Here is a 56936-nt window from a genome sequence, read left to right on the forward strand (position 1 = left end):
CCGCCCGGCGGCAGTCGTCGGCCCCCAGGTGCTCTGGGGGCCGGGGTCCGGAGGCAGGCGCGACGGCGCCAGCGGTTCACTGTAGGTGAAACCTCCGGCATTCCCCAGCACGGCAGGTCACGGGGAGGGCCGCCGGACCGGGGCCGCTCAGGCCGAGCAGTGCCGTCCGAGCCAGGTGTCGACGGGCTGCAGGCGGGTGCGCAGCTCGTCGAGCTCCCTCGGCTCGAGCTCGTGCCCGTAGCCCTCGAGCAGCTCGGCCGCGGCGGCGAAGTCGTCCTGCACGGCGGCCGGGACGCGCTCGGCGCGGCGGCCCGCATCGGCCGCGGTCCGCGACAGGTCCAGCTCCTGCGCCTGCTCGTCCTCGGCCAGCGGAAGCAGCGTGAGGGACAGGTGCAGCTGCGCGACGTCGAAGCAGTCGTCGTCGTCCGCCGGGCGAGGGGGCTCCGCGGCCGGCGCGGACTCCTCGGAGGCAGTGGGCGCGGGCGTGATCTCGAGGCCGCCCGGAGCGGGCCGGCCGTCGCCCACGCATCCCGTCAGGGCCGCCGCGGCGACCGCGGCCAGCGCGGCCGCCGCCGGCAGGGGGCGCGGGGCAGGAGCTCGGGTCACGCCCACACACTAGCGGCCCGCCCCGTCGGGGGCGGGCCGCCGGCCTCCGGATGCCCGTCAGGCGGCGGGACGCAGCACGAAGCCGCTGCGCGGCAGGGCCGGGAACCGGTTCAGCGGGATCGACAGGTCCTGGACGGGGACCTCGTAGTCCGCCGCGGACAGCTGCCGGACCACGCGCTTGAGCAGCTCGACGGTGCTCCACTCCCCGGGGCACCGGTGGTCCTCGGAATGCCGGCCCGCGCCCTGGGCGATGAGCGTGTTCGGGCTCTCCGCCCAGGAGAAGCCCTGGAAGCGCTCCGGCTGGAAGCTCTGCGGATCCGTCCAGAGCCGCCGGTCGTGGCATGTTCCGTAGAGATCGAGGATGACCCAGTCGCCGGTGCCGAAGCGGTGGCCGCGCCACTCGAAGGGCTCCTTCACGCGGCCCGGGACGGCCGGGAAGAACGGGTAGAACCGGCGCACCTCCTGCACGAAGGGCTCCAGGCCGCTCTCGTCCCCGGCGGCGAAGGACTCGCGCCAGCGGGGGTTCTGGTCCAGGGCGAGCGCGGCGAACACGATGAAGCGCTCGACCGCGAAGGTCGGGCGCAGGATGTTGATGATCTCGACGGCCGCGACCTCCGGGGACAGGGGCTGCCCGTCGGCGTCCTCGTGGCGGGCGAAGACCTCGAGGGCCGTGCCCTCCTCCGGACGCAGGCCTCCGGCGCGCACGTCCTCGACGAGGCCCGCGGCCCACTTCTCCGTCCCGCGGCGGCGCAGCTGGGCATACCAGTTGGCCGGCCCGAGCTGCGCGACGCGGTCGATCATCAGGCCCAGCTCCGTGCTCAGCCGGCCCACGTCGACCCGGTCCATCGGGATGCCCGCCCACCGGCACGAGGTGCGCGTGAGCACCTCGCGCGCCAGGGCCTGCAGCACGACGGTGGACCCGCCGGCGCGGCGCATGGCCGCCTGCCACTCCTCGTCGAAGATCTCCCCCAGCCGGTCCATGTCGGCGCTGCCCATCAGCGACAGGAAGGCCGCCTTGCGGTGCCGGTGGGCCTCGCCGTCGAGGTCCTGGACGGAGCCCTTGTCCTGGAGCAGGTGCTGGATCGTCGGGGGCATCGCGGACTCGCGGGTGAAGCGCCGCCCGTCGTAGAAGATGCCCGCGGCCTCCTCGCCGCGGATGAAGGTCACCGGCTGCAGCGCGATGCGGCTGGTCAGGACATCGGTCCCCAGCTCGTCGCACCGCGAGGAGATGTAGGAGTAGCCCTCCCGGAGGAAGGGGATCGTGCTGTCGAACGGCCGACGTGCCATGAGCGCTCACCTTTTCTCTCTGCGTGCCCGGTGCGGCAGCCCCGGCCGAGACCGCCAGCTGACTGACGATCCGAGGATAGTGAGCAGCGCTCGCGCTCGGCCAAGCGGAGGCCGTCGGTTGCCGGAAGGGCCTCCCGGACATGCGGAAGGCCCCCCGCACGAGGTGCGAGGGGCCTTCCGGGCCGTGGCTCCGACCGGCGTCGATCCGGTGACCTTACGATTTTCAGTCGTACGCTCTACCAACTGAGCTACAGAGCCGGGCATCCGATGCCTCAGATGCCAAGACGGCCTCAGCTGAGCTGACGCCGTCCGTGCGACCCTGACGGGACTTGAACCCGCGACCTCCGCCGTGACAGGGCGGCGCGCTAACCAACTGCGCTACAGGGCCTCGTGGAGATCTTTCGGGCGGTCCCGCGGGACCTCCCTGCCGTTTTCCAACGAGGCAAGATATTAGCACCACGACGACCGCTTCGCGCAAATCGACGGCCCCGCCCTGCCCTGCGCGCCCCGCTTCCCCGGCGCGAGGCCCGTCCCGACGACGCAGCGCCCGGTCGGCGGATGCCGTCCGGGCGCTGCGGCCGCTGGTACCCCCAACGGGATTCGAACCCGTGTCGCCGCCGTGAAAGGGCGGTGTCCTAGGCCTCTAGACGATGAGGGCGCGCCGCGCGCACAGCGCGCGGCCGAGTCGCGATCCTACCAGGTCGGTCCAGCCGCCTCCGGGCCGGTGTGCCGAGACCGGACCCGCGGATCCGACCGCGGGGCCGGGATCGCTCGGCGGCGGAGCCTGTCGGCGGCGCGCGAGACAATGGCCGCGTGATGCACGTCAGCGACGCCGAGTTCGAGTCCCTGGTCGACGATGCCCTCGACGGCATCCCGGAGGAGATCTTCGCGACCCTGGACAATGTCGTCGTGCTGATCGAGGCGGAGCCCCCGGCCGGGATGCCGGAGCTGCTCGGGCTCTACGAGGGCGTGCCGATCACCCAGCGGGACGCGTCGTGGATGGGCTCGCTGCCCGATCACATCCGGATCTTCCGCGGCCCCCTGCTGCGGCTGTGCGAGGACCGGGAGCAGCTGGTCCGCGAGGTGGCCGTGACGGTGGTCCACGAGATCGCCCACCACTTCGGGATCGAGGACCAGCGCCTCCACCGGCTCGGCTGGGGCTGACCCGGCTCCGTCCCGCCGCCGCCGCGGCGAGCGGGGCAGAATGTCCCCAGGACGGCATCGCCGTCCGCACCCTCATCCTCACCAGGAGACACCATGACCCCACCGGATGGGCTCCCCTCGCAGACGGGCCCCACCACCTGGACCACCTGGGACCGCTCGCACGAGGCGGAGGACGTCCGCACCGTGCGCCCCCAGAGCATCCAGGAGGTCGCCGACGCCCTGGAGGCGGCCGCCGCCGCAGGTCTGCGCACGCGGGTCACGGGCGCGGGCCACAGCTTCAGCCGGCTGGCCGAGCCGCAGGAGCTGCGCCTGGACACCTGCGGGCTCGTGGGGCTGGACCACGTCGACACGGCCGCGCGGCGGGCCACCTTCCTGGGCGGCACCCCCCTGATCCAGGCCGCGCGCGAGCTCGACGCCTGCGGACTGGCCTTCTCCAATCTGCCCGACACCCTGCATCAGAGCATCGCCGGGGCGATCTCGACCGCGACGCACGGCACCGGCGCCGGCTTCCAGTCGCTGTCGGGGCAGGTCGCCGGCCTGACCGTGGTGCTGGCCTCCGGGGAGATCGTGGAGTGCTCGCCGACGCAGCGCCCCGAGCTCTTCCAGGCCGCGCGCACCGGGCTGGGCGTGGTCGGCGTGATCGCCGCGGTCACCGTGCAGTGCGAGGACTCCTACCGGCTGCACTCGGCCGAGTTCAACGAGTCGCTCGCGCCCCTGATCGAGAACCTGGGCGAGCGCATGGCCGGGGCCGATCACTTCGAGCTGTTCTGGGCCCCGGGCAGCGACTCCGCGCACACCCGCATCATGAGCCGCCTGCACCGTCTGCCCGCCGAGTGGTCGGCACCGGGATCGCGGGTGGCCCAGAGCGTGCGGCGCAGCGACGACGCCGTGCTGCGCCGCGCCCTGCCCGCCGCCCTGAACCGGCTGGCCGGCGCCGCCCCGCGCGCGATCCCCGGGCTGCACCGCCTCGATGCCATGTCCCTGAGCTCGCGGCGCTACACCGACCTGTCGTACAAGGTCTTCGCGTCGTCGCGCCCGGTGAAGTTCGTGCAGACCGAATGGGCCGTCCCGCTCGAGGACCTGCCCGACGCCTTCCGCGAGGTCCAGGCGGTGCTCGAGCGCCACGAGACCGACCTCGGGCTGCCGTTGACCGTGCGCTGCTCGGCGCCGGAGGAGACCTGGCTCTCGCCCGCGCACGCCCGCTACACCGGCTGGATCACGGTGCGCCAGTTCTGGCGCCGCTGGCGCCCGGAGACCTTCCGGGAGCTCGAGGCGGTCTTCCTGGCCCACGGCGGACGGCCCCACTGGGGCGGGCGGCACAGTCTGCAGGCGGATCGGCTGCGGCCCATGTACGAGCGCTGGGACGACTTCCTCTCGGTGCGCGAGCAGGCCGATCCGCACGGGCGGCTGCTCAACGAGGCGGCGCGGGGCCTGCTGGGCCTGTGATGCCCGGGGCACGAGCCCGCTCCCTCAGGGCCGATGGAGCGGGCTCGTGCGGCAGGGGCGAGCCGGCGCGGGGCCGGCCTCCGGTCAGCTCTGACGCGAGACCCGGACCATCTCCTCGCGGTCGATGACCTTGACGCGCTCGCGGGGGTTGCCCTCGGCGTCATGGGACGACGCGCCCAGGGCCTGCTCGTGCTCGTCGAGCTGCAGCCAGCCGTCCCAGGTCGTGTACTCGATGCCCTTGGCCTCGAGCGTCTCGATGATCGCCTCGGGCTCGGGGCGCTGCGCCGACAGCGACCCGCGGTCCTCGAGCAGGTGCGTGATCGTCTCGAGGGCGTCCGACTTGGTCGCCCCGATCAGACCCACGGGCCCGCGCTTGATCCACCCGGACGCGTAGACCCCGGACTGGACATTGCCCTCGGGATCCCGCACGCGGCCCTCGGAGTTGAGGATGACGCCGCGGTGCAGGTCGAACGGGATCTCCGGCAGGGGGGAGCCCAGGTAGCCGATCGCGTAGTAGACCGCGCCCATGGGGTGGTCGACGAATTCGCTGATCGGGGACACGGAGCCGTCCTCGTTGAGGCGGGTGCGCTCGGTGCGCAGCGCGACGACCCTGCCGTCCTCCCCCAGGATCTCCTCCGGGCGCTGGAAGAAGTGCAGGTGCAGCCGGCGCGAGGCCGTCCTGGGCGCGTCGTCGTCCATCCACTTGCGCAGGGTCTTGAGCATGACCTTGACCTGGTTGGAGTCGCCGGCGGCCTCGTCGGCGACGTCCTCCGGGGAGAAGTCCTCGTCGTGGACGACCACATCGACATCGGGCACCTTGCCGAGCTCGCGCAGCTCGAGCGGGGTGAACTTCATCTGCGCCGGGCCGCGGCGGCCGAAGACGTGGACGTCCGTGACGGGATTCGCCTTGAGCCCCTGGTAGACGTTGCCGGGGATCTCGGTGGTGAGCATGTCGTCGGCGTGCTTGGCCAGCACGCGAGCCACGTCCAGGGCCACGTTGCCGTTGCCGATGACGGCGACCTGCTCGGCGTCCAGGGGCCACTCGCGCGGGTAGTCGGGGTGGCCGTCGTACCAGGCGACGAAGTCGGCGGCCCCGTGGACGCCCTCCAGGTCCTTGCCCGGGACCTCGAGCGGGGCGTCCTTGACGGCGCCGGTCGAGAACACGACGGCGTCGTAGAGATCCTGCAGATCGCCCAGGCTCAGATCGCGGCCGTACTCGACGTTGCCGAAGAAGCGCACCGCTCCCCCGCCCAGGATCTGGCGCAGGGCGGTGATGATGCCCTTGATGCGGGGGTGATCGGGGGCCACGCCGTAGCGGATCAGCCCGAAGGGCGTCGGGTAGCGGTCGAAGAGGTCGACCGAGACCTCGATCTCGCCGCTCTTCACGGCCTCCGACTTGCTGAGCATGTCCGCGGTGTAGATGCCCGCAGGACCGGCGCCGATGATCGCCACGCGCAGCGGGCGGGCGGTGCCCGGGGCCTGCGTCTGTTCCGTCATGGTCTCTCTCCTCCTCGGCCCCTTCGCGGGCCGTGCTGGGACGTGTCTGCGGCAGCCTCGGTCGAGGCGAGCCGATGATGCGCTGGGCTGCGGGTCAGGTCCGCAGCAGCCCGCGGCCGCGCAGCAGCCGTTTCTCGAGCGGGTTGAACAGCAGCAGCTCGATCACGATGCCCACCGCCAGGATGCTCAGCACCGCGGTCAGCACGACGGCCATGTCCGATACGGTGCGCCCCTGCGCCAGCAGGGAGCCCATGCCGAAGCCGATGGACCCGCCGATCGCGATGAGCTCCGCGCCCATCAGGGACCGCCACGAGAAGGCCCAGCCCTGCTTGAGCCCGGCGACGTAGCCGGGCATCGCCGCGGGCAGCACGACCTTCAGCGCCAGGGTGGAGCCCGTCGCGCCCATGATCCTGCCCGCCTTGAGCAGCTGCGGCGGGATCTGGTCCACGCCGGCGAGCATGCCGTTGACGATCGACGGGATCGCGCCCATGAGCACCACGAAGTACACCGTGGCGTCCGAGAGCCCGAACCATACGATCGCCGCCGGCACCCAGGCCACCGAGGGCAGCACCTGCATGCCCGAGATCAGCGGCCCGACGGCATGGCGCAGACCCTGCCACGAGGCGATCAGCAGCGCCAGCGGGGTGGCCACCGCGACCGCGATCAGGAACCCGCTGACCCCGCGCCACAGCGAGGTCGCCAGGGCCCCCGGCAGCGTGCCGTCGGCCGTGGCGGCCCCCACCTGCCGGGCCACGTCGAGCGGGCCGGGCATGATGTCCGGGCGCGGGTCGATCAGCGCGACGAGCAGCTGCCACACCAGCACGGCGGCCACCAGGGCCGCCAGCGGAGGGGCCACCCGCTCGCGGAAGACGTCGCCGGCGGTGCGGCGCCGCGGGCCGTCGCTCTGCAGGGCGTCGAGGCCCGCCAGGGCGCTGTCCGAGGACGGATCGGCGGGGCCGGCGACCTCGGGGTCGGCCTGATCCGCGGTGCGGGCCCCCGCGGAGCCCGGCGCGGCGGCGGGCACGGCGGCGCCGGCGGGTCCGGTCTGCGCGGCCGCCGTCGAGGACGCCCAGGGAGCCTCGGCGGACGGGCCGGTGGTGACGCGATCAGCGGGCATGGCGGCCGATCTCCTCCCTGAGCCGTCGGGTGATGGTGCGGGTCAGCTCGGCCCGCGTCTCCTCGGCGGTCTGGCCGCCGGCCTCGAATCCGTGGGCCTCGGGGTGCTTCCAGGGCCCGGTGTCCCACTGCTCCACGATCCGCCCGGGCCGCGACGACAGCAGCAGGACGCGCTGCCCCAGACGGACGGCCTCGGAGACGTTGTGGGTGATGAACACGATCGTGCGCCCCGTGACCTCCCAGATGCGCAGCAGCTCGTCCTGCAGCAGATCGCGCGTGATGGCGTCGAGGGCCGAGAACGGCTCGTCCATGAGCAGGACCTCGCGCTCCTGGGCCAGGCCCCGGGCCAGGCCCACGCGCTGGCGCATGCCGCCGGAGAGCTCGTGGGGGCGCTTGTCGGCGACCTGCGGCAGCCGCACGAGCTCGAGCAGCTCCTCGGCCCGGTCCCGCCGCCGTGCCCGCGGGACCCCGGCCAGCTCGAGGGCCAGCTCGACGTTGCGCCCGGCCGTCAGCCACGGGAACAGGGACGCGTCCTGGAACATGAACGCCGTGCCCTCGGCGGGGGCCGTGACGCTGCCGGACGAGGGCTGCTCGAGCCCCGCGATGATGTTCAGCAGCGTCGTCTTGCCGGAGCCGGAGGCACCGAGCAGGCTCACGAACTCCCCGCGGCGCACGTCGAGGTCCAGATCGGCGAGCACGGGGGCGTCGCCGAAGGACTTGGCCAGCCCACGGATGCGGATCACGCTCTGCTCGCCCGGGCGCGCGCCGCCCGTGTGCGCCCGGCTCACGGCTGCCCCTCCACGGGCTCCATGCCGCGCTGCTCGCGCACGCGGTTCAGCGGCTCGACGTCCACGAGGCCCTCGAGGGAGGCGTCCTGGGTGACCCCGGCGGACACGCCGTTGCCCAGGAGCGTGTCGTAGGTGCCGGCCATCGGGTCGGCGGTCCACTCCATCTGCTCGAGCGAGCTGATCAGCGTCTGCTCCGGCAGCTCCTGGCCCTGGGCCTCGACCATGGCCTCGTTGAGCAGGGCCGCGGCATCCTCCGGCGGCATCTGCTCGAGATGGGCGACCGAGTCCTCGAGGCCGCCGAGCAGCCGCTCGACGGTCTCGGGGTGCTGCTCGAGGAAGTCGGTGCGCACGGCCAGCACGGTCGTGGGGTAGCGGCCCTCGGGCCACAGATCGCCCTCGTCGACGAGCACGCGCCCGCCCTCCTCGCTCATCAGCGTGACCCACGGCTGCGGGCCCCAGAAGCCGTCGATCTGGCCCTGCCGGAAGGTCTGCAGCGCCTGTCCCGAGGGCATGGGCGTGATCGACACGGAGTCCGGGGAGCCGGTGTCGACCTCGTAGCCGCGCTCCTCGAGCCACACGCGCAGCGCGACGTCCTGGGTGCCGCCCAGCGCCGGGGTCGCGAACGTGCGCCCGGCCAGGTCGTCCTCGCCCGCGACGTCGTCGGAGACGATGAACCGGGCGCCTCCGGAGGTCGCCCCGCCGATGATCGTGATCGACTCGCCGCCGGACTGCACGTAGGAGTTGATCGCGGGGTTCGGGCCCATGAACGCGGCGTCGACCTCGCCGGAGTTCATCGCCTCGATGGTCGTGGGACCGGTCGAGAAGACCTGCGTGCTCAGCTCGGTGCCCCCCAGGGCGTCGTCGAAGACGCCGTCGTGGACCCCGGCCAGGGCCGGGCCGTGGGTGAGGTTGGCGAAGTACCCCAGGGTCAGCTCATCGGCCTCCGAGGTCCGGATCCGCTGCTGCTCGAGGGCGTCGAGGGTGCCGTTCGCGCGCAGCGCGGTGGCCGCCGTGGTCAGCACGAGCAGCAGCGCCAGGCCGGCGAGCACGAGCGGCCAGCCGCCGGCGCGCCGCCTGCGCCGTCGGCCGTCGCCGGGGTCGCCGGGCGTGCGGGTGACGGTCTCGAGCTCGCCCGGGCCGGCGGCCCGCCCTGCGCCCTGCTCACCCGGTGCGTCCCGCTTCCGGGCGGACACTCAGCTCTCCCCGACCAGGCCCGCGGCCAGGGTGCCGCCCGACTGCTCGTCGATCAGCAGGAACGCCCCGGTGCGGCGCAGCTCGGAGTAGTCGTCCAGCGGCAGCGCCGAGGGGGTCCGCAGCGTGACCCTGCCGATGTCGTTGAGCTCGAGGGACTGCGCCGGCTCGAGCCGCATGGACTCCAGGTCCAGGGCGCCCGCGATCTCGCCGACCATGGCCTTGACCGTGGCGCTGCCGTGCTTGATCAGCACGCGGGCGCGCGGTCGCAGCGGGGCGTCGCCGAGCCACGCCAGGCGGGCCGAGAACTCCTTGACGGGCTCCGGCGGGGCCGGGTGCGCGGCGGCGATGAGCTCGCCGCGGGCGACGTCGATGTCATCGGCCAGGCGCAGGGTCACCGAGCGGGGGGCGGCGGCCTCCGCGAGCTGCTCGCCCGGCAGCGGGCCCGCCTTCTGCGCGGCGGTGCCGGCGACGTCGATCCCCACCACGGTGGTCCTGCGGCCCGAGGGCTGCACGACGACCTCGTCCCCCACGGCCACGGTGCCCGAGGCGATCTGCCCGGCGTAGCCGCGGTAGTCGCGGGTGGCCTCGGGGTCCACGCCCTGGGCGACCCCGCCCTGGGGGCGGATCACGCACTGCACCGGGAGGCGGAACGGGCGGGCCTCGCCCCGGCCGGACTCGTCGACCGTGGGCAGCTCCTCCAGGATGCGCAGCAGCGGGCGCCCGTCGTAGTCGCCCGTCGCGTACCAGGCGGTGCGCTCGGAGGGCTCCACGACGTTGTCGCCCTCGAGGGCGCTGACGGGGACGACCTTGAGGTTCTCGACGAGCTCGGCGGAGCCCAGGCGCCCGGCGACCTCCGTGATGTCGGCGCGGATCTCGTCGAAGCGCTCCTGGGACCAGTCCACGAGGTCGATCTTGTTGACCGCGACCACGACGTGCGGGACGCGCAGCAGCGCGCTCACGGCCAGGTGGCGCCGGGTCTGCTCGAGCACGCCGTGGCGGGCGTCGACGAGCAGCACGACGGCGTCGGCGGTCGAGGCGCCGGTGACCGTGTTCTTGGTGTACTGCACGTGCCCGGGGCAGTCGGCGAGCACGAACGAGCGGCGGTCGGTCGCGAAGTAGCGGTAGGCGACGTCGATCGTGATGCCCTGCTCGCGCTCGGCGCGCAGGCCGTCGGTCAGCAGCGCCAGATCGAGCCTGCCCTCGCCGCCGCCGAAGCCCCGCTCGGCCGAGGTGCGGGCCACGGCCTCGAGCTGATCGGCCAGGATCGCCTTGGCGTCGTGCAGGAGCCGGCCCACCAGGGTGGACTTGCCGTCGTCGACGGAGCCGGCGGTCGCGAAGCGGAACAGCGATCCGGGGTCGATGGTCGAGGTCACGGCGGGGGCAGGGGCGGAGGTCTCGGTCACGGGCACCTTCTGACGTTCGTGGATGCGCTCAGCGCGGCGGTCGGGGGCGGCTGGGACGGGCGGGGGCTGCGCCCCGGCCGATCAGAAGTAGCCGTCCTTCTTGCGGTCCTCCATGGCGGCCTCGGAGATGCGGTCGTCGGCGCGCGTGGCGCCGCGCTCGGTCAGCGTGGAGAAGCCGACCTCCGCGACCACGGCGGCGACGTCGGCGGCATCGGAGAGGACCGCCCCGGTGCAGGACATGTCGCCCACGGTGCGGTAGCGGACCGTCCGGGTCTCGACCTGCTCGTCGCCGCGGGGCCGGGACACCGGGCTCACCGACATCCACATGCCGTCGCGCCGGAAGACCTCGCGGTCGTGGGCGAAGTAGATCGGGGGCAGATCGATCGACTCCCGCTCGATGTAGCGCCAGACGTCGAGCTCGGTCCAGTTGGAGATCGGGAAGGCCCGCACGTGCTGGCCCGCGGTGTGGCGGCCGTTGTAGAGGTTCCACAGCTCGGGGCGCTGATTGCGGGGATCCCACTGCCCGAACTCGTCGCGCAGGGAGATGATGCGCTCCTTGGCCCGGGCCTTGTCCTCGTCGCGGCGGGCGCCGCCGAACACGGCGTCGAACCGGTGGTCCGCGATCGCGTCCAGCAGCGGGGTGGTCTGCAGCGGGTTGCGGGTGCCGTCGGCGCGCTCGGCCAGTCGGCCGTCGTCGATGTAGTCCTGCACGGAGGCGACGACGAGCCGCACCCCGAGCCGCTCGGCCGTGCGGTCGCGGAAGTCCAGGACCTCCGGGAAGTTGTGCCCCGTGTCCACGTGCAGCACCGGGAACGGGATCGCCGCGGGCCAGAACGCCTTGGCCGCCAGGTGCAGCATCACCACGGAGTCCTTGCCGCCCGAGAACAGCATGGCGGGCCGGTCGAACTCGGCGACGACCTCGCGGATGATGTGGATGGCCTCGGACTCCAGGGCGTCCAGGGCGGACTGCTGGCCCGTGGCCGACACGGCGGTCTCTGTCATGGGGTCCTGCTCTCCTGAGGTGGGGTGCGGGGGGGGGTGCTCGCGGCGGCGGGGCCGACCCCGCCGCGGGCATCACAGGTGGATGCCGCACTCGATCTTGTCGCTGCCGGACCAGCGTCCGGCCCGGGGGTCCTCCCCGGGTGCCACCTTGCGCGTGCACGGCGCACAGCCGATCGAGAGGTAGCCCTCGGACAGCAGGGGGTTCACGGGCAGTCCCGCGCTGTCGGAGTGCTCCATCAGGTCATCGAGCGACCAGCGGACCATGGGGTTGACCTTGACCAGCTTATGGGTCTCGTCGAAGGACACGAGCGGGGCGTTGGTGCGCGTGGGCGACTCGTCGCGGCGCACCCCGGTGAACCAGATCTCGTAGTCCTCGAGCGCACCGGCCAGCGGCTCGACCTTGCGCATGGCGCAGCAGGCCGACGGGTCGGTCCGGAAGAGGTCCTTGCCGTGCTTCTCGTCCTGCTCCGCGACGGAGAGCTTCGGCATGACGTCCAGGACGGTGATGTCCAGCATGGCCTCGGCGGCCGCCTTGGTGCCCTGGGTCTCCGGGAAGTGGTATCCGGTCTCCAGGAAGAGCACGTCCACGCCGGGGATCTGCTCGGCGACGAGCGCCGGCAGGACCAGATCGGCCATCGAGCAGGCCACGGCGACGCGGGCGTGGGGGAAGGTCTCGGCGACCCAGCGGATCGCGGCGACGTGGTCGGCCTCGCCCTGAGTCGGGACCTTGCCGTCGGCGTCGAGCTCGGCGCCCAGCTCGCGGGCCCCGGCGGCCGCCAGCTCCCGCAGCTCGTCCTCGGCGCGCAGGCCCTTCTCGGCGGATGCGGTGGTCATCTCAGATCGTCCTCCTCGGCGCGGGTGCTCCATGCGGCGAAACTCTCCCCATCCTGCCGTTGTTCCGCGAAGCGGCGGGTGAGGCGCTCGACGTAGTCGGGCAGATCGTCCTGATAGACCTTCAGACCCCGCACGGTGCGGCCCAGATTGGCCTCGCCCCCGTGCTCGGAGCTGGTCAGCCCACCGCCGAGGTGGACCTGGTACCCCGGCTTCTGGCCGCCGTCCTCGGTGGGCAGCAGCTGGCCCTTCAGGCCGATGTCCGCGACCTGGAAGCGGGCGCAGGAGTTGGGGCACCCGTTGATGTGCAGCGAGATGGGATCGTCCAGCTGGAGGTCCGCGAGACGACGCTCGAGCTCGTCGATCGCATCCGAGGCGACCTGCTTGGTCTCCACGATCGCGAGCTTGCAGAACTCGATGCCCGTGCAGGCCACGGTCGAGCGGCGGAACGGCGAGGGCCGGACCTTGAGGTCGATCGCGTCGAGCGCCTCGATCGCGGCCTCGACGTCGTCGTCGGCGATGTCGAGCAGCAGGATCTTCTGCTGCGGGGTCAGGCGCACGCGGTCGCTGCCGAAGCGCTCCATGACCTCGGCCAGCTGCCCCAGCCGCTCGCCGGGCACGCGGCCCGCTCGCGGGGCCGCGCCGAGCATGTTCCGGCCGTCCTTCTGCCGGGTCACGCCGATGTGATCGGCCGGGCCCGTGGGAGCCCCCGGAGCGGGGCCGTCGGCCAGCGCGTAGCCCAGGTACTCGGTCTCCAGGACCTCGCGGAAGCGCTCGACGCCCCAGTCCTTGACCAGGAACTTCATGCGGGCGCGGTTGCGCAGGCGCCGGTAGCCGTAGTCGCGGAAGATCGCGGTCACGCCGCGCCAGACGTCGACGACCTGGTCCTCGGCCACGAACGCGCCGAGCCGCCGGCCCAGGAACGGCTGGACGGACAGCGCGCCGCCGACCCACAGGTCGTACCCGGGTCCGAGCTCCGGGTGCAGCACGCCGACGAACGAGCAGTCGTTGATCTCGTGGGCCACGTCCAGCGACGGGTGGCCGGTCACCGCGGTCTTGTACTTGCGCGGCAGGTTCGAGAACTCGAGCTTGTGGACCTCCTCGCGCAGCGCGTCGATCGCGGGAGTGGGGTCCAGCACCTCGTCGGCGGCGGCGCCGGCCACGGGGGATCCCAGGATGACGCGGGGGACGTCGCCGCAGGCGGAGACGGTGTCCATCCCGGCCTCCTCGAGGCGCCGCCAGATCTCCGGGACGTCCTCGATCCGGATCCAGTGGTACTGGATGTTCTGGCGATCCGTGATGTCCGAGGTGCCGCGGGCGAACTCCTGCGAGATCTGCGCGAGGACGCCGAGCTGCTCGCGGGTCAGGGCGCCGCCGTCCAGGCGCACGCGCATCATGAAGTACTCGTCCTCGAGCTCCTCGGCCGACAGCGAGCCGGTGCGCCCGCCGTCGATCCCGGGGCGGCGCTGGGTGTAGAGGCCCCACCACCGGAAGCGGCCGTGGAGGTCGTCGGCGTCGATCGAGGCGAAGCCCTCGCGGGCGTACTTCTGCTCGATCCGCGCGCGCACGGCGAAGCCGTCGTCCTCGGCCTTGAACTGCTCGTTGTGGTTCAGCGGCTCGCGGCCGTCGACCTTCCATTGGCCCTCGGGCTTGGGCTTTCGGGCGCGCGCTGCCCGCTGCGGCGTCTCGGTCGTCATGGGCCCCAGTGAACGGCGCGGGCGGCGACGATGTCATCTTCCCCGTCACGCGGCGTCATGCTCGACCCGCGGGCCCGCCGTGTGCTATCCGCACTGGCCTTCGTCGCGGAAGGCGTCCTCGAGCCGCAGCTGCGCGGACAGCCGGGGCCAGTCGCGGATCAGCCGCAGGACGCCGTCGTCCGCGCCCGGCTCGGCGAGGCCGAGAGCCGCGCGGGCCCGGACGCGCACGGGCTCGATCCGCGCCAGCGCCGTGCCGTCCGGCGCGGCGACCTCGGCGATGCGGCCGCGGGCGGCGGCCGCCTCGCACGCCCGGGACAGCTGCCCCGGGGGGATCCGGCACGCGCTCAGCAGCTCGACCTCGAACCGGGGCCGGGCGCGCGCCCGGGGACGCCGCGCCCCCGCCGTGAAGCCGACCCGCGGGTCGGCGGCGAGCATCTCGCGCAGCTCGGCGGGACTCGAGCCGTCCTGCGGCAGCCGCACGTGGACGTCCCCCGCGGCGAGCAGATCGCGCACCGCCAGGGCGGCGGCGCCCGTGCCGGCGTGCTCGTGCCAGTCCCGCCGCCACGTGACGAGGATGTCGGGGACCGCGTGCACCAGGCCCGCGGGCCGGGCGATCGGATGCGTGATCCGGGGCGCCAGGCGCAGGCTCTCCCGGTTCTTCTGCCGCGCGGCGGCCGCCCGGTCCGCGGCGGAGCGTCCGCCCCAGTCGGCACCGCGATGCACGGCGCGAGCCCCGGGCTCGTGCCGCAGATCGCAGCCGGCCAGCACGGCCTGCCAGCCCAGCTCCCAGTCCTCCCCGCCGTAGCCGACCATCGTCGGGTCGAAGCCGCCCAGGCGCTCGAACGTCTCGCGCCGGCACGAGAGCACGGCGGAGATGACGAAGCGGAAGCTCGCATCGTCGTGGCGGCGCAGATGGTCCGTGGCGGCCCAGGCGTCGCGCAGCCACTGCGGCTCCCCCAGGTCCCGGGGCGGATCGACCGCCTCGTCCACATGGGTCCGCGTCCCCACGATCAGCGCGTGCGGCTGCTCCGCCAGCGCGCGGGCCACGGCGGCCAGATAGCCGGGCTCGGGGACGGTGTCGCCGTCGAGGAAGGCCAGGATCTGCCCCGTCGCCGCGCGCGCGCCCAGGTTGCGGGCCGCGGCGGCGCGGAACCCGCGGTCCTCCTGGCGCACGACCCGCACGCCGTCGGGAACCCGCGGGGCGGTCGCGGAGCCGTCGTCGGCCACGACGATCTCGGCCGGCGGCGCCGGCCGCTGGGCCCGCAGGCCGGCCAGCACGGCGTCCAGGCCGGCCTGATCCTCGTAGTGGGGCACGACGACGGAGATCCGCGGGCTCTCCCGGAGCCCGGCCGGGGCGCTCATCGAGCGGCCTCCGCCCAGGCGGTCTCATAGGCCGCCGCGACCTGCGGCCAGCCCCACGACGGCGCGGCCTGGACGGCGCGGGTCCGCCCGGGATCGGCCAGCAGCTCGCGCAGCGCCTCGCCCAGCTCCTCCCGGTCGCGGCGCACGACGCGTCCGGGCCAGCGCTCGTCGACCTCGCGCATGTAGGGGCCGTCGGCGACGAGCGGGATCCGCCCGTGCGCGATCCACGTGTTCAGCGACCCGGAGGCCGAGACGTGGCGGTGCGGGCAGACGGGGACGTCCGCGGCGGCCAGCTCGGCGGCCAGCTCCGCCTCCGGGACGTAGCCGGTGATCTCGAAGGCGACGCCGCGCCGGGCTGCCCGCTCGCCGAGCCCGGCGGCCTCGTCGTCGTGGCCGGCGGCGACGCCGCCGATCGCGCGCACCCGGGTCCCGGGCGGCACCTGATCGATGACGTCCTCGAGGCCCTTGCCGGGGTAGACGAAGCCGAGCACGCCCACGCACGGGGAGCCGGGGCCGGCCTCCGACGGGCGGCTCTCCGGCGCGGGGCCCGCCGAGCTCGCGGCGGGGGAGGCAGCGGCGCCGGGAGCGGCAGCGGGGTCCTCGAGCGGCAGCGGGACCACGCGGATCGCGCCGCGGCCCCCGGGCTGCGCGCCGCCCAGCTCCCGGAGCTGCCCGGCCTCGTGCTCCGAGTGGGCGATCACGAGATCGGCCTGCCCGAGCAGCCGGGCATAGGCCCGGCTGCGCCGCGCGAAGCGCTCGTGCCCCTCCTGCGGCTGCGGGACGTCGTGGGGCCCCACGCTCAGCAGGTGCGAGCCGCGCAGCCGCAGGACCGCATCGACGGCCGCCTGGGGGTCCGGGCCGAAGAGGGCATCGGTGAAGCTCACGTGGAGCACGCCGGCAGGCGCCTCCGTCCCGGCGGCGGGATCGGCAGGCGCTCCGGCGGCGGGCGCGCCGGGTGCGGTCCGGCCGGTCCCGAAGTCCCGGGACTCGACGGACCCGACGGACTCGACGCTCTGCGCGCGCACCAGCCGGTGCTCCAGCTCGTCCGTCCCCCGCCGGCGAGCCGCGTCGAAGAGGCCCAGCCCGTGGCGCACGACCCCGTGCGCCTGGGGGCCGATCACGAGGTGCCGGACCTCCGCCCGCGGGGGCGCGGTGCGCGACCGAGCAGGCGCGGAGGGCAGGGGGCTCATGCGAGCAGCCCCAGCATCCGCATCCGCTCGCCGTGGCGCTGCAGGCCCCGTTCGACCAGCCGCGGCCTGGCACGGCAGAACGCGAGCTGCTCGCGGGCGATGGTCGCCTCGTCGAGCTCCACGAAGTCGTCGGGCGGGCCGACCCGCCAGCCGTCGTGGCGCGCATCCGGGCGCAGCCGGGCCCCCAGCGCGCGGGCGTGGTCGGGATCCACGGGGGCCTCGATCGAGCGCAGCAGCTCGCGGCCGGGATCGGGGATGCCTGCCGGGTCCGGGGCGAAGCCGAGGCCGCGGCCGAGCTCGGCGAGCACGCGCTCGGCCAGAGCGGTCAGCGTCGCATTGTCGGGGTGGTTGATCGTGTGCCAGTGCGGGCGGGTCTCGAGCACGTCCGACATGACCACCGTGCCGTGCGCCCGCTCGCGCGCCCCGAGCTGCCCGACCGACTCCTCGTGCAGCCGCTCGAGCGTCTGCGCGTCCAGCTCGGGAGCATGCGGGGGCAGGGAGCCGTCGTCCCCGTCGGCGCCGTGCGCTGCGAGCGCCAGGGTGCGCAGGTCCGAGTAGGGCACCCCGGGCGGATCGAGCGAGCTGTCGTCGGGGTCGCGGACGATGACCTGGAAGGGGTGCAGGCCCGCATAGCGCAGGACCGGGACGCGCACGGCCAGCGACGACGGGGGCAGCAGCGCCTCGAGCTGCCGCGTCCCGGAGGGCAGCCCCCGGTAGTCGTCGCGCACGTGCTGCATCACGAGCGCGTCGGTCCGGGCGAGCAGCCGGGCGGCCGCGGCGACGTCCCTGTCGTCCCATTCGAAGACCGGGGGCACGCGCACCGAGCGCAGGCCCGGATCGGAGTCCAGCAGGATGCGCAGCGACTCGGCCTGGCAGTTGCCGATCACGACCACCAGAGCCCGGTCGTCGGACTCTGCGACGGGATCCTCCTGCGCGTAGAAGCCGGCGTAGTGCTGGAGTCGGCCCGGGGAGCTCATTCTGTGATAATAACGTCGCTGATGACCGCGGAGCCCCTCTGGCTCCCGCCCGACAGCGCCGACCACCAGCGCCGACCACGGAGGGGATCCATGAGCACTGCCGTCCGGGACCGATCGGTCCTCCGGGTGGCCCCTGTGCCGGCGCATCACCCCTATGTGGAGGCCGTGACGCCGTTCGAGGCCTGGGACGGCGTCGAGCGCTTCGTCCCCCCCGAGGTCGCCGACCTGCCCCCGGGCCGGTGGCGGCCCCACCCGCTGCTCGACGCGCAGCGCCTGCGCGAGGCGGCCGACGAGCTCGACGTGCTCCACGTGCACTTCGGCTTCGAGCACCGCAGCCCGCAGCAGATCCGCGCGCTCGCCCGGCAGTGCCGCGAGTCCGGGATCCGGCTCGTGCTGACCGTCCACGACCTGCAGAACCCCCATCTGAGCACGCCCGAGCAGCAGGCCGAGCACCTCGAGCGCCTGGCGGCGCTGATCGGGGCCGCACAGACCGTCATCACCCTGACCGGCTCGGCGGCCCGCGAGATCCGCGAGCGCTTCGGCCGCGAGGCGGTCGTGATCCCCCACCCGCTCGTCGTGGCGCCGCAGCGCGCGCAGCGCCTGCAGGAGCAGGCCCGCGCGGACGGCGGGCGGCCGATGGATGCCGCCGTCTTCCTCAAGGACCTGCGCGCCGCCACGGTGCGCGATCCCGGCTGGTACCGCGACCTCGCCGGCGGACTGGGCGGGCGCCGCCTCACGGTCTTCGTGGACGAGCGCGCCGCGGACGCCGAGCCGGCGCGCGACCTGGCCGGGATCGAGGGCCTCGAGCTCGTGGTGCATCCGCGGATGGACGACGACGAGCTGCACTCCCGGATCGCCCGCTGCACGGCCGTGGTGCTGCCGTACCTGCGCGGCTCCCACTCCGGCTGGCTGGAGATGTGCCGGGACCTGGGCGCGGTCGTCGCGGCCCCGGACTGCGGGCACTACCGGGACCAGGCCGACCGGCCGGGGGCCGTGATCGAGTACGCGACCGGCGACGGGCGCGACGCCGCCCGCGCCGTGCGGGAGGCCCTCGCGGCGGGGCCCCTGCCGTATGCGGGGGACCGCCGGGCCCAGGCGGAGCAGGCCGCCCGGGCCCACCGCCGGCTGCTCTCGGAGGGCGGCTCATGAGGGTGGCCGTGGTCGGCCCGTCGCGCATGCCGATCGCCCCTCCCTTCGGCGGAGGCCTCGAGGTCTTCGTGCATCGCCTGGTCACCGGCCTGCGCCTGCGCGGGATCGACGTCGACCTCTTCGCGGCGCGCGGCTCCCTGGGCCATCGCCGCGATCTGGAGTTCCCCGGGGTGGACTGGCAGGGGCACATGCACAGCGCCCGCGATGACCGCTACCCCCCGGGAGCGGAGGAGTCGGAGGCCGCCGCGCACGACCGGGTCCGCGAGCACCTGGAGGCCGCCGACTACGACCTGATCCACAACAACAGCGTCCACTCCTCGATGCTGCTGATGGACCCGTCGGCGCGCGCTCCCATGGTCACGACGCTGCACACGCCGCCCCAGGACGCCATGCAGTGCGCGCTGCGGCGCCGCGGCCTCGCCGCAGGCCGCTTCACCGCCGTGAGCCGGTTCACCGCCCGCCAGTGGGGGGTGCCGCACGCCGCGGACGTGATCCACAACGGCGTGGAGACCGAGCGGTGGCGCCTGGGCCCCGGCGGCGACGGCGCGGTGTGGTTCGGGCGCCTCACCCGGGAGAAGGCGCCCCATCTGGCGATCGAGGCCTGCCGGCGGCTCGGGATCCCGCTGACCCTGATCGGCCGCAGCGCCGAGCCGAGCTACTTCGAGGCGCAGATCGCCCCGCACCTGGGCGACGGCGTCCGCTGGCTCGGGGCCATGGCCCCCAGCGAGATCGCCCTGGAGGTGGGCCGATCGCGGCTGGCCCTGGCGACCCCGCAGTGGGACGAGCCGTTCGGCCTCGTGCTGATCGAGGCCCTGTCCTGCGGGACGCCCGTGGCCGCCTTCGGCCGCGGCGGCATCCCCGAGATCCTCTCCTCGACCCCGGAGCACCTGGCGCGGCCCGACGACGTCGACGACCTCGTGCGCGCGGCGCGCACCGCCATGCGGCAGCCCCGCGCGGAGGCCCGGGCGATCGCCGTGGAGCGCTTCGACCTGGGTCTGATGATCGATCGCTACCTGGCGCTGTTCGAGGAGACGGCGGCGCGATGATCGGGTTCTACGCGCACCACCACGGCGCCGGGCACCTGACGCGGTGCCGCGCGGTCGCCCGCGCGCTGGCCCCGCGGCACGAGGCCGTCATCCTCTCCTCCCACCCCGAGGCCGATGTGGTCCTGCCGATGGACGCTCCCGCCGACCCCGCCGGGGCCACCGCCCACGGCGCCCTGCACTGGGCGCCCCAGGGCCACGACGGCTACACCGAGCGCATGGCCGTGATCGCGGCGTGGGTGCGCGAGCACCGGCCCGCCGCATTCCACGTCGACCTCTCCGCGGAGGTCACCGCGCTCGTGCGGCTGCTCGGGGTGCCGACGTCGATCCAGGCCCTGCCCGGCGTGCGCGACGACCTGCCGCACGAGCTCTCGCACCGCATGGCGGACCGGATCCTGGCGGCCTGGCCGGACTGGGTCCCGCTGCCGGGCCACCTGGTCCCCGCCGCCGAGAGGGTGCGCCGCGTCGGCGGGATCACGCGGTTCGAGGACCGCGAGCTGCCGGCCCGGCGCGGGCGCGACGCGGTGATCCTGCTGGGCCGCGGCGGCCACGACGCCTCCGCGGACTACTGGCGCGAGGTCGCCGGCATCGTCGGCGGGAGGCTCAGCGGGCACTGCCGCCTGCTCGGGCTCGACGAGTGGGTGGAGGACCCCTTCGAGGCTCTGGCGAGCGCGGCCGTGGTGGTCACCGCGGCCGGGCAGAACTCGATCGCCGACGTGGCCGCCGCCGGCGCTCCGGCCGTCGTGCTCCCCCAGCGGCGGCCCTTCCGGGAGCAGGAGGCCACGGCGCGGATCCTGGCCGACGCCGGGCTGGCGGTCGTCCCCGAGGCCCCGGGGCTGCCCGAGCCGCGCGCCTGGCCGGAGCTGATCGAGCGAGCGCTGCAGCTGGGCCCGGGAGAGCAGCGGCGGCGGCTCTGGCAGGTCGACGGCGCGGCTCTGCGCGCCGCCGAGGTCCTCGGGCAGCTGGCCGATGGCGGCGCTGGGGCCGACGCCGGCACCGGCCCGGGAAGGACGCGGCCGTGAGCACTCGCCCCGTGGCCGCGACGCGGTCGTCGCTGCACGTCGTGACCGTGTGCTCGATCGGGCGCCGGGGGCATCTGCTGCGCCAGCTCGAGGCCGTGCGCCGCTGGCTGCCGGATGCCGTCCACCACACGGTGCAGATCGGCCCCGAGCCGTTCGACGTCCCCGGCTCCCGGGGCCTGGAGCGCACCGGCCCGGGGCCGGTGAACCTGGCGGCGGCGCGCAATGCCGCCGGGGACGCGGCCGCCCGGGACGGCGCGGAGGTCATCGTGTTCCTGGACGCCGACTGCGTCCCCGGACCGGAGCTCGGCCCGGCCTACGCCGCGGCCGCGGCCGAGCACCCCGGGGTGCTGTGCGGGCCGGTGACCTACCTGCGCGCGGAGGACCGGGGCTGCGAGCTGTCGCGGCTGCCCGCCCTGCGCAGCCCCCACCCGGCGCGCCCGGATCCGCCCGCCGGCGAGGTCCGCCGGGCGAGCCCGGCGCAGCGGGTGCTGTTCTGGTCGCTGAGCTTCGCCCTGACGAGCGCGACCTGGCGGGAGCTGCGGCGGCGCTTCGGCGGGTTCTGCGAGCGGTTCACCGGCTACGGGGGCGAGGACACGGACTTCGCCATGAGCCTGGCCCACGAGGGCATCCCCCTGCAGTGGGTCGGCGGCGCCGATGCCTTCCACCAGTGGCATCCGGTGTCCTCGCCCCCGGTCGAGCACCTGGACGACATCCTGCGCAACGGGGAGGTCTTCGCCCGGCGCTGGGGCTGGTGGCCCATGGAGGGCTGGTTCGAGGCCTTCGAGCAGCGCGGCCTGGTCGTGGCCGACGGACCCGGGTGGCGCCGCGCCGATGGTCCTCCGCCCGCGGGGCAGGACGCGCCGCCGGCGGCGGGCTCAGAACCCTGAGGGCAGGGACGACCCGCGGTCGAAGGGCTCGGTGGCGGACACGAGGCCGTCGGCGCCGATCAGCGTGACCGCCTCCGCCGTGCCGCGCTTGGAGCCGCCGCGGATCTGCGCGCCCATGTCGACGATCACGTTCTCGAGCTCGACCCCGGGGCCGACGCGCACGCCGTCCAGCAGGACCGAGTTCCGCACGACCGCGCCCTCCTCGACCACCACTCCCGGGCTGAGCACGGAGTGCTCCACGGTCCCCCGGATGCGGGACCCGGCGGAGATCATGGAGTCGGAGACGTCGGCCGAGGCGGCCATGCGCGCCGGGACCAGCTGCGGCTGCCCCGAGACGATCGGCCAGTCGGGATCATCGAGCACGGCGCCGTCGCCGTCGAGGATCTGCAGCTGCGCCGTCCAGTACGACTGCAGCGTCCCCAGGTCCATCCAGTACCCGGCCATGCGGTGCTCGACCACCTTGCGGCGCTCGACGAACCACGGGATGAGGTCGTGGCCGTAGTCCTCGAGCCGGCCGTGCTCCTCGTGCAGCTCCTCGAGAGCCTCGAGCAGCTGGGGGCCCTCGAAGAGGAACATCTCCGCGGCCACGATCTGCGAGGAGGGCTCCTCGGGCTTGTAGTCGAAGTCCGTGACGCGCCCCTGGCCGTCCGTGTGGACCACGGAGAACCGGGAGGCGTCGACGTCGACGCGCGTGGTGACCATGGTCAGGTCCGCGCGCTGCTGCTGATGGGTGTCGATCACGTCCAGGAAGTTCAGCGTGTAGAGGTGATCGGCCGAGAGCACGAGCACGAGATCCGGGGCGAACCGCCGGATGGTCTCCTTCTGCCGGTAGAGCGAGTCGGAGTTGCCCTGGGGGAAGCCCTCGCCCTCCGCGCCCTGGAAGGGCGGGAGGACATGCAGACCGCCGTGGGTGCGGTCGAAGTCCCAGGGGCGGCCGTTGCTCAGGTGCTGGTTCAGCGAATCCGGCAGGTACTGCTCGATCACCCACACGTCCGAGAGGTGGGAGTGCATCAGGTTCGACATCGAGATGTCGATCAGCCGGTACGTGCCGGCGACCGGCAGCGCGGGCTTGACCCGGTGCTCGGTCAGGGCGTCCAGCCGGGAGCCCTTGCCTCCGGCCAGCACCAGCGCCATGGTCCGTGGGATCCGCATGCGGGTCTCCTCGCCTCGTGTTCGCGTCCTGCCTGATCATACGGTCGGATGCGGCGGGCTCGTCATGGGCGTGCCATAGTGTCCCGGTCCCCGGCCCGTCCACCGGCCCCGCCGCGTCCGCTGCCCCGGGCGCCGGCGGCCCCACGTCCACGAACGGATCCATGTCCCCCTCAGCAGACACCTCCTCCCCGGTCGCCCTCGATCCGGACGCGCGCTGTCCCTGCGGCTCCGGCGACGTCTACGGCGGCTGCTGCCTGCCCCTGCACCGCGGCAGGAAGGCGCCCACGGCCGAGGCCCTCATGCGCTCGCGCTTCAGCGCCTTCGCCCTGGGCGACGAGCAGCACCTCCTGCGCACCTGGCACCCGGAGACCCGCCCCGCATCCGTCGACCTGGACCCCGAGCTGCGCTGGTACCGCCTCGACGTCCACGGCGCCACCGGCGGCGGGCCGTTCGAGGACTGGGGCACCGTCGACTTCACCGCCCACTACCGTCCGGTCCCGGGCGCCGACGGCCCCCGCGGCAGCCAGCGCGAGAACTCCCGCTTCCGCCGCGTCGACGGGCAGTGGCTCTACCTGGACGGGGCGCTCTACTCGGTCTGAGCCCCGCCGCCCGGCCGGCTGCGCCGGCTCCGGGGAACGGACCCGCGCATGTGCTCGGCCCCACACCGGCGGGGCCGCTCCCGGCCCGGCGCGGCGGGCGGGGCGGTCGTAGAATCGGCTGATCCGTCGGCACCGGCCCCGCTCGACGGCGCCCTTCTCGAGAGAGCCGCACCATGTCCTCACCCTCCTCGCGCCCTTCGTCGCAGCCCCCCTGGGAGCACGCCGGCGCACCCGTCGAGCACACGGCCCCGGCGAGCGGGCAGCCCGCGCCCCGGTCCGGCCCCTCCGCCGTCGCCGATCCCCCCGGCCGCTCCGAGCCGGGCGGGCGGCCCGCGCCCAAGAACCGTCTGGACCGCTGGTTCATGATCTCGGAGCGCGGCTCGACGGTCGGCCGCGAGGTCCGCGGCGGCATCGCGACGTTCATCGCCATGAGCTACATCGTGGTGCTCAACCCGCTCGTGCTCGGCCTCGGCGCCGACTCCGCGGGCGCCACGCTCGGCGTCGACCGCGTGGCCGCCATGACCGCGCTCATCGGCGGCGTGATGACCCTCCTGATGGGCGTCGTGGCCAAGGCCCCGTTCGCCGTCGCCACGGGCCTGGGCGTCAACGCCTTCCTGGCCGTCACGATCGCCACGACCCCCGGGCTCACCTGGGCGCAGGCGATGGGGCTGGTGATCTGGGCCGGGCTCATCATGTTCGTGCTCGTGCTCACCGGCTTCCGCACCGCGGTCTTCAACGCGGTCCCGGCCTCGCTGAAGTCGGCGATCGTCGTGGGCATCGGCCTGTTCATCGCCCTCGTCGGGCTCGTCAACTCCGGGTTCGTGCGCCGCATGCCCGATGCCGCGGGCACCACCGTCCCCGTGGACCTCGGGGTGGGCGGCGAGCTCATCGGGTGGCCGCTGCTGACCTTCGTGCTGACGCTGCTGGTGACGATCACGCTGATGGTGCGCAACGTGCGCGGCGCGATCCTGATCGCCGTCGTGCTCGGCACGGTCCTGGCCCATGTCCTCGAGGCCGTCGTGCCCTCGGGCTCCTCGGCCGACTCCCCGACCGGCTGGTCGCTCGTCGTGCCCTCGACGCCCACGGGCCTGTTCTCCCTGCCGGACCTCTCCCTCATCGGCGACGCCGATCCCGTGGGGCTGTGGTCCCAGCTCGGCGTCACGACCGTGCTGCTGCTGATCTTCACGATCCTGCTGTCGATCTTCTTCGACGCCATGGGGACCATGGTGGGGCTCTCCGAGCAGGCGGGCCTGGTCCGCGACGGGAAGATCGACAACGTCGACCGCGTGCTGCTCGTCGACGCGGCCGGCGCGGTCGCGGGCGGCGTCGGCTCGGTGTCGTCGAACCAGATCTTCGTGGAGTCCTCGACGGGCATCGCCGAGGGCGCGCGCACCGGCCTGGCCAACGTGGTCACGGGCCTGCTGTTCCTGGCGGCCATGTTCATCACCCCGCTCGTCGAGGTGGTCCCGTTCGAGGCGGTGGCCCCGGCCATGGTCGTCGTGGGCTTCCTGATGGCCAAGAACGTCGTGCGCATCGACTGGGACGACTGGGGCATCGCCGTGCCGTCGTTCCTCACGTTCGTGCTCATGCCGTTCACGTACTCGATCGCCGACGGCATCGGCGCGGGCTTCATCTCCTACGTGTTCATCCGCGTGGTGCAGGGCCGCATCCGGGAGATCCACCCGCTCATGTGGGTGGTCGCGGCGGCCTTCGTGGCGTACTTCGGCATCGGCGTGATCGAGGGCTGGCTCGCCTGAGCCCTGCCGAAAGAGCACTCCCCTGCGCTGCGGCCGCCTACAGCGCAGGAGAGCGCCCTGTCGGCATGCGGGGGTCGCGGCGGGGCGGGGTCGTCCCGGCGAAGGCGCGCACCCAGCTCGCGTCCTTGTGCTGGGCGGGCACCGGATCGATCAGCAGCTCGCGCTCCATGGCCGCGGCCTCCGGGGAGGCGGCCATGGGCAGCGGCGCGTGCGAGGCGGCCAGGACGACGTTGCCGTAGCGCCGCCCCTTGAGCATCGCGGGATCGGCGATCGCGGCGACGTGGCCGAACACCTCCCGCAGGGCGGCGGCCTCGGCGCGGGCGCCCTGGAGGTCGCGGGTGTCGCCCACGTTCAGCAGGTACAGCCCGCCGGGGGCCAGCACGCGATCGACCTGGCGGGCGAACTCGACGGTGGTCAGCGGCTCGGGCGTCACGGCTCCGGCGAAGACGTCGCGGATCACGACCTCCCGGGTGGACTCGGTCAGCGACTCGGTGACCTCCCGGGCCTCCCCCGCACGCACACGCAGCAGCGGGGCGCGGGGCAGGTCGAACCACCCGCGCACGAGCTCGACCAGCCGGGCGTCCAGCTCGACGACCACTTGCCGCGCCTGCGGCCACTGCCAGTGCACCCAGCGCGCCATGGAGCACGCGCCTCCGCCCAGGTGCAGCACCCGCAGCGACGACGGCTCCAGGTGCGCACCCACGTGCATGCGCAGCACCGCGGCCATCCAGCGCATGTACTCGAAGTCGAGCTGGTCGGGGCGGGCGGGATCCACGTGCGAGGACGGGACGCCGTTGACCAGCACGGTCCAGGCTCCCGGGCTCAGATCATCGGGGCGCAGCTCGACGCTCCCCGTGGTGATCGGCCAGGTCCCGGCCTGCAGCGCATCCGGATCCGCAGCTGCCTGCTCGTCCGCTCTGCGGCCCCTGCGCTGTCGACCCATGCGCCTCAGTCTAGGAGCGCCGCATCCGGTAGGTGTCCTGCCCGGACCAGGGGCCGTCGGCGGGGAAGCGCCGCCCGATCTCGCGGAAGCCGTGCTTGCGGTAGAAGGCCTCGGCCCGCTCGTTGCCGCTCATGATCCAGAGGTAGACCGGCTCGTCCCCTCCGGCCGCGGCCTCGAGCAGCCGGGCGCCCAGGCCCGAGCCGTGCGTGCTCTCGAGCGTGTAGAGCTTCACGAGCTCCCGCTCCGGGGCCAGCTGCGGCTCGAGCTCCAGCTCCCACTCCAGCGGCCCGCGGCACAGCGATGCGAAGCCCACGGCCTCGCCGCGCGCGTCCTCCGCGAGCACCACCAGCCGGTCGGGATCCGTCAAGAACTCGCGGTCCTCCGCGGCGATGTCGGCGACGGAGTCCTCGCCCAGCAGGGCCTCGACGAACTCCGCCCCGTACAGCGGCAGATAGGTCTCCCGCAGGCACGCGACGTGCAGGCGGGTCAGCTGCTCGGCGTCGTCGGGTCCGGCGGTCCGCAGCGCGAAGCCGGCCGAGGCGCTCAGGACGACTCCTCGGGAGCCTGACCGGGGCGCCCGCCCTCGAGCTGCTGACGCTGGATGGCGGCCTCGAGGCGCTCGACCTTGCCGTCGATCTCGCCCGTGTGCCCGGGGCGGATGTCCGCCTTGAGCACGAGCGAGACGCGGGGGCCGTAGCGCCCGACGGCCTCGGTGGCCTCCTTCACGACGGCCATGACCTCGTCCCACTCGCCCTCGACCGAGGTGAACATCGAGTCTGTGCGGTGCGGCAGGCCGGAGTCGCGGACCACCTGGACGGCGGCGGCGACGGCGTCGTGGACGGAGCCGGCGGGATTGTCCCCGCCCATGGGCGATACGGAGAAGGCGACGATCATGCCCCCAGCCTAGGCCGACCCGCGGGCATCCGGACAGGCCCGCGGGCGCCCAGGGGGGGGAGCTCGGCCTCGGGCGTCGACTCCGTGCCGGACGCGCCCCGCCCCGGTCGCGACCGCCGCCGCGAGCGGCGGCAGCCGGCGGCGGCCGCGGAAGCGCGGATGCGAATTCCCGGGGAAGCCCGGGCAACCCCGGGCCCGGCGTCGGGGCCACGACCTAGGCTGAGGGGCAGACCGGCCCGTGCGCCCGTCGACGCGCTCGGGACCGGACCGGCTGCGCGCGGGGCGGGGCACGGAGACGACCTCACCGAGGAGGAGCATCCCCATGACCCAAGGCATCTACCTCAGCGCCATGACGCCGGCCGCCGGCAAGTCCCTGATCGCACTGGGCCTGACGGACACCCTGTTCAAGAACTCGGACCGCGTGGGCTTCCTGCGCCCGGTGCACCTGGGCGAGACCCCGGAGCAGGACCCCATGCTCGCGCTCATGGCGCAGACCTTCGAGCTGCCCCCGGAGCGCTGCCGCGGCGCCGTGACCCTGGAGCGCTGCCGCGAGCTGCTGGCCTCGGGGGACCACGACGCCCTCGACTCGGCGGCCGTGGACGCCTATGCCGAGATGGCCGAGCACTGCGACGTCATCGTGGTCGACGGCACCGACCTGCTGGCCCACAACGCGGCCACCGCGGAGTTCGACCTCAACGCCCGGCTGGCCAACGACATGGGCTGCTCGGTCCTGGCCGTCATCGGCGGGCAGCAGGCGGAGCAGCCCAAGGACCTGCTCAACGCCGTCGAGGTCACCCGCACCGAGCTGCGCGACGCCAAGTGCGACATCTTCGCGATCATGGTCAACCGCTGCCCGGCGGACTGGGTCGACGAGGTCGCCCAGAACGCCCAGCGCGGAGCCCACAACCTGCCGGTCTACGTGATCCCGGAGGTCCCCGAGGTCATCAGCCCCACGGTCGAGGAGCTCGTCGAGTCGGCGGGCCTGAGCACCGAGCTGACCGACGTCACCCTGGACCGCGACATCAAGGGCGTGAAGATCGCGGCCATGAACGTCGAGCACTTCCTGGACCTGCTCGCCGACGGCGACCTCGTCATCGCCCCCGGCGACCGCTCGGACGTCCTGATGTCGACCCTGGCCGCCGCGCTCGCCCCGGATCAGGCCACCCCGGCCGGCGTGCTGCTCACGGGGGGCTTCGTGCCCCAGGGCCTCGTCCGCTCGTTCCTGACCGGGGCGCCGTTCCCCGTGCTGACCACCGAGGACGACACCTACACGGCGGCCCATCGCGTGCGCGCGTCCCGCGGCCGCATCGTCAAGGGCGGGCCCCGCAAGACGGCGGCCGCGCTGGGCGCGTGGTCCAAGCGCGTCGACGGCGCCGAGCTCGCCGATCGCCTGCGCCTCGAGCGCCCCGAGCGCCGGACCCCGCTGCGCTTCCTCCACGAACTCGTGGAGAAGGCCCGCTCGGACCGCCGCACGATCGTGCTGCCCGAGGGCGACGATCCCCGCATCCTGCGCGCCGCGGAGATGATCCACCGCCGCAGCTTCTGCGACCTGGTGATCCTGGGCGAGCCCGACGAGGTCGCGCGGCTGTGCGATGCCGAGGGCATCGACCTGGACTTCGAGGCCGACGGGCTCGAGCTGATCGACTTCCGCAACGACGAGCAGCGCCGCGAGCGCTATGCCGATGCCTACGTCGAGCACCGCAAGCACAAGGGCATGGACAAGGACACCGCCCTGGAGCGCATGCTCGACGGCTCGTACTTCGGCACCATGATGGTCCAGCTCGGCGACGTCGACGGCATGGTCTCGGGCGCGGCCCACACGACCGCCAACACCATCCGCCCCGCCCTCGAGTTCGTGAAGACGAAGGAGGGCGTCGGCGTCGTCTCCTCGGTGTTCTTCATGCTCCTGGCCGACCGCGTGCTGGTCTACGGCGACTGCGCTGTGAACCCCAACCCGGATGCGCAGCAGCTGGCCGACATCGCCAAGGCCTCGGCGCGCACCGCCCGCGACTTCGGCGTCGATCCGCGCGTGGCCATGCTGTCCTACTCGACCGGCAGCTCCGGGTCGGGCGAGGACGTCGAGCGCGTCACCGAGGCGACCCGGATCGTGCAGGAGGCCGGTCCGGACTTCCCGGTCGAGGGCCCCATCCAGTACGACGCCGCCGTGGACGCCTCGATCGCCCAGAAGAAGCTGCCCGGCTCCGAGGTCGCCGGCCAGGCCACCGTCTTCGTGTTCCCGGACCTGAACACCGGGAACAACACGTACAAGGCCGTCCAGCAGTCCGCCGGCGCCGTGGCCGTGGGCCCGGTCCTGCAGGGGCTGCGCAAGCCCGTCAACGACCTCTCCCGCGGCACCACGGTCGAGGACATCGTCAACACGGTGGCCATCACCGCGATCCAGGCCCAGAAGGGCTGATCCCCCGCCGGCTCCCGAGCCGCCGCACCCGGCGGCTCGGGCCGCCTTCGGCCGTCCCCGGCCACCCCGACCACCCGCCTCCCCACCGAAGGAGTCCCATGCTCATCCTCGTCGTCAACTGCGGCTCGTCCTCCCTCAAGTACCAGGTGCGGGAGGTCGTCGCCCCCGAGGGCAGCGAGCCCTCGCAGTACACGTCGTCCATGCCCCGCGTGGACGAGCTCGTGAACATCGAGCAGGCCACCCAGGGCGCCGAGGGCGGCGAGGTCCTCACCGAGGGACTGATCCAGAACATCGGCACGTCCGAGGTCGAGAACCACACGCAGGCCCTGGACATCCTGGCCGAGCGCCTCGAGGAGGAGCTCGGCGACCGGACGATCGACGCCGCCGGCCACCGCGTGGTGCACGGCGGCGAGCGGTTCTCCGCCCCGGTGCTCGTCAGCAACGAGATCATCCGCGCCGTCGAGCGCCTGGCCCCGCTGGCGCCGCTGCACAATCCGGCCCACGCCCTGGGCCTGCGCGCGATCCAGCGCAAGTGGCCGCACCTGCCGCAGGTCTGCGTCTTCGACACCGCCTTCCACCGCTCCATGCCGGAGCACGCGTGGCGCTACGCGCTGCCCGAGGAGATGTACTCCGAGTACGGCATCCGCCGCTACGGGTTCCACGGGACCTCGCACGACTACGTCACGGGCGAGGCGGCCCGATTCCTGGGCATCGACCGCGATCGGTTCGACGCCGTGGTGGCCCACCTGGGCAACGGCGCCTCGGCCACCGCGATCAGGGGCGGGAGGTCCTACGACACCTCGATGGGCTACACCCCGCTGGCGGGGCTGATCATGGGCACGCGCACGGGCGACCTGGACCCGTCGATCGTCACCGCCCTGCTCGAGCGCTACCCCGACATGGACGCCGGGCGACTCGACCGGATCATGAACAAGGAGTCCGGGCTCCAGGCGCTGGCCGGGCACTCGGACATGCGCACGGTCGAGGAGCGGGCCCAGTCGGGCGACGAGCGCGCGGAGCTGGCCCTGGAGATGACGGCCTACCGCCTGGCCAAGTACATCGGCGGCTACCACGTGGCCGTCGGCGGCGCGCAGGCGCTGATCTTCACCGCCGGCATCGGCGAGAACGCCGACGGCTTCCGCGAGCGGACGGTCTCGAAGCTGGGCGCACTGGGCGCGAAGCTCGACCCGCAGGCCAATGCGGTGCGCGGCGACGAGACCCGCCGCATCTCCGCCCCGGACTCGGAGCTGGAGATCCTGGTGGTCCCGACCGACGAGGAGCGCGCGATCGCCGAGGCCACCGCCTCGCTGGTCAGCCGGCGGCGCTGAGCCCCTCGGCGGCGCTCGCCCCGCAGGACGAGGAGCCCCCGATGCCGTGACGGCATCGGGGGCTCCTGCTCGCGGGCCTCCCTGCACGAAGGCGGGGCGCCGGTCTGAGGCGTCAGGCGGCGGGGGTGACCGGGGGCTCGTCGGACCAGGGGAAGACGATCCACTCGTCGGTCGACTTCCAGACGTAGTCGGGCTCCACCAGCGAGCGCGGCTTGGAGTAGATGACCGCGGAGCGGGTGTCCGACTGGTAGCCCTTGAGCAGCTCGAGGACCAGGGCCAGCGTGCGCCCGGAGTCCGCCACGTCGTCGACCACGAGGACCTTCTTGGACTGGATCGACTCGACGTCCAGCATGGGGGCCAGCAGGACGGGGTCGGGCAGGGTCTCGTGGACGTCCGTGTAGAACTCGACGTTGACCGCATCCAGCAGCTTGACGCCCAGCGCGTAGGACAGCGCGCCGGCCGGGACCAGGCCGCCGCGGGCAATGCCGATGATGATGTCCGGCACGAAGCCGCTGTCGGCGATCTCCTGCGAGAGCTCGCGCGTGGCGTCGCCGAAGCCCTGCCAGGTGAGGATCTCCTTGTCCTCGACGTCCGTGGAGTCTGCGTGGTAAGCCATGTCCACACTCTAGACCCCGCGTCCGCGCCCCGGCACGGGCCCCGACCCGCCGTGATGGCCGGTCACGCCGTCGTCGCGCCGACGGGCGGAGGGGTGCGGCCCAGCGCGCGCATGTGCAGGACCATCCCGGCTGTCATGGCCCCGGCGCGCAGCGTCTCGCCGATCAGCACCCACCAGGCCATGCCGGTCGCCGTGTCGGTGCCGGCCAGCCACGAGCCGCCCACGACGACGCCGAGCTGCACGGCGCTGATGGCGGTGAAGGCGCGCTCTCCCCCGCCCAGCATCAGCACATTGCTCGAGGCGGAGGTCAGCGCGTTGACGAGGGTCGCCGCGACCATGAGCACGGAGGCCAGCCAGGCGCCCCGGTACTCCGGTCCCAGCAGGTCCACGAGCCGGTCCTCGCCGAGTGCGAGCAGGAAGACCAGCAGCAGGACCGGGATCAGCGCCGAGGCGATCGCGGCCTCCGCGAGCAGCCGGGCCAGCCGTGCACGGTGCCGCACGGACATGGCGATCCGGGGCATGTAGACCGTGGCCACCGCCGAGGTCCCCATGCTGCCGGCGGACTGGACCTTCTGGGCCACCTCGAAGGCCCCGGTCATGGCCAGGGACCGGGTCCCCAGCACGAACATCGGGCCGCGCACGCACAGCGCCGTCAGGGCGGACCCGGCGCCCATCGTCAGCGCCGAGCGCCACGGCACCGGCGCGAGCTCCCCCGGCCCGATCGCGGCCGCCTCGCAGCGGCGGCCGCTCGACGGCGCCAGGCGCCAGAGGATGACCGCGACGACCAGGAAGCACAGCACCTGCCCCGGGATCAGCAGGCCCGGTGCGGCGGCGGAGGCGATCAGCGCGGCGATCAGCCCCAGGCCGGGCAGCACCGCGGACTCCAGGAGCTGCCCGGTCAGGGGCCGCCTGCGGGCGGTGCGCTGGACCAGGTGCAGCCGGGAGGACGCCGAGGCGGCCGCCACCAGCAGGCCCATGACCACCCACTCGCCCCGCCCCCCGCCGAGCTGGACCGCCGCCGCGGCCGCGAGGCCGACCGCGCCGAGGACCAGCCAGATCCGGCGCAGCACGGCGCCGTCGCGGCGGCCCAGGGCCATGGCCTCCTGCGCGCGCCCCTCGTCCCACAGCGGCGACTGGGCGCGCATCCCGGCGACGTCGAGCCCGAAGGTGCCGGCCATGCGGGCCACGAGGGCGATGGCCCAGATCAGCCCGTTGAGACCGACCGCCTCGATCGGGAAGCGCAGGGCGACGACGGCCACCAGCAGCATCTGCAGCACCGCGCCGCCCACCCGGATGGCGAGCACCAGCGCGGACTGGATCCGGGCGCCCTGCAGGCGCTCAGCGGCCACGCGAGACGAGCTCCCGCAGGAGGTACAGGATGAACTTCGTGTTGCCCACGACGTAGCGGCGTAGCATCCTGCGCGGCTCGAGGGCCAGGCGGAAGAGCCACTCGAGCCCCAGCCTCTGCAGGACCTCGGGAGCTCTGCGGGTCCGCCCGGCCACCACGTCGAAGGACCCGCCCACGCCGACGCTCACGCCGACGTCGAGCTGCTCGGCGAACCCGTAGATGAAGTCCTCCTTCATGGGCGAGGGCAGCGCGACGAACAGGATGTCGACGTCGAGCAGGCGGATGGTCTCGGCCATCTCGGCATCCGTCATGCGCTGCCGCCAGTAGCCGTCGCGATGGCCCACGACGTTCGCCCCGCGCGCGGCGAACGCGCGGCGGACCTGGCCGACGACCTCCTCCCGGGCGCCGAGCAGGAAGATCCGCTGGCCCTCCCGGGCGGAGAGCTCGACGAGCCGGTCCATGACGTCGATCCCCGCGACGCGCTGCGGGAGCGGCCGCCCGAGCAGGCGAGCGGCCCAGACCACGGCCTGCCCGTCCGCGCTGACGATCGTGCCGCGGTTGAACTCCTCCCGCTTGGCGGGGTCCTCGATGGCGGCCACGAGCTTGGCCGCGTTCACGGACAGGTGGTTCTGCCCCTTGCCCGTCGCGATCATCTCCCGCAGCCGGTCGATGGTCTGATCCATCGTCAGCGCATCCACGCCGACGCCCATCACGTCGGTGCGAGGCGCCGCGGCCTCGTGCCGCATCTGATCCGTCATCGGTCTCCCCCCAGAGTCCGTGTCGGGCAGCCGCTCCGGCTATGCCCAGGAGGCCAGCGCGACAGCCGCGTGGCCCTGATTCCACCGCATGTGCGGAAGCCCCCTGCCCCCGCTGCGGAAGCCCCCGTCCTCGCCCTGCAGGCTCAGCAGGTGCCGCACCGCCGGACCCGGATCCGGCGTCTGCCAGCCGCGCTGCGCCGCGCGGGCCAGATAGCCGACCGTCGTCGCGACGTTGTGCACGTCCGTGGAGGCGTGCCGGTCGTCCGCGTAGTACAGCGGAAGGCCGTCCGGGCTCAGGCAGCGCTCGTTCCAGAACGCCGCGCCCCGGGCGGCCGCATCCCCCGATGGGAAGCCCATCTGCTCCAGCGCCCGGAGCGAGTCCAGGTTGTAGATCGTGTGGAAGCTGTCGATCCACTCGAGCCCCGGGCCCTCTCCGTACGGCCAGGAGCCGTCCGGCGCCTGGGCGCGGACCGTGCGGTCCACCGCCCGGCGGATCGGATCCGGGTCGCCCCCGAGCCGAGCCAGCGACTCCGCCGCCAGGAGCGACCCATTGTGCACCAGCCGGTCCGAGGTCGTCGTGTACCGGAAGTGGCCGGACGCATGGAACTGCCCCTCGAGCCACTCGCGCACCGCCGGGGAGACCCGCTCCAGCCGCCCGGCCGCCTCGAGGGCCCGCAGCGCGAACGTCACGGCGATGACGTTCGGGCTGCCGGCCGGGTAGAAGGCCCAGCGGGTCTGGACGTCGAACTCGTAGCCCCAGGGCCCGGGCCCGCGCTCGTCGATGATCCGGTCGGCGAGCTCGCGCGCCGTCGCCGCGTCGCCGCGCAGGGATGCCGCCGTCGAGAACAGCGCCAGGCCCTTGGTCATGCGCACCGGCGGCACCCGCGTGACGGTGCGCAGCCTCCGGCCCAGGCGCTTGTGGGCCTGCACCCAGACCTGCCGGGGCGCCCGGCCCCGCAGGACCCGGGCGCACGGGGAGAGCAGCCCGTCGTAGGGATCCGTGCCCGCGTAGTCCCGCTCGTGCGCGAATGCGACGGCGCGGCGGAGCGCGTCGTCGACCTGCGCCTGCAGCCGGGGTTCGAGCCGTGGCGGGGTCATCGTCGCCGTCCTGTCGTGCTCGCCGCGGCACCGGAGGCCTGTTCGAGGATGTCGTCGAAGCGGCCCCGGTAGCCGGCCAGGGTGTAGCCGGCCTCCCAGGTCCGCCGGGCCGCGACCGCCAAGCGGTGCCGGGCGGCGGGGTCGTCGAGCACGTCGCGCAGGGTCTCTGCGAGCGCGGCGGAGTCGCCCACGGGCACCAGCCGGCCGTTCTCGCCGTCGTCGATGACCTCCGGGACGGCTCCGACGGGCGTGGCGATCGGGGCCAGTCCCCAGGCCATGCCCTCGAGCAGCGACAGCGGCAGGTTCTCCGCGCGGCTGGGCAGCACCAGGACCTGAGCGCGGCGCAGCTGCTCCTGCAGCTGCGCGGGCTCCAGCCACCCGGTCAGCTCGACACGCGGGGCGGCCTCGACCGCGGCGCGGATCGAGCCGTCGGGATCGTCGAGATCGCCGGCGAGGACCAGGACCGCATCGCGGCCGGCGCCGATCCGCCGCCAGGCCTCGACCAGCTCGGGGGCGCCCTTGCGCGCGCCGACCCGGCCCGCGAACAGGACCCGCACGGGCTCGGAGTCGGGCCGTCGGGGGGCCTCCTTCGGCCCCGGCACGGCATTCGGCAGGACGGCGATGCGCCCGGCCTGCACGCCGAGCCGGTCCTCGACGAACCGCGCCCATCCCTCCCCCAGGACGATCACCCGCTCGGCGCGGCGGAACATGCCCCGGACGGCCCGGCGCCCGAGCCGCCCCCGGCCCGCGAGGAAATCGGCGTAGCCGCCGCCGTGGAGGTGCAGGACGTACGGGCGGCGCCGCAGCCCGGCCAGCGCCGTCAGCACGAGCTTGCGCCAGGTGCTGCCGTGCGAGGAGACCGCGAAGACCCGGACCTGCGCGGCGGACGGGCCGAGGCAGCCGGCCGCGCAGCGCAGGAAAGCGGCCAGCCGGACCGGGCGCGAGCCGGCCGCGCCTCCCGACTCCACGAACTCGAGCGCCGTGCGCTCGGAGCTCGTCGCCTGCAGGTTGGCGGCCATGACGCCGATCCCGCCGGCCGAGCCCGGCCCGGGCCCGATGACTGCGCCTGTGATCATGGCGTCCTCTCCCGTGCCTCGTCGGCCGCCGCCCAGGGCGCGGTCCTGGCCCGCACGTGCTCGCGCTGCCGAGGACCGCCGCGCAGGGCCCGGCGGCCCATCCGCGGCTCCGTGCTCAGCGCCAGGCACAGCCCCGCCGCGGCGAACGGCAGGCCGTACATCGGCGGCGAGACGAAGACCGGGGCGACGACGGACTCGATCAGCAGCTCGGCGAACCACGCCACCGTGACCGCGCCGATCCAGCGGCTGTGCCCGTCGGTCGCGGTGCGCATCATCCGCCACCCCGGCGCCACGAACATCACGAGCGCGCCGATGTAGCAGACGGCCCCCAGGATCCCGGTCTCGGCCAGCGGGGCCGGCCAGAAGGTGTCCGACAGGAAGCCGCCCATCTCCCCCTGGCCCATGCCGTGGATCCGCTCGTAGCCCAGGTCGGTGTAGATCGGGCTGTAGTCGTCGGAGGCGGTGAACGAGGCGAACCGGCCGAAGCCGACGCCCAGCGGGAAGGAGGCGACGGCCAGCAGGGCCCCGTCGATCGTCATCCGGATGCGGGCGACGCGCTCCCAGTCGGTCGTGTACTCGGCCACCGTGCCCTGGACGACGGCCATGAGCGGCTCCCACGCGAGGACGAGGCCCACGGGGAGCAGGACGGCGATGCTCGCGAGGTACAGCCCCCGGGGATGCGGGACGGCCGCGCGCACGCCGAGGGCGGCGACGAGGGCCGCGACGATCGACTTGCGCCGGAAGGCCGCGATGCAGGCCAGCCCCGTGGCGATCATCAGGCCGAGGGTGAAGGGGGTGCGGCGCACCAGCGTGCGATAGAGGAACACGGCCAGGAACGCCAGGGCCATGGTGGTGCCGAGGCCTACCGGGTGGTCGAAGGGCCCGGTGAGGCTCGAGAACCCCCCGCGCTCGCTGACGGCCTCCGTGCGCCCCACGAGCTCGTTCCACGGTCCGGGGGCGGCGGCGTTGAGCGCGCAGACGAAGAGGATCACGACGATGACGGCCGCTCCCGCGGTGGCGATGCGCGGCAGGTCGCAGCGGCGCCAGTCCAGCTGAGCCGCCGCGAAGCCCAGCGCCGGGCCCTTGACGAAGAGGAACGCCCCGGTGAGGGCGGTGGGCCACGGCACCGCCTGGACCGCCGCGCTGATCAGCCCGAGCAGGACGAAGGCGAGCAGGAACCAGAGCGCGGCGAAGAAGCGCAGCGACCCGCGGTCCAGCAGCCTGCGGCAGCAGGCGATCCCGACGGCCAGGACGACGGCCAGCTCGTCGCCGTAGTTCAGCACGGCGGCGCCGCCGACGGTCCCAATGGTCTGGGAGATCATCGAGTAGACGATGATGGCGCCCAGGGCGGCCTTGGGGCGCCGCAGGCCGACCCGCAGGATCCAGCCGAGCGCGGCGAGGACCGCGATCCCGAGCAGAGCCCAGGACACGACCGGGACTGCAGTCTGCACGCGCGCTCCTTCCCCCGGGACGGCCCCGCGCCGTCGGACGGCCGGCACCGGGAGGCATCCCCCGCCGTCGCGGTGCGGCCGATTCGCGCGCCCGAGCCGCTCCCCAGCGGCGGCGCGCAGGCTCATGATGTCATGCGCCTCGGCGGATGACGGCCCGCGGGGGCCGATGTCCACTCTTCTTCTGCAGAGTCATCGAATTGCTCGGGGGCCTCCCGGCGGCCCCGCCGGATTAGGGTGGGCGCCGAGTCGGATCCCGCGGCGAGCCGCGGCCTCCGGCCGCCGCCGCGCCCTGGGGAGGGCCGGCGACACGACCTCGGGGGGGAGCACCAGATCATGCAGACCAGCAGACGGACCGATGCCCGGCCGCGCACCGACGGGGCCGAGCCCATGGTCACGGATGTCTCCGTCGACCAGCTCGGCGCGGCCCTGCGGCGGCGCTGGTGGGCGCCGCTGATCGGCATGCTCCTGGGCCTCGGCATCGCCCTGGGCCTGGCGTCCTCGGAGCCCCCGCAGTACGAGTCGGCCACGACGGTCCTGGTCCACGCGGGCACGGCCGACGACACGGCCGCCGAGCGGCTGGCCGCCGAGGAGCTCGCGATCTCGCGCACCACGACCTACGAGGCGCTGGGCGAGTCCCTGGTGGTCGCCGAGGCCGCGAAGGGGGAGCTCGGGACCGACGAGTCCGCGGCGGCCCTGCTGGAGAAGGTCTCCGTGACCGCCACGCCGAACACGACGGGCCTGGAGATCACGGCCGTCGGGGAGTCCGCGCAGGATGCGAATGCGCTCGCCGGGGCCTGGCGCCATGCGCTCGCCTCGGTGGCCGAGACCAGCGCGGAGGACTCCGAGGTGACCATCGAGCCCGCCGGCGATCCGACCATGCCCGAGGCGGCCTCCGGGCTGAGCAGGACGACGATCGGCGTCATGGGAGCGGCGGTCGGCCTGCTGCTCGGCCTCATCGCCGCCGTGGCGACCACGCGGCCGCGCACCGAGCTGCGCTGAGCCCTCGGCCCCGTCCCGGGCCTGCCCTCATCAGGCCCAGGTCGCGGTGATGCCCTCGACGTTCTGGTCCACGATGCGGTCCTTGCCGCCGGGCGGGATCTCCAGGCGGTCCACGAGCTCGAGGCCCAGCTCGACCTGGCCCGCGGTCCGGTGGCGCATGACGCCGTAGAACTCCTGGAGGGCCTCGTCGGTGGCCGTCGACGACGGCTCGACCCGCAGGGTCGCGTGCCCCGGGACGTCCTGCCGGAAGCGGAAGCGGCGCACGCACAGGAACTGATGCCCGTGCACGTTCAGCGAGGTCGTGGCGAAGAGCGAGCCGTCGGCGCGGATCAGCCCCTCGCGGCCGCGGCGCGAGCGGATCTCCCGGAAGGTGGGCTGCCCCCACGGGTCGGTCCCCACGCGCTCGGCGGAGTCCCCGGTGTCGTAGCGCAGGAACGGCTGCCCGCGGATCATCAGCCCCGTGGTGACCAGCCGCCCTCGCTCGCCGGGCCCGACCGGACGCCCGTCCTCGTCGAGCAGCTCCGTGATGCCGTAGAGGGGCGCCGGGCGGAACGTGCCGCCGGGGTCCATCGGGGCGAAGCACGTCCGCTCGCTCAGCCCGTAGAAGTTCGAGATCCCGGCATGCGGGAACACGCGGCGGAGGATCTCGTGCTCCCCCGGCGTGTACTCCTCGGAGACGGCCAGGATCCCGCGGATGCGCAGCCGCCAGTCGTCGTCCGGCAGCTCGTCCTCGATCAGGCGGGCCATGTAGCTCAGCCCCGACGGGTAGCCGTGCAGATAGCGGATGCCGCGCTCGCGCACCCACCCCCAGTGCTCCCGGATGCGCTCGGGCGACAGCGCCTGGACCCGCAGGATCAGCTCGCCGGTCACGCGCTGCAGGTGGTGGTCCGCATCATCCGGCAGCTCGGCGGCGCCGCGCAGGAAGAGCCGCCAGTCGTCGAGCTCGTAGCCCGTGGCCCGGTGCCAGGCGTCGTAGACGTAGGCCCACTCCGCGGCCCCGCGCTCCCGATCCAGGTGGAAGAGGATCGGATCGCCCGAGGTCCCCGAGGTCGCGGTGAGCTGCACGCGGTCCCGGGGCACGGTCAGCATGCGCAGCGAGTTCTCGGACAGCGCCTGCCGCGTCAGCACCGGGAGCCGGGACAGCCGCTCGAAGGCGGGGGCCCCGGTCTCGCGCAGCGCGTCGTACCCCGGCGTCGAGCCGTAGTAGTCCGTCCCCGCGGCATCGTCCAGCAGCTCGGCGAGGCGCCGCTCGCGCTCCCGGGCGCCCCAGGACGGGACCGTCCGGGCCTTGCGGATCTCGCGCACGGTGGCCTTGAACACCGGACCGTAGCGCAGCGACGGCGGCACGGCTCGGACGATGGGCGCGAACCTCTCCCGCCGGCCGGCGGGCAGGTGCGCGATCGACTCACGCAGCGATCTCAAGCTCTCCCCTTCGATCGGATCCCCCGGCCGGAGCCGACGGGATCATCGCCTTCGACCTCGGGGGCCTCTCCTCGACCCTACGTGTTCATCCGCAAACTCTCCATGCGATTGCAGAGTTCAGGCCCACGTGCTGACGACGCCCGGGATGTTCTGCTCGATCAGCCGTTCCTTGCCGCTGCCCGGCAGCTCCAGCGCGTCGACGAGCTCGAGCTGCGCCTCGATGCCCCGGCCGAGCCGGGCCCGCATGACGCGCATGAGCTCCTCGAGCTGCTCCGGGCCGGAGCCCGGCGCCTGCTCGACGAGCAGCGTCGCGCGGCCGGGCTCGTCCTGCCGGATGCGCAGCCGCCTGACGCAGCGGGACTCGGGCTCGGTGATGTTGAGCAGCGTCGCCGGCAGGAGGGACCCGTCGCGGCGCACGAGGCCCTCGCGACCGCGCCGGGAGCGGATCTCCCGGAAGGTCGGCCGCCCCCAGGGGTCGGTGCCCGCGCGCTCGGCGGAGTCGCCCGTGTCGTAGCGCAGGAACGGCTGCCCGGTCAGCCGCAGCCCCGTGGTGACGAGGCGGCCGCGCTCCCCGATGCCGACCGCCCGCCCGGCTTCGTCGACCAGCTCCGCGACCCCGTAGAGCGGCTCGGGGTGGAACACCCGCCGCTCGTCCATGGGCGCGAAGCACGTGCGCTCGCTGAGGCCGTAGAAGTTGGCGATGCGCGCGTTCGGGAACGCCCGGTCGAGGACCTCGGTCTGCGCCGTCGTGAGCTCCTCCGAGACCGTGAGCAGCCCCCGGATCTCATGCCGCCACTCGTCCTGCGGCAGCTCGGTCTCCAGCAGGCGCGCCAGGTAGGTCAGCGCGGACGGGAAGCCGTGCAGGAAGCGGATCCCGCGCTGCGAGGCCAGGCCCCACTGCTCCTGCACCCGCTCCGGGCCCAGTGCCTGCACGCGCAGGACCACCTCCCCCGTCGAGCCCTGGACGAACCAGTCGGCGCCGCCCGGCAGCTCGGCGCCGCGCAGGCGCAGCCGCCAGTCGCGCGGGTCGTAGCCGGCCGCCCTGTCCCAGGCGCTCAGGACGTAGGCCCATTCCCCGGCGCCCCTGGCCCGGTCCAGCCGGAAGACGATCGGCTCCCCCGAGCTGCCGGAGGTCGACACGACCTCGACCCGGCTCTCGGGGACGGTCAGCATCCGCCCGGAGTTCTCCGACAGCTCCTCGCGGGTGAGGATCGGCAGCCGCGAGAGCCGCTGCATCGGCGGCAGGCGGCGATCGCGGAGGGCCTCGTAGCCGGCTGCCGAGCCGTAGTAGTCGGTTCCGGCCGCGGCGTCGAGCAGCGACTGCAGCCGGCGGTCGCGCTCCTCGCGGCCCCAGGAGGGGATGGTGCGGGCCTTGCGGATGTCGCGCTGCGTCTGCCGGAACACCGGTCCGAGCTTGAGCCGCGGCGGCAGATGCCGCGCCAGCCCTGCGACGCGCTCGCGCTGCTCCGGGGGCAGGTGGGCGATGGTCTCCCGCAGTGACATGTCGGCTCCCCTCCGTGAAGGCGCCGATCGGGCCGCCGCTGCTCAGCGGCGACCCGATCGGTCCCTGTTCTCGTCCTTGCCGGACGATTATCCACGCCGGGGTGCCGATGGGAGCACCCCGCCGCCTCAGCCCATCAGCTCGTCGCGCAGGCGCTGCATCTCGCCGAAGCTGTTGCCGAAGCGGTGCAGCGTGATCGACACGGCCTGCTCGTGGAGCATCTCCTGGATCTCCACGCGGGAGGCGCCGACCACGGGGTGCATGAGCACCGCGACATCCGGCGTGGCACCCAGCTCAGCGACCAGATCGGGATCCTCGCCGACCATCTTGATGCGGGCTCCGACGCCGAGCTCCAGGACCTCGGGATCCGATGCCTCCTCCGCGGCGGCGGCGGCGCCGCTGCCGAAGGGCAGGCGGTTCCGCAGCTTCTGCACCGTCGAGCGCTGCTGCTGCGCCGGCTCGGGCGCCGTGCGCGCGGAGGTGCGGGCCCCGAGCAGGCGGCGGTCCTTCGCCTGGGCGCGGAACGCGGCGTCGTCGAGGGCCGGCAGCACCTGGGTGAACAGCGCGCGCACGGACCGGGGCAGGGCCTCCAGGACCGCCGGGGCGGCCGAGAGGGTGACCTCGGAGCCCGAGCGGGCGGCGGCCAGGCCCACGCGGATCACATCGGTGATCGGAGCGTCCTCCGCGGCGCGCACCACGATGTCGCGGGGGCGGTAGCGGAAGATGTTGGCCTCGCTGCGCAGGCCCGTCGGGTCCTTGGCCACGCCGAACTCGGACTCCCAGGCCCGCTGATCCGCACCGGCGCAGGCGCGCAGCCAGGTCAGATCGGTCTCGGGCAGCGCCTTCAGCACGTCGGCGTCGCCGAGCACCTCGCGCACGGCCGGGAGCAGACCCGGCTGCCCCTCGACGGCCTCGGCCTCGCGGAAGCCGGACTTCTCCCACCGGCCCATCTGCGTGAGGTAGTTCGGCCCGCCAGCCTTGGCCCCCAGGCCCACCGACGACTTCTTCCAGCCGCCGAAGGGCTGGCGCTGGACGATGGCGCCCGTGATGCCGCGGTTGACGTAGAGGTTGCCGGCCTCGACGCCCTCGAGCCAGGTGCGCACCTCCTTGACGTCGAGCGAGTGGATGCCCGCGGTCAGGCCGTAGTCGACGGCGTTCTGCCACTGCATGGCCTGCTCGAGGTCCTTGGCGTGCATGAGCCCGAGCACGGGGCCGAAGACCTCGGTCTCGTGGAAGAACGAGCCCGGCTTGACGCCCTTCTTGATGCCCGGGCGCCACAGGCGGCCGGAGTCGTCGAGCTGCTGCGGCTCGAGCAGCCACTCCTCGCCCTCGTCGAGCTGGGTCAGCGCGCGCATGAGCTTGTCGTTGGGCTGCTCGACCGTGGGGCCGACGATGGCCTGGAGGTTCTCGGGCCAGTCCACGACCATCGACGACGCGGCGTCGAGCAGCTGCTTCTCGTAGCGCTCGGAGGTCGCGACCGACCCGACCATGATGCCCAGCGACGCGGCCGAGCACTTCTGCCCGGCGTGGCCGAAGGCGCTCGTCACCAGATCCCACACCGCCTGGTCGCGGTCCGCGGCCGGGGTGATGATCAGCGCGTTCTTGCCCGAGGTCTCGCCGATGACGGGGCGGCCGCTGCGCCAGCCGCCGAACAGCTCGGCGGTCTCGTAGGCGCCGGTGAGCACGATGCGGTCCACGCCCGGGTGGCTCACGAGCGCCTTGCCCGTGTCGCCCTCGACGGCGTCGACCAGCTGCAGGACATCGCGCGGGACGCCGGCCTCCCAGAGGGCCTCCATGAGCGCCGTCGAGCAGCGCACGGTCTGCGGCGACGGCTTGTGGATCACGGCGGCGCCGGCGGCCAGCGGGGCCACGGTGGAGCCGGTCGGGATCGCCAGCGGGAAGTTCCACGGCGGGGTGACCAGATCCAGGACGTCCGGATCGAACTCGGCGCCGTCCACGGTCTCGAGCTCCTCGGCGTGGCGGGCGTACCAGCGGCAGAAGTCGATCGCCTCGGAGACCTCGGCGTCGGACTGCACGAAGGCCTTGCCGGTCTCGGCGGCCACGACGGCCATCAGGTGGCCGCGCCGCCCCGCCAGCACGTCGGCGGCGCGGTTGAGGATCTCGGCGCGCTCGCGGGCGCCGCGCTCGCGCCAGCCCTTGGCCGCGCTGCGGCCGGTCTCGACGATCTCGGCGACATCGTCCAGGCCGAGCTCCGGCGGCGTGGGCAGGCCCTCGTACCAGGCCCGGTCCGTGACGAGGTCGCGCAGCTCGAGCGCCCACTGCTGGTTCGCGGGCAGGGAGATGTCGGTGTCCGGCTCGTTGCGGAACGGCTCGTCCAGCGGCTGGTGGCCGCGGTAGTCGGCCTCGCGGCCGGCCGCCTCCTGGGTGCGGTCCTGCATGCGGTGGGGCAGCGGGGCGGACTCGCCGCCGAGCTCGAGCCCCTCCTCGAGGAGCTGATCGACCGCGGCGCGGAAGCGGCCCTCCTCGCGCCGGAAGATCTCGTTGCCGGGCTCGATCTCGAAGATCCCCGACATGAAGTTCTCGGACTCGGCGTTCTCCTCGAGGCGGCGCACCAGGTAGGCCACGGCCACGTCGAACTCCTCCGGGGACACGGCGGGCACGTAGTACAGCACGCCCCCGACGTCGTCCGAGACGGCCATCGACTGCTCGGCGGCCATGCCCTGGAGCATCTCGAACTCGATGCGCTCCGTGACGCCGCGGTGCTGCGCGAGCAGGCGCGCGAAGGCGATGTCGAAGATGTTGTGCCCGGCGACGCCCAGGCGCATCCCGCGCAGGCGCTCGGGGGTGAAGGCCCAGGCGAGCACGCGCTTGTAGTTGGCGTCCGTGGCCTGCTTGGTGGGCATGACGGCCACCGGCCAGTCGTGCATCTCCGCGTCCACGCGCTCCATGGGCAGGTTGGCGCCCTTGACCAGGCGGATCTTGATCTGCGCACCGCCGTCGGCCACGCGACGGGAGGCCCACTCGGAGAGGTGCTGGACGGCGCCGAGCGCATCGGGCAGGTACGCCTGCACGACGATGCCCGCCTCGAGGTTCTTGAGCTCGGGGCGCTCGAGCAGCGTCGTGAAGACCTCGGTGGTGAGGTGGAGGTCCGAGTAGACCTCCATGTCCAGGTTGATGAACTTGGTGCCGGCCGGGGCGTCGGCCGCCTTGCGGTACAGCGGCAGCAGGCGCTCGACCACGCGCTCGACCGTGCCGTCGAAGCCCCAGTGGGACAGCTGCGGGACCACGGAGGAGACCTTGATGGACGCGTAGTCCACGTCGTCGCGCGCCAGGAGGCGGTCGACGTCGTCCAGGTGCTTGTCCGCCTCCGCGAGGCCGAGGACCTCCTCGCCCAGGAGGTTGATGTTCAGGGCGTCGCCGCGCTCGGTGATGTGCTCGACGGCCTTGCCGAACGGGCCCGGGCGGGAGTCGACCACGAGGTGGCCGACCATCTGGCGCAGGCGCGCGCGGGCGATCGGGATGACGACGGCCGGGGCCAGGTGGCTCATGTAGCTGCCGCCGAGGATCTGCGAGCGGTCGAGCCCGGACAGCGACTTGGGGGCGATCCCCGCGATGCGCTGCAGGGCCTTGGCCGCGGCGGCGCTGTCCTCGGTGCGGATCACGCGATCCACGAAGCCGACGGTGAAGTCGAGGCCGTTGGGGTCCTTGAGGATCGCGGAGAGGCGGTCGGCGGCATCCGACTCCGCAGCGCCCTCCTCCGAGAGCTTCTGCGCCTTGCGCATCCATGTGGTGGCCTGCTCGACGGCAGGATCGACCAGGGCCGCCAGATCCGCCAGCTCGGCGGGACGGCCGTCGAGGGTGTTGTCAGTGTGAGGGGTGACCAAGAGTCTGTTCGCTTTCATACACATGCTGCACGCAGTGACCGTGGCACTCCCACGGTCCTCGGCCACGAGTCGGGGGCACTCACCTGGATCAGGGCGCTCATGGGCCGATGATCACACTCTACGAGACGCGCCCCACACCGCGCACTCCGTGCGCATGCTGATGAATCTCGCCGGCCAGACGCGAACCGCGCCGCGGCTCCGCCTCAGCGGCGGCGGAAGGCCCACGGGGCGATCCGGCGCAGGGTGCGCCCGACCCTGCTGACCAGCGAGTGCTCCTTGATCCGCTGCTCTGCCTCGAGGATCCGCTCGCGCTCGCGCTCCAGGTCGGCCAGGATGCGGCGGTTCTGCTCGAGGATCTCCCGCTGACCGGATTCCAGCGCCTCGAGCCGGCCGTGCAGCTGCTGGAACTCGCGGGCCATCCACAGCGGCAGCCCGATCCCGTTCTGATCGGTCCACTGCCGAAGATGACGCTCCCGCACGGCCAGATCGTGCAGGCCGTGCTCGTCTCTCGCGGCGAACATCGAGTTGCCCTCGACCCCGGCAGCCGTCGGGCGCTGGTGCCAGAAGGCCAGCGCGGGCCCGTCCAGGAACCCGATCGTCGCGGACTGGGCCGTGCGCAGGTGGAACTCCCAGTCGCCGACGGCCGGCAGGGACTCGTCGTAGTCCCCCACGAGCCCGTGCAGGCGGCGGCGGTAGAGGAAGGAGATGGGCACCCCGCGGTTGATGCTGAGCAGATCGCTGAGCGTGATGGAGCGCTGATCGGCCCAGAACGGCGCCCGCCCGGTCTCCCGGATCGACGGCCGGCCGTCCGAAGCACCGGGGGCCGCGCCGCCGTCCGATCCTGCTCCCGCCTCCGCTGCCGTGCCCGTCCCCGTTCCGATGATCTCCTCGTAGACGATCTCGGTGCGCGCCATGACGCCGATGTCCGTGCACGACGGGCGCTCCAGGAAGGCGACCGCGCGCTGCAGGAACCGGGGGTCCCACGTGTCGTCGTCGTCGTGCACGACCACGAACTCGCTGTCCGTGGCCCGCAGCCCGCGGTTGGAGGCGGCCTCCATGCCCACGCCGCGACGGTGGCTCAGGATCTCGCAGCGGCCGCGGAACCGGTCGGCGCGGGCGTCCACGAGCCGCTGGACGGGCTCGGGATCGCCGCCGTCGTTGACCACGACCAGCCGCCAGTCCGCCAGGGTCTGGGCCAGGACGTCGTCGAGGGCGCGCTCGAGCAGCAGCGGCCGGTCCCTGGTCCGCATCACGACGGCGACCGAGGCCGGCGAGCGCGGAGCCACGTCGGCCACGGGATCCGTCCAGTCCCGGCGCAGGGCGCGGGAGAACTCGGTGCCGGCTCCGGCTGCCGGGATCTCCGGGACCGCCGAGGGCCCGGGCAGGGCCCCCGAGAGCCCCACGAGCACCCCGTCCCACCACGCCGCGCACGTCTCGCGCACGGCGGCCCGGCGGGCGAGCAGATCGGACGAGGACTCGCGCCGCCCCTCGACGGCCTCCTCGGTCCAGCGCTGGGCGGCCTGGTGGGTGTCCCAGGCGGCCTCGCGCGGCGTGATCAGCGCCGCCAGGGGGACCACCTGCCCCGAGATCCCCCACGTGCGGCAGGCCCCGTCCATGCGGACCTCGGCGTAGCGGTCCGCCGCGATCGGCAGCACCGCAGCGCCCCCGGCCAGGCCGAAGACGAGAGGGTGGTAGCGCGAGGTCACCACGTAGTCGGCCGTGAGCATGCGGCGCACGCTGTCCGCGGCATCCTCGATGGGGCGCTGCACCGCGTGGCTGCGCATGCGCGCCGCCACCCGGCGGTGGAACCGCTCGTCGCCGTCGTGCTCGCCCGGCCGCGCCAGGTGGGGCACGAGCTCGACGACGCCTCCCGTGCGGTGGACCAGGGCGTCCAGCACGACGGCGTAGACCTCCGCGGCCTCGTGCTCCTCGAACGGGCCGGCCCCCGGGGCGAAGGTCGCGACGATGCGCGGCGCGGTGGGATCCTCCGCCGGGGCGTCCGCGCCCGGGGCGGGGGCTGCCGGGGTCGGAGCGGCCTCGCCGAGCGCCGTCGAGCCGCTGGGCGCGTTCCACGGCCCGGCCAGGACGTCGAGGGCCCAGCCCACGGAGTCGTCCGGGCAGGCGCGCAGCCCGGGATGGCCGGGGCACAGCTCGCGGGCCAGGCGAAGGGAGGCGGGGTCGCGCAGGCCCACGAGCACGGCCGCCTCGAGCATCCGCGCCAGGACCGGACGGTCCCGGGCCGAGAGCTCCGGGCCGAGCGTCTGCCCGCTGATGACCACGGGCAGCCCCAGCGAGCGGGCGATCTCGACCGCGGCCGCCCGCTCGGAGAGCAGCCACCCGTAGCGGGAGTTCAGGTTGCCGCCGCCGGCGATCAGGAGGGCGTCCACGCCGCGCAGGGCCTCGATCAGCTCGAAGACCTGGTCCTCCGGCGGCAGCGCGTCCGTGCGCCCCGAGACCACCGCGCGGATCTCCTCGAGGTAGCGCGCGCGGTCCTCCGGGGGCCACGGGAACTCGAGGGTGCGCACCGGCACGACCGACTCGAAGCGGGCCGCCGTGTGCTCCGGATCCCGACTGAGCAGCACCGGCTGCTCGATGCCCCGCGCCTGCAGCGCGGCGACGGCGGCGTGGCCCATGGCCTCGTCGCCCACGTGGTAGTCGATCTGCCCGACGTCGACCAGGATGGCTGCCTGCATGGCGACGATCCTCCCACAGGACCCTGCGCCCCTCCTGGCCGTTCCGGCCGCTCAGGGGCGTCCGCTCAGCGCTCGCGGGTCAGGTCCTCCTGCTCCGGGGCCTCGGGGTCGTCCTCGGGGCGGTCGTGGGCGACGGGCGCGGGACGCCGCCCTTCGGCCAGGTCGAGGGCCCCCACGGCCTGGATCAGGCCCAGGTGCGAGACCACGTGGGGCAGGTTGCCCAGCATGCGCCCGCCCCGGCCGGGCTCGCCCTCGTAGACGGTCGAGAACAGCCCGAGATCGCTGCCGCGGCGCACCACCCGCGCCAGCGTGCGCCGGGCCTCGTCGAGGCGCCCGCTGCGGGCCTGGTACGTCGCCAGCCACAGCGTCACGCCGACGTGGGGGCTGTCCGGGCCCGCGAAGCCGTCCTGGCCGATCTGGGCCTCGAACTCCTCCGGATCCGCGCCCGGGGGCACCGCGATGTTCTCGTAGCGGCGCAGCCCGCCCAGATCGGTCCCGAGCTCGGACACGATGCGCTCAGCCGTACGCACCATGCGCTCGTCGTCCCAGGCGACGAAGCCCAGGCTCGGCAGCTGCAGCAGCGAGGCGTCCACGCTCTGGGAGCCGTAGCGCTGCACGAAGCTGCCGACCGCCGGGTCGTAGCCCGAGGTCCAGATCTCGAGGGCCAGCTGGTCGCGATGCGATTCCCACAGCTGCAGGTCGCCGTCGAGCCCGTGGACCCGGACCGCGTCCACGCCGGCCTGCAGGGCCGCCCACATCATCACCCGGGAGTGGGTGTGGAACCCGCGATCGCCGCGCATCTCCCAGATGCCCTGGTCGGCCTCCTCGAAGCCCGCGATCACGTGCCCCAGCAGGGCCTTCTGGATGGGCCACGAGAGCTGGTCCTCCTCGAGACCGCGGCGACGCAGCTTCTCGAAGGCGACCAGCAGGTACCCGGCCGTATCGGACTGCAGCCTCCCGGACGACGAGTTGCCCACGCGCACGGGCCGCGAGCGCTCGTAGCCGCTCAGGTCCATGGTGTGCTCGCCGGTCCCGCGCTCGCTGCCCACGCCGTAGACGCTCTGGATGTCGTCGGTGTGCCCGGCCACCGAGCGCAGCAGCCAGTTGCGCAGCTGCAGCGCCTCGCGGTCGTGGCCGTGGTCGAGCATGACCTCGAGGGCCTGGGCGCCGTCGCGCAGCCACGAGTAGCGGGCATCCCAGTTGCGCTCCCCGCCGATCCGCTCGGGAAGGGAGGTCGACGTCGAGGCCACGAGACCGCCGCTGCGCTGGTGCATCAGGGCGCGGACCACCAGCAGGGAGCGCCGCACCGCCTCCTCGCGCTCGCGCAGATCCAGCAGGGGCACGTCCTCGGACTCCGCGGCCGCCCCGCCGTAGGAGGGCTCGGAGGGCTCGCCGTCCTCCGCGTCCTCGCGCTCGCCCTCTGCGGCCTGGCCGCTGCCGGGCCACTGCGCATCCCACTCGCGCCACGTCTCGAGGGCGGTGCGCAGCTCGTCGCCGACGTCCAGCATGGCCGGCGGCTGGCGGTGCGACTCGAAGTGGGTGAGCACCAGATCCCGCGTCTGACCGGCCGAGACGGTGAAGCGGGAGACGTGGCGGGGCCCGCCCTCGTCCTCGATCCGCTCGGGGGCGACCTCGCTGCGCAGGACCATGGCATCGGGCCCGGCCATGGCGATCAGCTCGTCCTCGCCGGGCTCGCCGGTCTCGGGATCCTCGGCGCCCGCGAAGTGCGAGATCCAGGGGACCGTCCTCCCGTAGCCGAAGCGCAGGCGCAGGTCCTGGATCATCTCGACCTCCCCGGTGAGGCCCTCCACGCGGCGCGCGATGTCGAGCTGGGGGCTCAGCGGCATGAAGTCGGTCACCCGCACCGAGCCGGTGGCGGTGATCCACACGGTGTGCAGCACGAAGGTGTGCTCGGCGTAGAAGCGGTCGCCCACGCGGCACTCGTCGCGCCACTGCTCGACGGGCAGGTCGCGGCCCTCGTCGTCCGCCGTCGCGGCCGGAGCCAGCAGCCAGCGGCCGTCGTCCGCATCGCCCAGGAGCGCGCCGAAGACCGACGGGGAGTCGTAGCGGGGCACGCACAGCCAGTCGATCGAGCCGCGGCGCGAGACCAGCGGACCGGTCTGCATGTCGGAGAGCAGTGCGTAGTCCTCGAGGGGGGATGCCATGCCACCAATCTGGCATATCCGCAGCCCTCGCGGGCGCCGCGCCCGCGGCGGGGACGCGCGGGGCGCCGCGGCCGACGATCTCCGGTCGTCGCAGCGGCGCCCCGCGGCCCCGCTCCGGAGCCGATGCCCCGGAGCGGGCACTCTCCCCGCCCCCTGCCGGCGGTCTCCCGTCCGCGGCAGGGGGCCCGGCCGCCTGTCCGGGGGCGGCCGGTCTCCGCCCGAGCAGCCTCGGGCGGAGCCCTGTCCGTCGCCGGCTCGGTGCGGGAGCCGATGACGCGTCGTGATCCGTGCGCGGGCCGCGCACGGAGGTCCGTGGGCCCCGGGCCGGCGGTCCCCGCGCGCAGAGGCGGGAGGCGGGCCCGGGCCGGGTCGATCAGATCCGGCGGGCGCCGGCGGCCCGCCGCAGCAGCGCGAGCCCGCCGACGAGCGAGCCCGCGGCCAGGAGGGCCGGAACGAGCCGCTGGGCACCCCGCTCGACGCCCGGCCGATCGGCGGCGCCGAGGACCAGCAGCGGCAGGGATGCCGTGATGATGCGGGTGGAGCGTCGAACGGACATGTCGTCCTCCTCGTCTCATGTGCTGTTGCAATCTTCGCAGAAGCACATTGCAGATGCAAACAGCATCTCGAGGAGCCGCCGCGGATGACGAAGGCCGCGGACCGGATGCTCCGGTCCGCGGCCCTTCCCGTCGGCGGCGTCGCTGCGCAGGGTCGCCCGCCGGCCTGTCAGGTCCGGGGAGCCGCCCGCGTCACTGCTCGGGGTGGACCCGCTGGCCGAACTGCGGCCCGCCGTCGTCATCCCGGCGATCGCTCCCGTCGGCGGCAGGGCGCTCGGAGCCGCCGGCGGCCCCGGTCTCCTCGACCGCCTGCTGCTCGCGGCGCTGCCGGGCCTCGCGGGAGGCGCGCTTCTCGGCATAGAGCTTGGCCGACGAGCGGTTGACGCCCGTGCCCTCGCCCAGGGAGGGGTCGTTCGGCTTCTCGATCATCATGAGCGTCGCGCAGACGACCACGGAGGCGATGAAGGCGATCCCGCCGATGATCAGGCCGAGATCCAGGCGCAGTCCGCCCTCGGTCCCGCCCGAGCCCACGATCGACGCGATGGCGAACGCCACGAGGCCCAGGACCGCGGACACCCCCAGAGGTGCCTTCACGTCCGGCGCGCGGCGGGCGGGCCGTCGGTTGTCTCGGGCCAAGGGGCTGTCCTCCTGAGTCGTCGATGTGCGCGGCCGCCGCTCCCGCTGCGCGGGGGCCGGCGCCGCGGCGCTGGCGGGCTCCTGCGCGGGCGCCCGAGGGGCCCCGGGGCGCAGGAGGTACACCGGGCCAGTCTACTCCGAGCGGTGCGGCGCGGTCTCGTCGGCCGGACCGGACGAGGGATCGGCCTCCCGGGCGCCCTCGCGCGCGTCGTGGCGCAGGGACAGCGCGCCCAGCAGCAGGAGCACGCCGGAGATGATGGCGGCCCCGCCCACGACCCCCAGGATCGCGTGCGGGCCCAGGCCTGCCACGAGCAGGACGCCGATCGCGGCGGCGGCCGTGACCAGGCCCGCGATCTGCCAGTCCCGGGCCAGCGGGTGCTGCGAGCGGCGGGACGTGCCCACCCAGCCCTCGGGCAGGCCGGCGAGGAAGAGCACCACGGAAGCGACCAGGGCCAGCACCGCAGCCGTCTCCGGGATCATGACCACCGCGATGCCGCCCAGGATCCACATGACCCCGGTCGAGCGCGGCACGGAGGCCAGCGTCCCCAGATCCAGGCTCGGATGCTCGCGGGCGCGCAGATCGGTCCACAGCACGCAGACGCCGACGGCGGCCATCCACAGGCCGAGCAGCCAGATGCTCAGGCCCAGGCCGGGGGCCGTCACGAAGATCGTCCCGGCCGCGAAGGCCAGCGTCACGAGCGCGCGGACCAGGGTGGGTGCGACGAGGCTGCGCAGAGCGGCGGGGTCGTGGGACACGGGACATCCACTTTCCGGAGAAGACGACGGCGGGGCACCCGCCATGCGGATGCCCCGCCACTGTAGTGCCCGGCCCCGGCCGCCCGAGGATCCGGGGCGGCAGCCTCCGGCAGTCCCGCCCGCGCCTCAGGCGTCGAAGCGCGCGCCCCTGGGGTTCGACGGCTCGATCATGAAGAAGAGCAGGATGAACGACCCGACGAGCGGCACGAAGGTGATGAAGTACCACCAGCCGGAGCGATCCGCGTCGTGCAGCCGCCGCACGGTGACGGCCAGGGACGGGACGAGCACCGCCAGCGTGAAGACCATGTAGAGCAGAGCCGCCAGCAGCGCGAATCCCGTGCCGGCTGCACCGGTCGCGCCGACGTCGCCGCCATTGCTGCTCGCCGGGATCGTGACCAGCAGCGAGGCCAGCATCAGGACGATGATGAAGGCGAAGCCCGCGAGCATGAGCACCAGGGTGACCCACCAGTACTCGGAGCGCGATGCCCGCCCCGTGAACTGGGCGTACTTGCCGAAGAAGTTCCGGATCGCCCCCGCCGGCCCGACCGCTTCGCCGGGCTGCGTCCCCTGCGGCGGCTGGGCCCATCCGCCGTGGGCGGCGCCGTGCCCGAACCCGCCCGGCACATAGCCGCTCGGCTGCGGGCCGGGCGGCTGGGCCGAGGACTGCTGATGGGGCCCGGGCTGCTCGTGCGGCTCCGGGTTGTACTGGGGCGTGCTCATGGACTTCCTCCGAATGCCGGGGACGGCGCTGCCGGGCGGCGGACCCTTGAGCCCGGGCCGCCTCCGCGCCTGACTGCTGTCAGGAGCATCCTGGGCCATGGGCGGCGGGGCCGGCGGCTGCGCGGCCGCGATCCGTCGCAGATGACATCCCCCCCCCCCGGGGGCGCGACCCCGGCGCCGATGGTCCCGGCGCCTGCCGCCACGGGTCGATGGCCCGGGACGGCGACGGGCGCCCCTGCCCGCCGGAGGGGAAGGGGCGCCCGTCGAGAGCCGGGACGCGGGTCCGGATCAGCCTGCGTCGGCCTGGCTGCGGTTCGGGACCACCATGACGGGGCACTCGGCATCGACCAGCACGGCCTGGGAGACCGAGCCGATCAGCAGGCCGCGGAAGCCGCCGCGCCCGCGGGTGCCCATGACGATGATGTCGGCGGAGCCGGAGGCCTGCACAAGGGCGTCGGCCGGGCGGCCCGACAGGATGTGGATGCTGGTGCCCAGGCCGGGGAACTGCTCGGCGATGCTGTCCTCGACCTCCTGGAGCATGGTCCGGGCCGGCTCGGTCAGCTGCTCGGCGACCGCCGCGTCCAGCTCCGCCGACCCCGAGGGCAGCGACGTCATGGAGGGGATCACGGTCACGAGTGAGAGGCCCTTGCCGTGGGCCTGGGCGTACTCGGCGGCCCGCTTGACCGACGGGGACTCGATGCCGAGCTTGTCGACGGCCACGACCACGCGGCCGGTGAAGTCGCCCTCGGAGGACTCCCAGCCGTCCGGCAGGACGATCACGGGGCACTCGGCGTGGGCGGCGGTCGCCGCGGAGACCGAGCCGAGCCGTCCGCGCAGGCCGTGGAGGCCGCGCTTGCCCAGGACCACGAGGGAGCTGGTGCGGGATTCGGCCACGAGCACTCCGGCGACGTCGCCGCGCTCGAGGACGCCCTGGGCGGAGACCCCGGCGTCCTTGGCCTTCTGCACGCCGCGGCGAGCGGTCTGCTCCGCCTCGTCCTCGATCTTCTCCAGGAACGGCCCGGTGATCGCGGCGTCGGCGACGACGGGGCGCCCCGTGGAGACGACCACGGTCAGCTCGCCCTGGGCCGCCTTGGCCTCCTGGATGGCCCACTCCAGGGCCTGCTCCGCGAACTCGGAGCCGTCGTAGCCGACGAGGATCTTCTGCGTCATCGCTCTGCCTTTCCACGTTGAAAGCCGGTGGAGAGGCCCGGAGCGACCTGGTGGATCGGGCCCGGGGACCGGTCGCAGGTGCACCGCGGTCCCGACCGCCTCTCCGCTCCCATTGTATGACGCCGCGCACAGAAGCCCCGTCCGAGGTGGCAACCAGCGGCATCCGGGCCCCGGCCGGCGCGGACGCCGCCCCGTCGGCCCAGGAGGCGGCGGCGGGCGGGCGCCCGCGGCGTCCCTCAGGCCTGCAGGAGCCAGCGGTCGCCGCGGGCCCGCACGCCCAGGGTGACGGCGCGGGCGCCCATGTAGCCGAACGCGTAGGCCGCCCACAGCAGCATCAGCCCGGCCGTGCCACCCGCGCCGGACGCGGCGAGCGCGCCGAGCAGCGGCAGGTAGACCACGAGGTTCACCACCCCGGCCAGCGCCAGGTAGCGGGCATCCCCCGCGCCGATCAGCACGCCGTCGAGCACGAACACCCACGCCGCCAGCGGCTGACCCAGGGCCACCACGATCATCCCCAGGGCGAAGAGCCGCTGGACCTCGGGCGACGGCGTGAGCAGCGGGGCGGCCAGCGGCAGGACCAGTCCCACCACGAGGCCGGTCGCGACCCCGAAGACCATGCCGAACGCGACGATGCGCCGCACGAGCGCGCGGACCGCGGCTCGGGCCCGCTCGCCCTCGGCCCCGGCGGCTCGGGGGTCCCGCGCCCCCGTCTCGCGCCCCACGAGCGCCTGCGCGGCGATGGCCAGCGCGTCCAGCGCGTAGGCCATGACGTTGAAGATCGTCATGATCAGCTGATAGGCCGCGAGGCTCTCCGCCCCCTGCCGCGTCGCGACCACGACGGTGAGCATCAGGGCCGCACGCAGGGACACCGTGCGCAGCATCAGCCACGACCCCACGCCCATCAGGGCGCCGACCCGCCGCGGAGTCGTCCCCAGCCCCACGCCCTCGGCCCGGCACTTCCGACCGAGCAGGAGCAGGTACGCCGCGGCCATGGCCCACTGCGTGAGGCTCGTCCCCAGTGCGGCTCCGGCCACGCCCAGGCCGGCCCCGTGGACCAGCGCCACGTTGGCGCCCCCATTGGCCGCGGCCCCCGCCATGGCGATGACCAGCGGCGTCCGGGTGTCCTGCAGGCCGCGCAGCACGCCGGTCGCGGCCGTGACGAGCAGGATCGCCGGCAGTCCCGGCAGCGACCACCAGAGGTACGACGACGCCTGCGCGAGCACCTCCCCCTGGCCGCCCATGGCCCGCAGCAGCGGCCGTCCGAGCGCGGCGCCCAGCAGGGCCAGGGCGAGGCCGAGCCCCGCGCCGAGCCAGAGCCCGTCGCGCCCGACGGCCAGGGCGTCGCGCATCCGCCCGGCCCCCAGGTGCTTGGCCACGGCGGGCGTCGTCGAGTAGGCCAGGAAGACCATCAGGCCCACCGCGGTCTGGACGACCGCCCCGGCCAGGGCCACCCCGGCCAGCGGCTCCGTGCCCAGCCGGCCCACGATCACCGTGTCGGCCAGCAGGAAGAGCGGCTCTGCGATCAGCGCCCCGAAGGCCGGCACAGCCAGCGCCAGGATGCGCCGGTTGAGCCCACGGCCCCCGGGGACCTCCCTGTGCTCCGCCACGACCTGCCCTCCGCTGCGCTCGCTCCTCTGCCCGACGGGCTCGACGTGCCCGCCCCGGGCCGACAGCGCCCGTTGCTAGCCTGCCACTGTATCCAGCCCAGTCCGCCCGCCCTCCAGGAGGTCGCGATGGCCCGCTCGTCCGGCGGGCGCCCCGTGCGCTCCTCCCACCCGTCGTGGCCGCCGCTGCGGGTGCGGGCGCTGCTCAACGGCCTGGTCGCGGTCCTGGCCGGCGTCGGTCTGCTGTGGCTGACCTGGGGCGCGCTCGACTTCACCGTCTACGACGCCTCCGCCGTCCCCGCCGCCGTGCGGATCATCGCCCTGTGGCTCGCGGTCGCCATGCCGATCGCGTGGCTGGCCATCGGCCTGCATCTGATCGCGGCGGCCGCGCTCGGCGGCGACCGCGTCCTGCTCGCGCACGGCTCGGCCGAGTGGGAGCCCGGGCCCCGCGACGACGTGCTGCGCGGCATCCGGATCCGCCGCTGGCGGCTGGGGCTCACCGGGCAGCGCCGGATCTCCGCGCGGACCCTGGGCTGGCTGCCGGAGCTGTCCCCCTACCCCCTGGCTCCGCTGGCCGCCGGGATCCTGGTGCTGCTCGCGATGACCGCATGGATGGCCCGCGGGTACGGCCTCGGAGTCATCGCGCTGCTGCTGGCCGCGCTGTGGCTGGGCTGGCGCCTGCTGCGGGGCTGGCAGGCCTGGACCGACGTGCACGATCTGACGGGTGCCCGCACCGCGGAGGATCGCCCCCTGGCGGAGGAGGACCCCACCCCCGACGAGGCCTGGGACGAGCCCGAGGCCCCCGTCGTCGTCCTGCCCCGCGATCTCCGCGAGGAGCGGCGGTCGTCGGGCATCGCCGCCACGCGGCCGATCGACCGCGCGCACGAGGCCGCGGACGACCCCGCGGCCGGGCCGCCCCTGACCGTGGACGACGCCGAGCACCGCGCCGCCCGCCGCCGGCCCGCCCCGGAGCCGGAACCGGAACCGGACACGGCGCAGCTCGAGGTCGTGGCCGGCGACGAGCCGGACGCCCCGGCCAGGCGCGGCTCCCGCGCGTCCTCGCGCGCCGCCCGAGCTCGCACGCGGCGCGGCGACCGCCAGCCCGACGAGGGGCCTCCCGAGGTCCTGGTGGACCGCTCGGTCCAGCGCGCGATCCGCGCCAAGCAGGCCGCCCGCGAGCGTCGCCGCGCAGAGGGGGAGGGCGCCGAGGCCTCGCCGGGGCAGGGACGAGGCGGGAGCGGGCGGACCCGCCCGGGGCGCCGGGCCCCGGTGCAGCCGCGTCCTCAGGGGATGCGGGCCTACCTGGGCAGGCGGACGCGCCAGGGCCAGGAAAACTCCGGGACGCGGGCCCTGCGCGAGTCCGCGCAGCCGCCGAGGACCGCCACGCACGGAGGCGAGGAGCCGTTCGACCAGACGGGCTCGCAGCACCGGGCCGGTGGAGGCGCACCGACCGCCGCCGATGCGATCGACGAGATCTACGGGCGGGAGGACACCGCCCCGTCCCTGCTGTCCTACCTCTCGCGCCGCCGGGACGACGGCCGCTGCTGAGCCCCGCGGCCGGGAGCTCAGTGGCCGCGCAGCTGCTCGATCTTGCGCCGATCCTTCTTGGTGGGCCGTCCCGCGCCCCGGTCGCGCCGCGGGGCGGCCGCGCGCAGCTGCGGGGGCGGCGGGGTCGAGCGGTCCTCGTAGCACTCGCGGGCCACGGGGGCGCCGACGCGCTTGAGCAGCAGCCGGCGCACCACGAGCTCCTGCTGCCAGCCGGGGCGCCGGACGG

At 74.2% G+C, this 56936-nt stretch carries 47 protein-coding genes and 3 tRNA genes (1 of these 50 running past the window's edge); 12 read left to right on the plus strand and 38 right to left on the minus strand.

Features of this window, described 5'->3' with window-relative positions; translation table 11 throughout:
- Positions 1-147: 147 nt before the first annotated feature.
- The 5 genes from FSY66_RS00255 to FSY66_RS00275 all read right to left on the minus strand — a co-directional run bounded on the left by FSY66_RS00255 (position 148) and on the right by FSY66_RS00275 (position 2551).
- Complete coding sequence (locus tag FSY66_RS00255; protein ID WP_144790145.1) at positions 148-606, minus strand: hypothetical protein; 459 nt, start codon at positions 604-606, stop codon at positions 148-150.
- 57 nt (positions 607-663) lie between these two features.
- Positions 664-1893, minus strand: coding sequence for a cytochrome P450 (locus tag FSY66_RS00260; RefSeq protein ID WP_144790147.1), 1230 nt, complete (start codon positions 1891-1893; stop codon positions 664-666).
- 185 nt (positions 1894-2078) lie between these two features.
- Positions 2079-2151: transfer RNA gene (locus tag FSY66_RS00265), tRNA-Phe, on the minus strand.
- A 56-nt stretch (positions 2152-2207) separates the two neighbouring features.
- A tRNA-Asp gene (locus FSY66_RS00270) sits at positions 2208-2281 on the minus strand.
- Positions 2282-2475: 194 nt separating this feature from the next.
- A tRNA-Glu gene (locus tag FSY66_RS00275) sits at positions 2476-2551 on the minus strand.
- Positions 2552-2709: 158 nt separating this feature from the next.
- On the opposite strand from FSY66_RS00275, the gene FSY66_RS00280 reads away from it, so the two are divergent.
- Entirely contained in the window at positions 2710-3057 is a 348-nt protein-coding gene (locus FSY66_RS00280; protein ID WP_144790759.1) for a metallopeptidase family protein, read from the plus strand.
- Positions 3058-3150: 93 nt separating this feature from the next.
- Positions 3151-4503, plus strand: a complete 1353-nt coding sequence (locus FSY66_RS00285; RefSeq protein ID WP_144790149.1) for a D-arabinono-1,4-lactone oxidase — start codon at positions 3151-3153, stop codon at positions 4501-4503.
- An 84-nt stretch (positions 4504-4587) separates the two neighbouring features.
- Here the strand turns inward: FSY66_RS00285 and FSY66_RS00290 are convergent, their stop codons facing one another.
- The 11 genes from FSY66_RS00290 to FSY66_RS00340 all read right to left on the minus strand — a co-directional run bounded on the left by FSY66_RS00290 (position 4588) and on the right by FSY66_RS00340 (position 17560).
- On the minus strand, positions 4588-6000 hold the full coding sequence (locus FSY66_RS00290; protein ID WP_144790151.1) for an FAD-dependent oxidoreductase: 1413 nt from the start codon (positions 5998-6000) through the stop codon (positions 4588-4590).
- Between the two features lie 94 nt (positions 6001-6094).
- The gene (locus tag FSY66_RS00295; RefSeq protein ID WP_144790153.1) at positions 6095-7117 is read right to left on the minus strand and encodes an ABC transporter permease; all 1023 of its coding nucleotides are present in this window, start codon (positions 7115-7117) and stop codon (positions 6095-6097) included.
- Positions 7107-7859: an ABC transporter ATP-binding protein gene (locus FSY66_RS00300; RefSeq protein WP_144790761.1), complete on the minus strand. Its 753-nt coding sequence runs from the start codon at positions 7857-7859 to the stop codon at positions 7107-7109. The genes FSY66_RS00295 and FSY66_RS00300 overlap by 11 nt, the downstream gene beginning before the upstream one ends.
- A gap of 41 nt (positions 7860-7900) precedes the next feature.
- Positions 7901-9097: an ABC transporter substrate-binding protein gene (locus tag FSY66_RS00305; protein WP_144790155.1), complete on the minus strand. Its 1197-nt coding sequence runs from the start codon at positions 9095-9097 to the stop codon at positions 7901-7903.
- Entirely contained in the window at positions 9098-10501 is a 1404-nt protein-coding gene (locus FSY66_RS00310) for a sulfate adenylyltransferase subunit 1 (RefSeq protein ID WP_144790157.1), read from the minus strand.
- Positions 10502-10582: 81 nt separating this feature from the next.
- Positions 10583-11503, minus strand: a complete 921-nt coding sequence (gene cysD / locus FSY66_RS00315) for a sulfate adenylyltransferase subunit CysD (RefSeq protein ID WP_144790159.1) — start codon at positions 11501-11503, stop codon at positions 10583-10585.
- A gap of 72 nt (positions 11504-11575) precedes the next feature.
- A complete protein-coding gene (locus FSY66_RS00320; protein WP_144790161.1) occupies positions 11576-12337 on the minus strand; it encodes a phosphoadenylyl-sulfate reductase in 762 nt (253 codons plus the stop codon).
- Positions 12334-14031: a nitrite/sulfite reductase gene (locus FSY66_RS00325; RefSeq protein ID WP_144790163.1), complete on the minus strand. Its 1698-nt coding sequence runs from the start codon at positions 14029-14031 to the stop codon at positions 12334-12336. The genes FSY66_RS00320 and FSY66_RS00325 overlap by 4 nt, the downstream gene beginning before the upstream one ends.
- An 84-nt stretch (positions 14032-14115) precedes the next feature.
- A complete protein-coding gene (locus FSY66_RS00330; RefSeq protein ID WP_144790165.1) occupies positions 14116-15393 on the minus strand; it encodes a glycosyltransferase family 2 protein in 1278 nt (425 codons plus the stop codon).
- Positions 15390-16583 carry a glycosyltransferase gene (locus FSY66_RS00335; RefSeq protein WP_144790167.1) on the minus strand — a complete coding sequence of 398 codons (1194 nt, stop codon included), beginning with the start codon at positions 16581-16583 and terminating at the stop codon, positions 15390-15392. Before FSY66_RS00335 ends, FSY66_RS00330 begins: the two co-directional genes overlap by 4 nt.
- Positions 16580-17560: a WcbI family polysaccharide biosynthesis putative acetyltransferase gene (locus FSY66_RS00340; RefSeq protein WP_186304326.1), complete on the minus strand. Its 981-nt coding sequence runs from the start codon at positions 17558-17560 to the stop codon at positions 16580-16582. The genes FSY66_RS00335 and FSY66_RS00340 overlap by 4 nt, the downstream gene beginning before the upstream one ends.
- A 90-nt stretch (positions 17561-17650) precedes the next feature.
- Here FSY66_RS00340 and FSY66_RS00345 point away from each other — a divergent pair, with 90 nt between their 5' ends.
- From FSY66_RS00345 to FSY66_RS00360, 4 genes are read left to right on the plus strand one after another with little or no spacing between them, the layout of a single operon-like run.
- Positions 17651-18709 (plus strand): glycosyltransferase, encoded by a 1059-nt coding sequence (locus FSY66_RS00345; RefSeq protein ID WP_144790169.1) that lies wholly within the window; start codon positions 17651-17653, stop codon positions 18707-18709.
- Positions 18710-18717: 8 nt separating this feature from the next.
- Positions 18718-19755 (plus strand): glycosyltransferase, encoded by a 1038-nt coding sequence (locus FSY66_RS00350; protein ID WP_222115488.1) that lies wholly within the window; start codon positions 18718-18720, stop codon positions 19753-19755.
- The gene (locus tag FSY66_RS00355) at positions 19752-20774 is read left to right on the plus strand and encodes a glycosyltransferase (protein ID WP_144790173.1); all 1023 of its coding nucleotides are present in this window, start codon (positions 19752-19754) and stop codon (positions 20772-20774) included. The genes FSY66_RS00350 and FSY66_RS00355 overlap by 4 nt, the downstream gene beginning before the upstream one ends.
- Positions 20771-21661 (plus strand): glycosyltransferase family 2 protein, encoded by an 891-nt coding sequence (locus FSY66_RS00360; protein WP_260853258.1) that lies wholly within the window; start codon positions 20771-20773, stop codon positions 21659-21661. The genes FSY66_RS00355 and FSY66_RS00360 overlap by 4 nt, the downstream gene beginning before the upstream one ends.
- Here FSY66_RS00360 and FSY66_RS00365 read toward each other — a convergent pair.
- A complete protein-coding gene (locus FSY66_RS00365) occupies positions 21650-22813 on the minus strand; it encodes a glucose-1-phosphate adenylyltransferase family protein (protein ID WP_144790175.1) in 1164 nt (387 codons plus the stop codon). The genes FSY66_RS00360 and FSY66_RS00365 overlap by 12 nt on opposite strands.
- A 161-nt stretch (positions 22814-22974) precedes the next feature.
- Here FSY66_RS00365 and FSY66_RS00370 point away from each other — a divergent pair, with 161 nt between their 5' ends.
- Both FSY66_RS00370 and FSY66_RS00375 read left to right on the plus strand, forming a co-directional pair.
- Positions 22975-23412, plus strand: coding sequence for a YchJ family protein (locus tag FSY66_RS00370; protein WP_144790177.1), 438 nt, complete (start codon positions 22975-22977; stop codon positions 23410-23412).
- Positions 23413-23774: 362 nt separating this feature from the next.
- A complete protein-coding gene (locus tag FSY66_RS00375) occupies positions 23775-25169 on the plus strand; it encodes an NCS2 family permease (RefSeq protein WP_260853363.1) in 1395 nt (464 codons plus the stop codon).
- A gap of 37 nt (positions 25170-25206) precedes the next feature.
- On the opposite strand, the gene FSY66_RS00380 is transcribed toward FSY66_RS00375, so the two are convergent.
- The 3 genes from FSY66_RS00380 to FSY66_RS00390 all read right to left on the minus strand — a co-directional run bounded on the left by FSY66_RS00380 (position 25207) and on the right by FSY66_RS00390 (position 27006).
- Positions 25207-26112 carry a spermidine synthase gene (locus FSY66_RS00380; RefSeq protein ID WP_144790179.1) on the minus strand — a complete coding sequence of 302 codons (906 nt, stop codon included), beginning with the start codon at positions 26110-26112 and terminating at the stop codon, positions 25207-25209.
- A gap of 10 nt (positions 26113-26122) precedes the next feature.
- Positions 26123-26479 (minus strand): GNAT family N-acetyltransferase, encoded by a 357-nt coding sequence (locus tag FSY66_RS12485; RefSeq protein ID WP_186304327.1) that lies wholly within the window; start codon positions 26477-26479, stop codon positions 26123-26125.
- 176 nt (positions 26480-26655) lie between these two features.
- Complete coding sequence (locus FSY66_RS00390; RefSeq protein WP_144790183.1) at positions 26656-27006, minus strand: thiamine-binding protein; 351 nt, start codon at positions 27004-27006, stop codon at positions 26656-26658.
- A gap of 322 nt (positions 27007-27328) precedes the next feature.
- Between FSY66_RS00390 and pta the strand changes: the two genes are divergently transcribed.
- Together pta and FSY66_RS00400 are read left to right on the plus strand one after the other, a co-directional pair.
- The gene (pta, locus tag FSY66_RS00395; protein WP_144790185.1) at positions 27329-29422 is read left to right on the plus strand and encodes a phosphate acetyltransferase; all 2094 of its coding nucleotides are present in this window, start codon (positions 27329-27331) and stop codon (positions 29420-29422) included.
- A 98-nt stretch (positions 29423-29520) separates the two neighbouring features.
- Positions 29521-30750 (plus strand): acetate/propionate family kinase, encoded by a 1230-nt coding sequence (locus FSY66_RS00400; RefSeq protein ID WP_144790187.1) that lies wholly within the window; start codon positions 29521-29523, stop codon positions 30748-30750.
- A gap of 112 nt (positions 30751-30862) precedes the next feature.
- On the opposite strand, the gene FSY66_RS00405 is transcribed toward FSY66_RS00400, so the two are convergent.
- The 6 genes from FSY66_RS00405 to FSY66_RS00430 form a co-directional block, all read right to left on the minus strand.
- Positions 30863-31366, minus strand: coding sequence for a phosphoribosyltransferase (locus FSY66_RS00405; protein ID WP_144790189.1), 504 nt, complete (start codon positions 31364-31366; stop codon positions 30863-30865).
- Positions 31367-31428: 62 nt separating this feature from the next.
- Positions 31429-32715, minus strand: coding sequence for a lipopolysaccharide biosynthesis protein (locus tag FSY66_RS00410; RefSeq protein WP_144790191.1), 1287 nt, complete (start codon positions 32713-32715; stop codon positions 31429-31431).
- Entirely contained in the window at positions 32705-33472 is a 768-nt protein-coding gene (locus tag FSY66_RS00415; RefSeq protein ID WP_144790194.1) for a WecB/TagA/CpsF family glycosyltransferase, read from the minus strand. Before FSY66_RS00415 ends, FSY66_RS00410 begins: the two co-directional genes overlap by 11 nt.
- Positions 33473-33511: 39 nt before the next feature.
- Positions 33512-34570: a prenyltransferase/squalene oxidase repeat-containing protein gene (locus FSY66_RS00420; RefSeq protein WP_144790196.1), complete on the minus strand. Its 1059-nt coding sequence runs from the start codon at positions 34568-34570 to the stop codon at positions 33512-33514.
- Complete coding sequence (locus FSY66_RS00425; protein WP_144790198.1) at positions 34567-35646, minus strand: glycosyltransferase family 4 protein; 1080 nt, start codon at positions 35644-35646, stop codon at positions 34567-34569. The genes FSY66_RS00420 and FSY66_RS00425 overlap by 4 nt, the downstream gene beginning before the upstream one ends.
- Positions 35643-37097, minus strand: a complete 1455-nt coding sequence (locus tag FSY66_RS00430) for a hypothetical protein (RefSeq protein ID WP_186304328.1) — start codon at positions 37095-37097, stop codon at positions 35643-35645. Before FSY66_RS00430 ends, FSY66_RS00425 begins: the two co-directional genes overlap by 4 nt.
- A 333-nt stretch (positions 37098-37430) precedes the next feature.
- On the opposite strand from FSY66_RS00430, the gene FSY66_RS00435 reads away from it, so the two are divergent.
- A complete protein-coding gene (locus tag FSY66_RS00435) occupies positions 37431-38096 on the plus strand; it encodes a YveK family protein (protein ID WP_144790200.1) in 666 nt (221 codons plus the stop codon).
- Between the two features lie 30 nt (positions 38097-38126).
- Here FSY66_RS00435 and FSY66_RS00440 read toward each other — a convergent pair whose 3' ends face one another.
- The 11 genes from FSY66_RS00440 to FSY66_RS00490 form a co-directional block, all read right to left on the minus strand.
- On the minus strand, positions 38127-39518 hold the full coding sequence (locus tag FSY66_RS00440; protein ID WP_260853267.1) for a phenylacetate--CoA ligase family protein: 1392 nt from the start codon (positions 39516-39518) through the stop codon (positions 38127-38129).
- A gap of 117 nt (positions 39519-39635) precedes the next feature.
- Complete coding sequence (locus tag FSY66_RS00445; protein WP_144790202.1) at positions 39636-41021, minus strand: phenylacetate--CoA ligase family protein; 1386 nt, start codon at positions 41019-41021, stop codon at positions 39636-39638.
- 126 nt (positions 41022-41147) lie between these two features.
- Complete coding sequence (locus tag FSY66_RS00450) at positions 41148-44864, minus strand: proline dehydrogenase family protein (protein ID WP_260853269.1); 3717 nt, start codon at positions 44862-44864, stop codon at positions 41148-41150.
- Positions 44865-45067: 203 nt separating this feature from the next.
- On the minus strand, positions 45068-47557 hold the full coding sequence (locus FSY66_RS00455; protein WP_144790206.1) for a polysaccharide pyruvyl transferase family protein: 2490 nt from the start codon (positions 47555-47557) through the stop codon (positions 45068-45070).
- Between the two features lie 65 nt (positions 47558-47622).
- Positions 47623-49722: a glycoside hydrolase family 15 protein gene (locus tag FSY66_RS00460; RefSeq protein ID WP_144790208.1), complete on the minus strand. Its 2100-nt coding sequence runs from the start codon at positions 49720-49722 to the stop codon at positions 47623-47625.
- Between the two features lie 373 nt (positions 49723-50095).
- Positions 50096-50278, minus strand: coding sequence for a hypothetical protein (locus FSY66_RS00465; protein WP_144790210.1), 183 nt, complete (start codon positions 50276-50278; stop codon positions 50096-50098).
- A 190-nt stretch (positions 50279-50468) separates the two neighbouring features.
- Positions 50469-50912 (minus strand): hypothetical protein, encoded by a 444-nt coding sequence (locus tag FSY66_RS00470; RefSeq protein WP_144790212.1) that lies wholly within the window; start codon positions 50910-50912, stop codon positions 50469-50471.
- 132 nt (positions 50913-51044) lie between these two features.
- Positions 51045-51668: a DUF308 domain-containing protein gene (locus FSY66_RS00475; RefSeq protein ID WP_144790214.1), complete on the minus strand. Its 624-nt coding sequence runs from the start codon at positions 51666-51668 to the stop codon at positions 51045-51047.
- Positions 51669-51794: 126 nt separating this feature from the next.
- Positions 51795-52388, minus strand: coding sequence for a DUF805 domain-containing protein (locus tag FSY66_RS00480; protein WP_186304329.1), 594 nt, complete (start codon positions 52386-52388; stop codon positions 51795-51797).
- Positions 52389-52676: 288 nt separating this feature from the next.
- Entirely contained in the window at positions 52677-53558 is an 882-nt protein-coding gene (locus FSY66_RS00485) for a universal stress protein (protein ID WP_144790218.1), read from the minus strand.
- A 236-nt stretch (positions 53559-53794) separates the two neighbouring features.
- Complete coding sequence (locus tag FSY66_RS00490; protein ID WP_144790220.1) at positions 53795-55165, minus strand: MATE family efflux transporter; 1371 nt, start codon at positions 55163-55165, stop codon at positions 53795-53797.
- Positions 55166-55291: 126 nt separating this feature from the next.
- Between FSY66_RS00490 and FSY66_RS00495 the strand changes: the two genes are divergently transcribed.
- Positions 55292-56710: a hypothetical protein gene (locus tag FSY66_RS00495; RefSeq protein WP_144790222.1), complete on the plus strand. Its 1419-nt coding sequence runs from the start codon at positions 55292-55294 to the stop codon at positions 56708-56710.
- 17 nt (positions 56711-56727) lie between these two features.
- Here the strand turns inward: FSY66_RS00495 and FSY66_RS00500 are convergent, their stop codons facing one another.
- On the minus strand, positions 56728-56936 hold the 3' portion of the coding sequence (locus FSY66_RS00500; RefSeq protein ID WP_144790224.1) for an RNA-binding S4 domain-containing protein. Its footprint extends 175 nt past the window's final position; the window shows 209 of its 384 coding nt (coding positions 176-384); its start codon lies beyond the right edge, outside the window; its stop codon occupies positions 56728-56730.

Source organism: Kocuria palustris, assembly GCF_007666205.1.
Taxonomy (GTDB): Bacteria; Actinomycetota; Actinomycetes; order Actinomycetales; family Micrococcaceae; genus Kocuria; species Kocuria palustris_A.

What these genes read in the sequence shown, in the direction of transcription:
- cysD (WP_144790159.1), bottom strand. Translation starts at nt 11,503, where the DNA reads ATGACAGAGACCGCCGTGTCGGCCACGGGCCAGCAGTCCGCCCTGGAC.
- pta (WP_144790185.1), top strand. Translation starts at nt 27,329, where the DNA reads ATGACCCAAGGCATCTACCTCAGCGCCATGACGCCGGCCGCCGGCAAG.
- FSY66_RS00340 (WP_186304326.1), bottom strand. Translation starts at nt 17,560, where the DNA reads ATGAGCTCCCCGGGCCGACTCCAGCACTACGCCGGCTTCTACGCGCAG.
- FSY66_RS00290 (WP_144790151.1), bottom strand. Translation starts at nt 6,000, where the DNA reads ATGACGGAACAGACGCAGGCCCCGGGCACCGCCCGCCCGCTGCGCGTG.
- FSY66_RS00325 (WP_144790163.1), bottom strand. Translation starts at nt 14,031, where the DNA reads ATGACGACCGAGACGCCGCAGCGGGCAGCGCGCGCCCGAAAGCCCAAG.
- FSY66_RS00365 (WP_144790175.1), bottom strand. Translation starts at nt 22,813, where the DNA reads ATGCGGATCCCACGGACCATGGCGCTGGTGCTGGCCGGAGGCAAGGGC.
- FSY66_RS00370 (WP_144790177.1), top strand. Translation starts at nt 22,975, where the DNA reads ATGTCCCCCTCAGCAGACACCTCCTCCCCGGTCGCCCTCGATCCGGAC.
- FSY66_RS00455 (WP_144790206.1), bottom strand. Translation starts at nt 47,557, where the DNA reads ATGCAGGCAGCCATCCTGGTCGACGTCGGGCAGATCGACTACCACGTG.
- FSY66_RS00425 (WP_144790198.1), bottom strand. Translation starts at nt 35,646, where the DNA reads ATGATCACAGGCGCAGTCATCGGGCCCGGGCCGGGCTCGGCCGGCGGG.
- FSY66_RS00330 (WP_144790165.1), bottom strand. Translation starts at nt 15,393, where the DNA reads ATGAGCGCCCCGGCCGGGCTCCGGGAGAGCCCGCGGATCTCCGTCGTC.
- FSY66_RS00495 (WP_144790222.1), top strand. Translation starts at nt 55,292, where the DNA reads ATGGCCCGCTCGTCCGGCGGGCGCCCCGTGCGCTCCTCCCACCCGTCG.
- FSY66_RS00285 (WP_144790149.1), top strand. Translation starts at nt 3,151, where the DNA reads ATGACCCCACCGGATGGGCTCCCCTCGCAGACGGGCCCCACCACCTGG.
- FSY66_RS00460 (WP_144790208.1), bottom strand. Translation starts at nt 49,722, where the DNA reads ATGGCATCCCCCCTCGAGGACTACGCACTGCTCTCCGACATGCAGACC.
- FSY66_RS00485 (WP_144790218.1), bottom strand. Translation starts at nt 53,558, where the DNA reads ATGACGCAGAAGATCCTCGTCGGCTACGACGGCTCCGAGTTCGCGGAG.
- FSY66_RS00435 (WP_144790200.1), top strand. Translation starts at nt 37,431, where the DNA reads ATGCAGACCAGCAGACGGACCGATGCCCGGCCGCGCACCGACGGGGCC.
- FSY66_RS00355 (WP_144790173.1), top strand. Translation starts at nt 19,752, where the DNA reads ATGATCGGGTTCTACGCGCACCACCACGGCGCCGGGCACCTGACGCGG.
- FSY66_RS00280 (WP_144790759.1), top strand. Translation starts at nt 2,710, where the DNA reads ATGCACGTCAGCGACGCCGAGTTCGAGTCCCTGGTCGACGATGCCCTC.
- FSY66_RS00320 (WP_144790161.1), bottom strand. Translation starts at nt 12,337, where the DNA reads ATGACCACCGCATCCGCCGAGAAGGGCCTGCGCGCCGAGGACGAGCTG.
- FSY66_RS00380 (WP_144790179.1), bottom strand. Translation starts at nt 26,112, where the DNA reads ATGGGTCGACAGCGCAGGGGCCGCAGAGCGGACGAGCAGGCAGCTGCG.
- FSY66_RS00420 (WP_144790196.1), bottom strand. Translation starts at nt 34,570, where the DNA reads ATGACCCCGCCACGGCTCGAACCCCGGCTGCAGGCGCAGGTCGACGAC.
- FSY66_RS00415 (WP_144790194.1), bottom strand. Translation starts at nt 33,472, where the DNA reads ATGACGGATCAGATGCGGCACGAGGCCGCGGCGCCTCGCACCGACGTG.
- FSY66_RS00400 (WP_144790187.1), top strand. Translation starts at nt 29,521, where the DNA reads ATGCTCATCCTCGTCGTCAACTGCGGCTCGTCCTCCCTCAAGTACCAG.
- FSY66_RS00335 (WP_144790167.1), bottom strand. Translation starts at nt 16,583, where the DNA reads ATGAGCCCCCTGCCCTCCGCGCCTGCTCGGTCGCGCACCGCGCCCCCG.
- FSY66_RS00390 (WP_144790183.1), bottom strand. Translation starts at nt 27,006, where the DNA reads ATGATCGTCGCCTTCTCCGTATCGCCCATGGGCGGGGACAATCCCGCC.
- FSY66_RS00405 (WP_144790189.1), bottom strand. Translation starts at nt 31,366, where the DNA reads ATGGCTTACCACGCAGACTCCACGGACGTCGAGGACAAGGAGATCCTC.
- FSY66_RS00345 (WP_144790169.1), top strand. Translation starts at nt 17,651, where the DNA reads ATGAGCACTGCCGTCCGGGACCGATCGGTCCTCCGGGTGGCCCCTGTG.
- FSY66_RS00465 (WP_144790210.1), bottom strand. Translation starts at nt 50,278, where the DNA reads ATGTCCGTTCGACGCTCCACCCGCATCATCACGGCATCCCTGCCGCTG.
- FSY66_RS00445 (WP_144790202.1), bottom strand. Translation starts at nt 41,021, where the DNA reads ATGTCACTGCGGGAGACCATCGCCCACCTGCCCCCGGAGCAGCGCGAG.
- FSY66_RS00260 (WP_144790147.1), bottom strand. Translation starts at nt 1,893, where the DNA reads ATGGCACGTCGGCCGTTCGACAGCACGATCCCCTTCCTCCGGGAGGGC.
- FSY66_RS00295 (WP_144790153.1), bottom strand. Translation starts at nt 7,117, where the DNA reads ATGCCCGCTGATCGCGTCACCACCGGCCCGTCCGCCGAGGCTCCCTGG.
- FSY66_RS00480 (WP_186304329.1), bottom strand. Translation starts at nt 52,388, where the DNA reads ATGAGCACGCCCCAGTACAACCCGGAGCCGCACGAGCAGCCCGGGCCC.
- FSY66_RS00375 (WP_260853363.1), top strand. Translation starts at nt 23,775, where the DNA reads ATGATCTCGGAGCGCGGCTCGACGGTCGGCCGCGAGGTCCGCGGCGGC.